The organism is Maribacter dokdonensis DSW-8 (genome assembly GCF_001447995.1).
GTDB lineage: Bacteria > Bacteroidota > Bacteroidia > Flavobacteriales > Flavobacteriaceae > Maribacter > Maribacter dokdonensis.
In genome coordinates, this window is sequence record NZ_LDPE01000001.1 from 576,716 (window position 1) to 634,386 (window position 57,671).

Consider the following 57,671-nt stretch of genomic DNA (forward strand, 5'->3'; position numbering starts at 1 on the left):
CTTTTTTTAATTCGCCGTAGTTACCACCTCTATTCGCGGTAAATAGAAACGATAGTTCGTCCATACCAGTTGCCAAGAAAGTGCTGGTATCGGTAAGACCTATTTGAAATGATGCGCTTGGCATACCCAGTAAATTTAAATCTGATTCCAACTTTTTCTTTAATTGTGGAATAACAGATTTTCGTTTTTCACGAATAACCAAAGCTTGTTTACCCAAAACAGATTCCATTTCTTGAATCTCTTTGGTCTTCAATGTAATTTTCTCGTCTAAATTGGCTGTTTCAAATACCTTATCCGCAAGTACATTTTTAATCTCGATCAATTCTAATACATCACTTGCGTTATGTTTTTTAAGAAGATCATATAGTAGCTGTAGCTTGCCGTTAACCTGTTCCAATTGATCTGGGTTCGCCTCTACACCGTCTTGCAAGCGTTGCAATTCAGAATTTACATCATCCAATTCTATCAAAACCGATTGAACACGCTCGTACAAATCTTTATAATTCGCTCCAAAATCCACCAATTTAGAAAGTGATTGACGCATTTCCGTAACCAAAGGTAATACCCCTATTTGCTCATCATTGAACAATTGATCTCCTTTAGAAAGCTGTTCCATGATCAATTCAACATTGTTCAATTGCTCATACTCCTCTTCTAACAACTCAATAATACCTTCTTTCAACGGTGCTTTTTCAAGCTCCTCTAACATAAAAGTATTATAGTCTTGCTCCTTAATAGCCGTACTTTGAACTTCAATAAGATTTTGAAGTTCTTTTTGAGCCTTACGATAGATCTTTAAATCTTTTCTGTAATCGGTTAACCGTTTTTGATTATTAGCCAGAGCATCCACCAATTTTAACTGAAAATCATTTTCAGTAAGTTGCATGGTTTGATGCTGAGAATGAATATCTATTAAGTTTTCTCCCAATGTAGACAACACCCCCAAAGTAACCGGAGTATCGTTCACAAACGCCCTAGACTTTCCACTTGGCAAAATCTCACGTCTAATGACAGTACTATCCTCATAATCCAAATCATTTTCCTCAAAGAAACTTTGAAGACCGTAGGTATCAATTTTAAAAGTCCCTTCAATGATACATTTTTGATCTTTGACCCTTAAAGAACTTAAATCTGCACGTTTGCCCAATACCAAGGACAAACCACCCAATAAAATTGATTTACCGGCACCTGTTTCACCTGTTATAACGGTAAAACCTTTATTAAAGTCCACTTCTAGACTGTCTATTAATGCGTAATTGGAAATGGTAAGGGTTGAAAGCACGCGTTAGAATTTTAGATACACAAAGGTAATCTATAATTCGGTTTTGTAAAACGGTTCAATATTTAATATCGTTCCAAGTAGTAGCGTACAATGGCGCTATTTTATTCAAGGTTTCCTTAAGCTTTACAATATCTACCTTTGGTCCGTCAGAAAAAATATTCTTTATCTCTTCAGATTTAGCATCAAAAAATGTAGAAATCAGAAATGCATTTGGTCGTCTATTGATCATCGTTTGAAATAAATTCATGGTCCCCGCAATGACCTGCTTGCCCGTACTATTATTATCGGGCAAAATATCCAATCCTTTTCTATGATAATTATACATGGCGATGCGATACTCCCTGTAGGTATTGGACAATAAATTATCTATCAACTCAAATCTACTTCGATTAGAATCGGCAGATTGACTCCATCCGGCAGAATTACTACCTTGAGCCTGAGTTACAATATTCTGCGCCCTTCTGTAGAAATCAGTACCTCCTTCCAAAGAAAAAGTATCGGCATCCAAGCCCAAAATCACATATGCGTAATATGCCATTACGCTGACCAAATTGGACTCGAACTGATTTTCGTTGAATATCAACGGTTGAAATTCAATATATTGAAAATTAAAAGCATTATCCTTATAATTGAATACCGGTGTTGAATAGGAAGTATTATAAACAGGTCTTGACGACTGTACTTGAATATTACCGCTAAATACGTTAGACTCATAAGAAGTAATGGTAATGAACATTTGTGCATTTACACGCTCATTTTCTTTGTAGACACGGTTAGTCCATTTTGATTTATTGATAAAATCGTTCAATGAACGCTCCAAAGTTTTAAAAACCTGAAGATCTCCTTGAGTCAATTGATCCGAATTAACCGTAACAACACAGTTTAATTCTTGTGCAATAGAAACAAAACAAAAAAGGTTGAAAAAAAATAAAAATACCGCTTTACGCATACCGTCTTTTAATAATTTCATTGAAGATATCCACGGCAACTTCTGCCTTGGTCTTTAGTTCAAACGTAGTAATGTTCGAATTGGTATCTATAAATGAAATTTTATTGGTATTACCTCCAAAGCCTGCTCCTTTGTCCCTCATTGAGTTAAGCACAATGGCATCTAGATTTTTACGTTTTAATTTCCCCTTGGCATTTTCTACCTCATTCTCGGTTTCCAAGGCAAAGCCTACTAAAAATTGATGCGTTTTATGATCACCGAAAGTTTTTAGGATATCCTTATTCTTCACTAAATCAATAGTGAGGTTTTCTTCGGATTTTTTAATTTTTTGTTCCGCAACGGTTTTGGGTCTATAATCTGCCACAGCTGCTGCACATATAACAATATCCGCAGTATCATAGTACATTTGAGCACTGTGATACATGTCATCTCCAGAAACTACATCAACAACATGTATATTATCATGAGAAACGGATAACCTTGTGGGCCCTGTAACCAAATACACTTCGGCACCCAAATTAGCCGCTGTTTTAGCAAGCTCAAAACCCATTAGACCGGAAGAGTGATTTCCAATAAAACGAACGGGATCTATAGCCTCATAGGTTGGTCCTGCCGTTATTAAAACTTTCTTACCTGTTAAGGGTAAACCTTTGGACAATTGATTTTTTATAAAATCAACGATTTCTTCTGGTTCCGCCATTCTTCCTTCACCATGCAAACCACTGGCCAATTCACCACTTGTTGCCGGTATTACCAAATTGCCGAAGGATGCAAGTTGCTGTAAAGATTTTTTTGTACTTGGATGCTTGTACATATCCAGATCCATGGCAGGTGCAATATAAACCGGACATTTAGCTGACAAGTATGTAGCCATTAACACATTGTCGCAATTTCCATTTGCCATTTTAGACATGGTATTGGCAGTTGCAGGTGCAATGACCATTAAGTCTGCCCACAAACCCAATGCTACATGATTGTTCCAGTGTACCGTATTTTCATCGGTCTTTACAAAATCTAGAACAACTGGGTTTTTAGCCAAAGTGGCCAAGGTAAGTGGAGAAACAAAAGAACTGGCACTATCAGTAAGGATAACCTTAACGTTAGCACCAGCTTTTATAAATAAACGAACTAAGAATGTTGTCTTATAAGCAGCAATGCCTCCAGTGATTCCTAAAAGAACATTTTTGCCGTTCAACATATTTCTTAAGCGTCTTTTTCTGTATTTCTGTGGTAAATTTTATCCATTAACCACTCTTCTACCGCCATAGCGTGTGGCTTAGGTAATTTCTCGTAAAATTTAGAAACCTCTATTTGCTCTTTATTCTCAAAAACCTCTTCTAGACTATCGCTGTAAGTAGCAAACTCTTCTAACTTTTCTAAAAGCTCTTTTTTAATTTCAGAGTTGATCTGAATAGCACGTTTTGCAGTAATTGAAATAGCCTCATAGATATTTTCCGTAGGCTGATCAAACTCATTACGATTAATAGTTACCGTAGATACTGATGCTTTAGAGTTTTTTAAATCGTTCATATTCATAATTACATTATTTATTTTGACCCAACTACCTGCGCTTGTTGCATGCGTTGTAATTCTTTATCAATCTTTTCAATTAAATCTGTAGCCTCTTTATCAAATTTTGATTCAGGAAACTGTTTCATCAAAGCTGCATGTGCCGCTTTAGCATTCTTTAGTCGCTCTTCCTTCAACTGTTCAAAACTATTGACCGCCATATGCGTTAAAGCCTCTACCTTTACGAACATGGCCTCTTCCCTAAAAGGAGAACCCGGATTGTCCGCTACAAAGTTATCGCTTGCCGCAACTGCAGATTTCAGCATATCGTAATTGAACTCGCCTAGTTTATTATATTGCTTTAAAATTTCAAAAGCCTTTTGCTCTTTCTTCGTAGTCAATTCTTGCGCCATCGCATTTGCTTCTGCAAAATATTCCGACTCAGCATAGGTATTGATGAAGTTTTGCAATTTCAACAAGGCTTTATCGGTATCTGTTTGATCCAACGAATATTCCGGAGATAGTTTGTAGTAACTTTTGGCGCCTAAAAAAGTAGCCTCTACCACCTTATCACTTTTTGGATATGACTTTACAAAACGCTCAAACTGGTAGCCAGCCATATTATAATCTCCACGCTGAAAATAGCTGTTGGACAAAAAGAACATAACACGTTCCCCTTGTGGCTTACCTACGTATTTAGGGGCAATTTGTTCAAGCAATCTATTTGCTCTTCTAAAATCTCCTTCTTCGTAGAATGTTTCTGCCATATCATATTTGGCTTTTATATCATCATGCTTAAGTACCTTTTGGTACTCGCTACAAGATTGTAAAGCAATGGCAATCAATACTATTGGAAAAACTCTCCTCATTTTAAAAAACATTTTGCAAAATTAGTGATTATCAATGGATTTAAAAAACAAAATAATCCAATAAAAATACAGGCTTTAAACCACAAGAATGCCCTACTCAATGAAGATTTAACGAATATTTATGCAGGTATACGTATCATAGATTCCATAAACGAAACAATTCTATGCTTTAAAGCATCCGATGCAACAATTAAAGGCAGTCTCACAAAGGGGTTAGCCAAACCTAAATATTCAAAAATTACCTTAATGCCTGCCGGATTGCCTTCTTCAAAGATCAACTTCATACCTTCTTGCATTTTATAATGGTAGCTATAAGCCACTTCGGTATTTCCATTTAAGCCCTCATGAACCATTTTAGAAAATTCTTCTGGCAGCCCCTGACCAATAACCGAAATTACACCATCACCTCCAGCAACAATTGTAGGCAATGCAGTAATATCATCACCTGAAAGTACTAAAAAGCCTTCTGGTCGTTTTGAAATCAATTCTTGTACTTGGGTCATATCTCCACAAGCTTCTTTAACCGCAACAATGTTATCAAATTTCTTTGCTAAACGAACAACGGTTTCCGGCAACATATTACTTCCGGTTCTACCTGGTACGTTGTATAAAATTATAGGTAAGGGAGATGCTTGTGAAAGTGCAGCAAAGTGTTGATAAATTCCCTCTTGGGTTGGGCGGTTATAATAAGGAGAAACAGAAAGTATGGCATCATATGCAGATAAATCCGCAGATTGTAATTCTTCTACCAAGGCAGCGGTATTATTACCACCAATACCTATCACCAATGGTAATGCACCAGCATTTGCCTCTTCTACCGTACGCATTACCAATAGTTTTTCCGCTTTTGATAACGTTACTGACTCGGCCGTTGTACCTAACACTACTAAATAATCTATGTTACCTTCAATATTGAAGGCTACAACTTTTCTAAGAGCCTCAACATCTACAGATCCATCCTCCTTAAATGGCGTTATTAACGCTACCCCTGCTCCTCTTAATTCTTTCATAACTAAATCTCCTTAAAAATGCCCAAGTACTTTTTCAATTCTTTTTTAAATATCTGAAAGTCCTTTAACGGCGTATCTAACATTAAATCATTATAAGTAGGCCCAACTTCTTTAAAACCTACCTTTAAACGAGCCTTGGTCTTTACTGACATTAAATTTAACAGTAAGCTGTCCTCATTATAATAATTCACCAATAAGTCATATTCACGTCCTAAAAATTCAAGGGCATAACTGTTCTCTATATCGCCGTTCCACCCAAGATCTTTATCTGAAAAAACTGGAGTGGCATATGGCGAGTTTTTATCATAAAAACGTTTATAACCAATAATTTTCACCGCATTTGGATGTAATGATAACTCTTCTTGAAACTGAAAAAACACCTCAGATTTCTCAAACTTATCTAGATCCACAATACAACCTACAGAACGTATTCCTTTACTTTCACGCGTTACAGCAATTGGTGTTGCCACCAACTGTTTTAATATTTTACGGCCAGATTTCCGTTTAAACTTGTCCTTAATTCCTTTTAAAAACATGTATTTTTACATTTAGACAAATGTAAATAATATCCCTGCAACTATATGGCGAAGTTAAAACACTTTGATATTTTAAATATAAAACATTATGTTATATTTATAACATTTATGGTTTTAGCGTCTTGCAAAAATGCCCCGGAACACCTTACCGAACTGACTGGCAAGCAAATAGCAATTGATAGCAGTTTTACCACTGTTGACAGTATTCAAAAATTTATTCAACCTTTTCATGATCGTGTAGAAAGTATTTTAGATAGTACGTTGGCCTATGCTCCGTTCGTTATATCTAAAACCGATGGAAAATTCAACACTACAGCGGGTAATTTAATGGCGGATATTGTTCTAAGTGAAACCAATCCTATATTCAAGAAACGAACTGGCCACAATATAGATATGGTTTTATTGAACCATGGCGGTATACGTTCTATTATCTCCAAAGGCAACGTTACTTCCAGAACCGCTTATGAGGTAATGCCTTTTGAAAATTCCGTTGTCGTCGTAGAATTAAAAGGTGAATCGTTAATGAAAATGGTAGACTACCTTATACATTCTAAACGAGCGCACCCCATTGCAGGCGCACAGCTTATATTGAATAAAAATAACACTGTCAAAGCCTTTACTGTGGACGGTAAACCTATTGACAAAAATAAATCCTATTATGTGGCTACATCAGATTATTTGGTAACTGGTGGCGACAATATGGGATTTTTCAAAGATGCCATTTCAAAAACGGAAACCGATTACAAAATAAGAAATGCCATAATAGATTTCTTTTCCAAAGTGGATACCCTAGCCCCAAAAGTAGATTTAAGATATTATCAATTACAGTAAAATGGAAAGAAGAAAATTTATAAAAAATACGGCTGCAACCTCTGGTTTATTGACTTTGGGCGGACTTAGCTTAAACTCTTGCAACGTTGCCACAAAAAAACACATTACCATTTTACACACCAATGACGTACACAGTCACGTAGACGCTTTCCCTAACGATCATGCAGATTTTCCAGGCTTAGGCGGTTTGGCGCGTAGAGCTGGTTTGGTAGATAGTATCAGAAAAGAGAATCCGAATACTTTTCTTTTTGATGCCGGTGATATTTTTCAAGGTACTCCATACTTCAACTTTTATGGTGGTGAGTTAGAATTTAAACTAATGAGTATGCTCAATTATGACGCAACTACCATTGGAAACCATGATTTTGATAATGGTATTGACGGTCTATTGGCTCAAATGCCATATGCCAAGTTTAATTTTATCAGTGCCAATTACGATTTTTCCAATACCGTTTTAGACGGATTAACACAGCCTTATAAAATTTATGAAAAAGACGGAATTAAGGTAGGTGTTTACGGATTAGGAATTAAATTGGACGGATTGGTAACCAAACAACTTTACAAAGAGACCGTATTTCTTGACCCTTATGAACTTGCGATAGATATGGAAACTAAACTTAAGGAAGAAGAAAAGTGCGATTTGGTCATATGCCTTTCTCATTTAGGGTATGAGTATAAAAGTCAAAAACCAGATGATTTAAAGCTCGCTAAAAAAACGAAATATACAGATTTGATTATTGGTGGGCACACTCACACCTTTCTAGATCAACCTACTGTAGTTAGTAATGCCGTAGAGCGTGATATTCTTGTAAATCAAGTTGGGTGTTTTGGAGTAAATCTAGGTAGAATTGATTTTTATTTTGACAATAGCACGGTTAATGCGGATGGATATTCCATTAAAGTCTAAAAAAGAGACCTCTTATGCTTTACTATAAACGTTGTTCTAGTGATAATAAAAACTTTAAAGAATTAGTTGCTTTGCTCGATGCTGATTTGGCATTACGTGATGGTGATGAAAATGCTTTCTACGCACAATTCAACGGTATTGATGCGTTGAAAAACTGTGTTGTTTTTTATTCGGACAAAACACTTGTGGCCTGTGGCGCATTCAAAGAATTTAATGAAGACACGGTCGAGATTAAGCGAATGTTTGTTCAACCAGATTTTCGAGGAAAAGGCATTGCCTCAAAAGCACTAATGGTACTAGAAGAATGGGCAAAAGAATTAAATTACTCCTACGCTGTTTTGGAAACCGGATTACGCCAACCGGAAGCCATTGCACTTTATAAGAAGAACAATTACGAAATTATTGAAAACTATCCGCCCTACGAGGAAATGGAGAATAGTGTTTGTTTTAAGAAATATTTGAAATTTTCCTAAGTCCAATCCAAATCAATTATTCAGGCATATACCTATTTTACGAATACATAAAAAAAAACTCCTTTAAAAAACGAGTTCAGTAATTAAGTTACCCATATAAAATCAAATTCATATTTCTCACCTATATAGATTCAATTTCACTATAATTAAATGATTATCAGTCAACTAATTTTTATCTTAGAATTATATCTAAATTTAAAAATTATGCAATTAAACATCTATTCTGAAGGGCTTGAAGATCATCTTGGTGTTTTACAAGAGAAATATATGAAGCTTAAATTCTCCATTAAAAAAAATCTCAAGTTGACAGCTTTAGCAAAGCAAAATCAATTGAAAAATAGTAAAGAAGAATATCTTGAAAAGAAAATAGATGCAATGGGTAGTCTTTACTAACCACATTCTTATTTACTTCACTAGATTTTAAATCATTTGGCGACAGTGTTCATTCACTGTCGCTTTTTTATTGCTTTACATTTAATTCAAAAGTATTTTCCGCAAATGATTAAACACCGATTAATTATATTTAAATCATCGCTATTCTATCCAATCATTTACCTCATGAAATTACATTTACTCTTATTTTTATTCATCTGTTTTACCTCTTGTAAACAACAAAAGAAGACTGAAGAACAGGCAACCGTTGAGAGGAATATAAACAAAATTAAAAAGTCTGAAATTCAAACTATCATTGACAAGGCAGATGCTAACGGTTCTATTATAATTTACAACCTCACTAAAGACACCTACTATTCCAATAATTTTGATTGGGCATTACAAGGTAAACTGCCAGCATCAACCTTTAAAATCACAAATACTATTATTGGATTGGAAACGGGAGTTATTGAAAGCGATTCAACAATATTTAAATGGGATGGAGAACAAAAATGGTTAGATCTCTGGGAGCAAGATTTAGTTTTACGTGATGCATTTCAGTTTTCTTGCGTTCCTTGTTATCAGTCAGTGGCGTCAAAAATTGGACCTCAACAAATGAACCAGTATGTAAATAAATTGCAATATGGCAATTTAAAAATTGATGATTCCAACATTACCGATTTTTGGTTAGAAGGCGAATCTAGAATAAATCAAATGCAACAAATAGATTTCTTAAAACGATTTTATACCAATAAGCTTCCCATATCCAAAAGAACTACAAAGATTGTTAAGACCATTTTGCTCATTGATGAAAATAGCGCTTATACACTTAGCGGAAAAACCGGATTATCTATTGCCAACAATCATTATAATGGCTGGTTCGTTGGGTATATAGAAGTAGGCAACGATGTTTATTTCTTTGCTACTAATCTAGAACCAAAGAGTGCCACAATCGATATACAAGAATTTAATGCTATTAGAAAAGAAGTTACCATATCGGCGCTTAAAACAATCAATGCTATATCATAAACAAAAAATGATGTTATTGTGATTTCAATTAAAACAATAAATATTACTCGCCAGATTGTTTAATTTCACTTCAAAATTAATAATACACTAACACCACAGTAATGAAAATTATAGGCATTGGCAAAAACTATGTTTTAGATAAATCTGAAATTGATGATTTAAAAAATGATGTACAACTAATATTCACCAAACCAGATTCATCATTGGTAATGGATAGCAAGGATGTTGAATTCCCTGCGATTACCAATCAATTGATCTATGAGGTAGAATTGGTCGTGAAAATCGGTAAAACCGCAAAAAACGTTTCTGTAGAGGAAGCAAACTCATACATTTCTGAAATAGGTATTGGAATAGACTATACTGCAAAGGATGTACTTACTGCCAGCAGAGAAAAGAAAGGTCCTTGGGCTTTAGCCAAAGGTTTTGACGGTGCCTCACCTGTTTCTGGTTTTAAACCTATTTCCGATTTTCCCGAATTGGATAATATTAACTTTGATTTGGTCATCAATGGTGAAAAGAAGCAAGTTGGCAACACCGGTTACATCATTTATAACTTTGCCGAAATCATCAGTTTTGTTTCTACTTTTATGACCTTAAATCCGGGCGACATGATTTTTACCGGAACGCCAGCTGTTGGTGCAGGTGAAACTTTTAAAGGAGACCATTTACAGGCTTCCATAGAAGGAGAAATTCTTCTGGATTTTAAAATGATCTAGTTGCTTTTATAGCATTATAAGAATCGGAATTACTAAGTAATTCCGATTTTTTTTGCTCCAAATTTAAATTTTAAGAATTTTGCTGAGCCTTGAAAGCGGTTGGACTAACACCCACATTCTTTTTAAAAAAGCGGGAAAAACTGCTTATAGACTCAAACCCTAGGTCAAAAGCCAATTCCTTTGTAGTGATCTCGCTTCTTATAAGTTTGCGTTTTGCCTCTGTTATTTGTCTTTGCTGTATCACTTGTTTTGCGGTAAGGTTCAACTTTTCTTGAAGCACCTGATTTAATCGCTTTGTACTTATCCCTAATTGATTTGCATAATATTCTGCATTGGTTTCATTCAAAAAATTAATTTCCATCAATTCTAAAAACTGAAACACTCTTTTTTGATGAATGTCTTGTGGCAACAATTCATTGTTCTGAAACCGAATTAAATGTAACAAGAGTACTTTCAATAATGTTTTAAGCATTATGTAAGATACGTTCTCCCCAAAATACTCATCTTTCAACATCTCAATCAACTTCTTTACCTGAGCTACTTCTTTTTCAGATCTGATATTTAATTGAGGGTATTTATTGAAAAGCGACATAACATCTAATGCATACTCTACATCATCTTCATCTATTAAATCGCGCTCAAAATTTAAAAGTACACCGCTATTACCGGTGTAAACACTATTTTTAAATAATTCATTTAAAGGCTTAAAATGTACAATAATGTTATTTACCGAATAAAACTCAAAGTAAATACCCATAGAATTACCTGATAACAACACCGTCTTTGTATCGAAATTTAAATCAATCTTAATTTTAGTTTTCCAGGTATTCAAATTCATAAACTTTCATAGAAGTCTATAAAAGTAACAAGAATTCAAGTAACCCTAATCTTTTCTCAATTTTCTAAAACTAAAAAATATAACAACACCTATACACAACGCTAATACCGCTGAAACCCCGTAAATTGCCATGTAGTTGTTAGAAATATATTCCACAAACGTAGATAGAAATTGACCTCCAAAAACGCCCATTGAAAACAACCCTAAGTTTTTACCTTGATTTTGAGCATTGCTCACCTCTATCATCATGTGATTTAATAATGGGATCGTAAACCCAAAACCAATTCCTATAAATAGTGCTGTCAACCCTAAAAACGTTATACTCATGGTAGTTGCCAGAACCAAATAACCAAGCATAAAGAATAAGAAACCAAGCGCTACCGTTCTTCCGTCTCCAAACCATTTTACCATTTTAGGCATTTGGCTCGCAGTAATAATGGCAATCAGCGATATAAAGGACATTAAATAGCCGGTTTCCGACTCACTAAAATTAAAAGCAGATGGCAAATATAATGGTAGGGTTACAAATCCTATAAAAAACAACATCATTGCTAAAAGAGCCGCAATAAATATTACTTTGACTCCTTGCTTATCTTTTTTGGTTACTATCGTTTTCAATGACTCATCAACTACACGTTTATTTACCTTAGGCAATGCCTTTAAGACTAAGATTAAACAGATCAATGCAACCAGATAGATATAGAAAGGATACTGCCAATTAAGTTCACCCAGAATACCCCCAATTGCCAAGAAAACGACACCACCTAACTCAATTGCCATTCCTTGCCAAGCTATCATTTTCATTCGATGTTCACCGCTAAATTTTTCCGCAATGTAAGCTGTTACGGAAACCTGAACTGCAACCGTTGCCCCACCCAATAAAAACCGATCAACAATTAAAACATAATCATTATCTATAAACGCGCCAATAACTCCTAAAAACGCATAAGGCACTAAACCAAAACACAACAGTTTTAATGCTCCCAGTTTATTCAAGGTTCGTCCTATAATCGGAGCAAAAACCACAACACCCAATGATGGTAAGGTAATTAACCAACTTGGTGAAAAGCTTAGGTCTTTATGTTGCATTATTCCTGATAATGAAGGTGCTATCACCGTACCTACCATTATTGTTAAACTACTAACGAACAGCAGTGTAAATATTCCGAAGTTTGATATTTTTTTCATACTACAAAGTTCTTGCATCTTCGTTCAAGGAACTTTGCCGATTTTCTAAAATGATAGACCAAAATGGAAACTTTCAACTACAACTACAACTACAACTACAACTACAACTACAACTACAACTACAAAGGAATTTTAACATAAAAAAATATTAAACAGATAATTCTATGTACTATTTTTCCTATTTTAGAGTTATTATTTCCTACTATAACCAATTTAAAACTGCACCAATGAAAAAGTCGATTACACTATTATTTCTAATCGTCATAACTACATTTCAATTTTCATGTTCAAATGATGACAATGATGATTCAAGTTTAAACCCAAAAAGTGTTACCACATGTGATTTAGGAGACTTTTCACCTACAGGAGTTAAGGTTTGTTTGAATGGTGCAGACTATGCTTTGCCAAACGAAACCATAACGTTCGCCGCAGAATATAACGCTCGAGTTGCCCTTTTCACATGGACTATTGAGTCTGGGAGTATGGAAATTATTAATATCGAAGAAAGTGCAACCGGTTCTACTTCTAAATCTATTGCTACTATAAGATTTAATTCAGACTTTAATGGCAATGCCGTTTTCAAAGTAAAAGCTAAAGACTCTAGAGGAAGTGGTGAGGTAACACATGCAATAGAACTGGAGGAAACAAATTAGTACTAAACTTAATTTTCAATAATAAACTCCACAATTACCTTAAGCTCTTCGTCTAAGGTAATTGTGGGATATTCTTTATTCGCTAATCTATACCAGTATCCCGCATTAAACCGATCACCTTCTTTTCTGTGCAAATAGGCATGCAACCAACTACCAAGTTCATTGTGCATATCTTGTGCAATATTATGAGAAGCTTCCCAATCGCCTTTGGCATCGTACCAAGCAGCTTTTAGTCCGTTTGACCAGTCTTTTGGCACATTGGTGAATTCCAAACTCTTTTCAAATTCAAGATAGGTCTTAGGTATCATTTCACTACGCTTTTAATCAATTTTTCAACGGTTAAGCCTTGCCCTATTATCGAGAACACCACAACTATGTAGGTTATCACTAAAAAAGCGTCTCTATGCATGTCATCTGAAAGACCTAATGCCAATGCTATAGATATACCACCGCGTAATCCTCCCCATGTCATGACCAAATTGGTTCTTGGCACAAAATCCAACTTCTTTTCAAAGAATTTAATAGGAAGCATTAATGAAAGATAGCGACAAAGCAATACTAGCGGAATTGCCAATAAACCTGCAATAATATATTCTGTTTTAAATGTCAGTACCAGCATTTCCATCCCTATCAATACAAATAACAAGGTATTCAACAGAATATCCAAAAGCTCCCAAAATTTATCTACATAGGTCTCCGTGGTCTCTGACATGGCAGAATTACGAACGGTGTCGTTACCAACCACCAAACCTGCAGCTACCATTGCCAAAGGTGCCGATAAATGGAATTTCTGTGCTATCAATGTACCTACCATTACCGTTGCCAATGTAATGATCACCTCTATATCATAATCGTCAATAGATCGCATTAACTTATACGTTCCCCAACCTAGGGCCAGACCCAATGCCAACCCGCCAATTACCTCAACCCCAAATAGTTCTATAATATCTAATGGAGATACAGCTACCTCGGTTGCAGATGCCAGTTGAAATATCGTTAAGAATACAACGACTCCTACTCCGTCATTGAACAATGATTCTCCCACAATTTTGGTTTCCAACTTTTTTGGTGCACCAGCCTTTTTTAAAATTCCCAAAACGGCAATAGGATCCGTTGGTGATATAAGAGATCCAAATAACAAACAGTAAATGAAATTGATCTGCATACCCAACAACTGCAACAAATAATACATACTGGTCCCCACTAAAAAGGTAGACACCAAAACACCTAGTGTAGAAAACACCAATATAGGCCAACGTTGTACTTTCAGCTGTTCAAAATTGGTATGCAGCGCCCCTGCAAATAACAAGAAACTCAACATTATATCTAGCAGAACAGACTTGAAATCTATCTGTGTAATGATGTAACGCTCTGCGTTTATTAACGTATCGTCTATATAGCCTATGGCAAATACAGCTAAAGTAAACACAATTGTAATCAACATTAAGCCAATACTATTGGGTAGTTTTAAAAAGCGGGCATTTATATATCCAAAAATTGCCGAAAGAAAAACAAGTACTGAAATTATTGTAAAAATATCCATAATGATCTATGCTAACATGTTTATAAAATCTTGCTCACTGATAATGGGTATACCCAGTTTTTCCGCCTTTGCAAGCTTACTAGGTCCCATTTTATCTCCCGCAACCAAATAACTAGTTTTAGAAGATATAGATGACCCAACTTTACCACCATTATCCTCTATTTTCTTTTTAAGCTCATCTCTACTTAAAATCTCAAATACCCCGGAAACCACAAAGGTATTACCCGCCAAGGTATCGGTCTGGTTTTGTAACTTTTCTTCAGATATTGATAATTGTACGCCAAAACTTCGTAGTCTTTCTATGGCATCTATATTCTTCTCGTTCACAAAAAAGTCAATAACACTTTGCGCTATGCGCTCCCCTATCTCATCTACAGAAGTTAAATGCTCTAACGTAGCTTCTTTTAAAGCATCTATGTTTTTATATGCTTTTGCCAACTTCTTAGCCACGGTCTCGCCTACAAAACGAATACCTAAAGCAAACAACACACGTTCAAAAGGTACTTTTACGGATTCCGCTACTCCGTTTACTAAATTCTCGGCAGACTTCTCCGCCATTCGTTCTAAGGGTAAAACATCTTCTTTGGTGAGTTTATATAAATCGGCGTAATCGTCAATCAACCCTTCTTTAAACAGTAATTCTACCGTCTCGCCACCCAAACCTTCAATATCCATTGCCTTTCTAGAAATGAAATGCTGAATTCTACCGGTTATTTGTGGCGGACAACCGTATTCATTTGGGCAATAATGTTTCGCATCACCCGCTGTACGAGTAAGCTCAGTACCACATTCTGGACATTCATGAATATATTCCGTTGGTTTGGAATCTGCTGGTCTTTTCGAAAGATCAACCGCTATAATCTTGGGAATAATTTCTCCGCCTTTTTCTACAAATACGGTATCGCCTACCCTAATATCCAATTTTTCTATTTGGTCGGCATTATGTAACGATGCTCTTTTTACCGTTGTACCTGCCAATAAAACCGGTTCTAGATTGGCTACCGGAGTTATCGCTCCAGTACGCCCTACCTGATAGGTTATTTCATTTAAAGTGGTAAAAACCTGTTCTGCCTTAAATTTATACGCCATTGCCCATCGCGGAGCTTTTGAGGTAAAACCGAGCTCTTCTTGGTTTTGAAGGCTATTTACTTTAATGACCACACCATCGGTTTCATAAGGCAACTCATGGCGTTTTACATCCCACTCCTCAACAAATGCCATTACCTCATCTGTAGTTTTACAAAGTTTGGCAACAGTTGGTACTTTAAAGCCCCATTCTCGTGCTTTCTCCAACATATGAAATTGAGAGTCAATATTCAGGTTTCTACCTACAATACTGTACAGCAAACAATCTAATGGTCTCTGTGCTACAACACTGCTATCTTGAAGTTTTAAACTACCCGATGCCGTATTTCGCGGATTCATATACGGCTCTTCTCCATTGGCAATGCGTTCTTCGTTCATTTTCTGAAATCCGTCGAACGGTAATACTATTTCTCCTCGTATATCAAACTTATCTGGATAATCTCCTTTTAACTGGAGCGGAACCGATTTAATCGTTTTTATATTATTGGTAACATCATCTCCTTGAATTCCGTCACCACGGGTAACCGCTCTTACCAGTTTACCTTGTTCATAAGTTATACTAATAGATGCGCCATCATATTTTAATTCACAAGTAAATTCAACAGGTACGTCTCCCAAATTACGCTGAATACGTTTCTCCCAATCCTCTAGATCTTCTTTAGAGTATGAATTGTCTAAAGAGTACATTCTATGCTCATGAACTACGGTTGCAAAATTCTTGGTGATCATACCACCTACACGTAATGATGGCGAACTGGCATCATAAAATTCAGGATGTTTAGCTTCCAAATCCTGTAATTCTTTCAATTTCATATCGAATTCATAATCTGAAATGGTCGGGTTATCCAACACATAGTAATTGTGATTATGCTCTCGCAACTCTTTTCTTAGTTCTTCAATCTTTGCCTTCATAATTATTAAAGCTGTTCTTTATTGATCCATTTTGGTGTAGGCAATGGTATATAGTTTTCCATTTTATGCAATAATGTTTCTATAGTATCATCTACCAAAATAGTATTTAAATGTTCTTTTTTAACAAATCCGTTCTGGACCATGTCATGCATCATTTGTAATAGGGAATCGTAAAAACCATTGGTATTCAAAATTCCTATGGGGTATTGATGCAACCCAAGCTGCGACCAAGTCAACATTTCAAAAAACTCTTCTAAAGTACCAAATCCTCCAGGGAGCATTAAAATCCCGTCAGATAGTTCATGCATTTTTAATTTGCGCTCATGCATATTTTGGGTGACAATCAATTCTGTCAACCCCTCATGAACTACTTCTTTTTTCTTTAAAAATACAGGAATTACCCCTATTACCTTTCCTTTATTATTTAAAACACCTTCGGCAACTTTACCCATAATGCCAATTTTGGCTCCACCATATACAAGCTGTATATCTTTCTTTGCAAAAGTCTCTCCCAGTTCATATGCTTTTACTCCATAATCAGAAACAATACCTTCACTACTACCGCAAAACACTACAATACTTTTCATTTTCTTATTCCTTTTATCATACGGTCATTACCAAACATATCTAGTCTTAAATCAATAGTCTTAAAGTTAGATTGTTGTAATATTTGCTTGGTTTCTTCTCCTAAATACTGATTGATTTCCAAATACAGACAACCATTTTTATTCAAGTGTTCAGATGCAAAATTTACTACTGCCTTGTAAAACTTTAACGGGTCTTCATCTGGAACAAAAAGTGCCAAACTTGGCTCATGGTCTATTACATTATTTTGCATTTCTGCTTTTTCCAATTCTCGCACATAAGGCGGATTGGAAATAATAATATCAAATTTTTGATCTAATTCTTTTGCTGAGGTTTTAGAATGTAAGGACAACATATCCGCCTTAACAAACGTAACATTTGCACCAAGCGTTCTATTGTTTTCTTCAGCAACCACTAAGGCTTGGGGCGAAACATCCAACGCATACACTTTAGCATCGACCAGATTTTTATCTAACGAAATAGGAATACAACCACTGCCTGTACCCATATCTAAGATATTTAAGGGATGTTTTACTTCTTTGACATCATTCAACACCCAACGAACCAATTCTTCGGTTTCTGGTCTAGGTATTAATACGTGTTCATTTACAGTAAAGTCCAAATCCATAAAATATGCCGTACCTGTAATATGTTGAATAGGTTTATGTAACTTCAAATCAGATAACGCCTTAAACAAGATAGTCTCTTGTTCTTTTTCTATATTAAGATTAGGTTGTAACGCCAATACAAAACGTTCTAATTCAAAATAGTGCTCAATAAGTAGATAAAAAAAGCTGTTTACTTCATCTTTACCATAGATAGCGTCCAATTCTGCATGAAAAATACTCTTTACCTCTTTTAACAGCACAATTACAACGTTTTAAGCATAAATACAGGACAGGAATAATGACCGGTATCCCCCATACGGGCATCTATATATTCAAAGCCCATTTTCTTATACAATTTTTGGGCAGCTTCCATATAGGGCATTGTCTCCAAATAACAGGCATCAAAACCGTATTCCTTGGCTTTATCCAAACATACATTGATCATTTTATGACCCGCCCCTTTGCCTCTGGCTTCTTGCAAAAAGTACATTTTCTGAAGCTCACAAACATTACCGTTGTAATTATCTAGTTGTGCAACACCGGCACAGCCTAAAATTGAACCATTTTCTTCGATCACAAAATAAGTGGCCTTGGGTTTATTATAATGTTCATACATGTTATCCAATGAAGGGTCTTCATAGGCCGTGCCCACTTTTGGCACTCCCAAATCTTCCAACACCTGCCGTATTACCCTAGCAACTTGCGGGTTATCTTCCTTTTTAATTTCACGTATCACGACATTTTCCATATGAACTATGCAATAGGTTTTAAAGTACTATTTTTGAGGTGTGAAGATACGTGATATGCATATAAAGGTAAAGTTTGATGTCCATTAATAATCTTGATTCTACAAATTCAATACCATCTCAATCAAACGCACTTTCTGCAGATGAGAAATATATGCAACGGTGTATTGAAATTGCAAAAAACGGATTGGGTACTACAGCGCCCAACCCCATGGTAGGTGCAGTAATTGTGTATAATGACACAATTATTGGTGAAGGGTTTACCAGTGCTTATGGTGGTTCACATGCCGAGGTGAATGCTATAAACTCGGTAAAAGACAGTACGCTACTCAAAAATGCTACTATTTATGTAACCTTAGAACCTTGCTCTCATTATGGCAAAACTCCACCTTGTGCGGATTTAATCGTAAGAATGGGAATACCTAAGGTTGTCATTGGGTTAAAGGACCCTCATGAAAAAGTAGCCGGTAATGGTATAAAAAAATTGAAAGCGGCGGGTTGCGAAGTGAATGTTGGTGTTTTAGAACAAGAATGCACGGAACACCATAAACGATTCTTAACTTTTTTTACCAAAAAGAGACCCTACATCATTTTAAAATGGGCGGAAACATCTGACGGATTTATTGCTCCAGAGTCTTTAAAACGAGAAGAAGAAAAGAAACCCTATTGGATTACAAACACCAAATCTCGTCAATTGGTACATAAATGGCGTAGTGAAGAACCAGGTATACTAGTGGGCACCAACACTGTGTTAGCTGACAACCCACAATTGAATATTAGACAGTGGACAGGAAAAGCACCTACACGAATTGTTCTTGATAGAAATCTAAGGATTTCTAAAGATTTTCATGTTTTAGATGGACAGCAAAAAACGATAGTTTGTACACAAATAGTAGATACTACAAAGTACGTTGAAGGTGTTAGCTATAAAATTTTGAATTTTGAATCTCAATTACCGCAGCAATTATGTTATCTGATGTTTGAAGAGCAGCTACAAAGTGTCATTATTGAAGGCGGATCACAAACATTACAAAGTTTTATTGATGCTGACTTATGGGACGAAGCTCGAATCTTCAGAGGAGCAGCCGAATTTCAAAAAGGAATAAAAGCTCCAAAACCAACAGGACGAATAATAAAACAAATGGAAATTTTGACCGACCAACTAACCATACTTAGAAATGATTAAAAATATAATTTTCGATTTTGGTGATATATTTATCAATCTTGACAAACAAGCGCCGTTAATAGAAATGGCAAAATTTGGATTTACCGAATTGACTCCGGATTTAGATGCCATTTTCAAGTCATATGAAATGGGCTTAATAACATCTGTTGTATTCGTTGAAAAACTACGAGGCATTTTCACCAACGCTTCTAAACCCCAGATTATAGATGCCTGGAACTCCATTATACAGGACTTTCCTGAAGAACGCCTAAAGTTTATTGAAAAGTTGAAAGCCAACAAACAATACCGACTGTTCTTGTTGAGCAATACTAACGATCTTCACATTGACAAGGTTAAGGAGTCTATGGGAATGGAGCGATTTTTAAGGTTTAAAAATTGTTTTGAGGTGTTCTACCTATCACAAGAAATGAAAATGCGAAAACCCAATGCCAATATATATGAAAAGGTGCTTAGCGATAATAATTTGAACGCATCAGAAACTTTTTTCATTGATGATACCAAAGAAAACACAGATAGCGCGTCTAAACTAGGAATACAGTGTTGGAATCTTCAAGTAGGAAAAGAAGAGGTTTTAGAAATTTTAAGCCGCATAGTATAAATGTATTTAGCGCTCAGTATTCTTTTCTCCAGCTTAATCTTTGTAGTTTTTAAATTATATGCCAAGTATCAGGTACAAACAATTTATGCCATTATCACTAACTACTTTATTGCTTGCATTGTCGGTTTACTATATTATAAAGAACCGATCAATGTATATGACATACCACAAAAGAGCTGGTTTTGGGGAAGCCTACTTCTTGGTCTATTATTCATACTAATATTTAATTTAATGGCAGCCACTTCACAAAAGCTAGGTGTATCCGTAGCTTCTGTTGCCACTAAAATGTCACTCACCATTCCGGTATTGTTTGGTGTGTTCTTCTACAGGGAAGTTTTAAGCATATTAGAAATTTTAGGAATAATTCTCGCATTGTTGGCCGTTTACTTCACTTCTTTAAAGGAAAACAAAATAAAAGCTGAAAAATGGGCATTTGCCCTACCGGTCTTAGTTTTTCTAGGATCAGGCATAATAGACACAAGCATAAAATACTTTCAAGATGCACATATGCCCGAAGAAGAGTACGCACTGTTCTCCGCAACGGTATTTGCATCCGCAGGGATATTCGGCTTATTTTTTATCGGATATAAATCCACCCAACAACGATTAAAAATAAATTTCAAAAATATTATTGGTGGAATTTGTTTAGGTGTCCCCAATTACTTCTCCATATATTTCTTATTAAAAGCCCTACAGCACCCAACTTGGAACAGCGCATCTGTGTTTACTATTAACAATGTGGCCATTGTAATGTTCTCCACGCTTTTAGGCATACTATTGTTTAAAGAAAGATTAAGCATTAAAAACTGGTTTGGTATAGGTTTGGCAATTTTCAGTATTATTCTAGTGGCTTTTGGCCCTGAAATAATGACATACCTTTAAATTCTGCTTGGCACAACGTATATGGACACCTATAAAACCATTTCAAAACCTTCTGACCCCCTATTGTTCAAAGAGCGAAAAAGTAAATTTTACGGGTATTGCTTTCCGGTTTCCGATGAAGACAGTATTAAAGAACACATAGAGGCACTAAGAAAAGAATACCCAACCGCCAACCATGTGTGCTACGCATGGCAAATGGGTGTTGAATCCAAGTCTTATCGTGCCAATGACGATGGAGAACCCAACAATTCTGCCGGTATGCCAATTTATGGGCAAATACAATCTTTTGATGTAACCAACATTCTAGTTGCCGTGGTACGAATATTTGGCGGCACCAAACTAGGTGTTGGTGGATTGATCAGTGCTTACAAGGAAACTGCAAAGCTAGCATTGGAAAATGCGGCAATAATTACCAAAGTATTACAAGAAGAACTAACCGTTACTTTTGAATATTCAGAAATGGACATCGTAATGCGTTTGGTCAAAAAACACCAACTAACCATTGTATCACAAGATTTGCATTTGAAATGCAAAATGATTTTAGCTGTAAATAAAAGTGATTTAAAAAAAACAATGAAACTTTTTAAAGCACATCACAAATTAGAAATCAAGGCAAACGTCTAATCTTTAATATTCCAATTTGTCCAATAATATCTGCGGACATTTAGTGGGTCTATTTCTTTTCATATCCATAAATACCAAAACCGTATTTGCGGTCGCCAATAATTCTCCCGCTTCATTTGTCATTTCATAATCAAATTCAATTCTAACCGCAGGTTTTTTCGTCAAAATTACCTTTACGGTTACCAAATCATCATACTTCGCAGATTTCAAATATTTAATGGACAAACTAATCACCGGAAGCATAATTCCGCCCTCCTCCATACTTTTGTAAGAAATTCCTAACGACCTTAACCATTCAACTCTTGCTAATTCTAAATACTGAGCATAGTTTCCATGATAGACAACTCCCATTTGATCCGTCTCACTGTATCTTATTCTAAAAGAAATTTCATTTGTTCGCATTTATTTCAAGTAAAAAGTATATATTTAAAAGCTCCCCTAAGCGGTAAACGAACATGAGAAAAAAAAAGGTCAAAATCAATGACAATCAATTTTTTTTTTAAATAATTTGTTCACATATTTGCCCAAGTTGAACGAGAACTTAGATTGAAAAAATTCAATCTCTTTTAGCTAAAAGCTAACCATTAAAAGAGTATAGATTATTATGAATGTTACTGCTAATTCCGTATGGAAAAACTGTTTGGTGTTTATTAAGGATAATATCCAACCGCAGGCATTCAAAACATGGTTTGAACCCATTAAACCTATAAAGCTTACAGAAAATGCCTTAAGCATTCAAGTACCAAGTAAATTCTTTTACGAGTGGCTAGAAGAGCATTACGTTAAACTGCTAAAGGTTGCATTAACTAAAGAATTAGGAGAGACTGCGAAATTAGTATATATCATACGTATGGAAAATACGTATGGCAACAAAGAGCCTTTTACAGAAAAAATTCCTAGTTCAAATAGAGGTGCAATGGCCGCCCAGGAAATGGATGTACCCATTAAATCTAAAAACCCTGAACTACGCAATCCGTTTGTTATTCCAGGTATTAGAAACATAAAGATAGAATCTCAATTAAATCCTAATTATAATTTTGATAATTTCCTTGAAGGAGACTCTAACCGTTTGGCACGTTCTGCCGGTATGGCTGTAGCCAACAAACCTGGTGGAACTTCTTTCAACCCTTTATTGGTTTTTGGTGGTGTCGGATTAGGAAAAACGCACTTGGCACACGCCATTGGTGTTGAAATAAAAGACAAGTACCCTGAGCGTACAGTGCTTTATATTTCTGCAGAAAAATTTACCCAACAGTATATTGAATCCGTAAAGAAAAACACTAGAAATGATTTTATCCATTTCTACCAGTTAATAGATGTTCTGATTATTGATGATGTACAATTCTTATCAGGTAAATCTGGTACGCAAGATGTTTTCTTCCATATTTTCAACCACTTACATCAAAACGGAAAACAAGTAATTCTTACATCTGACAAAGCTCCTGTAGATATGCAGGATATTGAGCAACGATTGTTATCTCGTTTTAAATGGGGATTATCCGCAGAATTGCAAAGTCCGGATTACGAAACAAGAATCTCTATCTTAAAAAACAAGTTATATAGAGATGGTGTAGAGATACCAGAAGATATTATTGAATATGTTGCTAAACATATTAAAACCAATATTAGAGAACTTGAAGGTGCCATAATTTCACTTATTGCACAATCAACCCTAAACAAAAGAGAGGTTACCATTGAGCTTGCACAACAAGTAGTTGAAAAATTTGTAAAGAACACTAAACGTGAAGTTTCTATTGACTACATACAAAAAGTTGTTTCCGATTACTTTGAGATGGATGTTGCAACATTACAGTCCAAAACAAGAAAGAGACATATTGTACAAGCTAGACAATTAGCGATGTTCTTTGCTAAGAAGTTCACTAAAGCCTCATTGGCGAGTATTGGTTCACAAATTGGAAAGCGTGATCACGCTACGGTACTTCATGCATGCAAAACAGTGGATAACTTAGCCGAAACAGACAAGCAGTTTCGCAAGTATATTGATGACCTAACTAAGAAATTCTCTTAAATTCTATACTAAATGAAGGTGTTAATGGTTTGCCTAGGTAATATTTGCAGGTCTCCATTGGCAGAGGGTATTCTTAAAAGTAAAGTTGACACAACAAAAGTACACGTAGATTCAGCAGGTACAGCAGGATACCACATTGGAAATGCACCTGACCCAAGATCTATAAAAGTAGCACAAGACCATAACATCGACATTAGCTCACAAGTCTGTAGAAAATTTTTGGTATCTGATTTTGACACTTTTGATGTGATATATGCCATGGACAAAAGCAATTATGGCAATATAATTGGTATGGCCAGAAATAGAGCAGATGCCGAAAAGGTAAAGCTTTTGTTGAATGAAATTGACCCCACGGACCAAGAAGTGCCAGACCCCTATTATGATGCAGACGACGGATTTGAAACCGTTTTTCAAATGATAGATAAAGCTTGTAATATAATTGCAGCCAGATTAGACCATTAATAAATGAGCACACAAAACGGTAAAATTGGAAAAGTTTATTTGATTCCTTCTACGCTTGGCGATATGCCACCGTTAGAAGTATTACCCATTTCTATAAAACAAACCATAGAGAGACTTGATCATTATGTGGTGGAGAACGAAAAAACCGCTCGACATTTTATAAAAAAAATAAGTCCCAGAAAATCCCAACCTGGCTTAAAACTTTTTGTTCTTAACAAGTTCACTGAACCAGAAGAAATTCCCACTTTTTTAAACCCTTGCTTGGAAGGTAACGATGTAGGCATACTATCTGAAGCTGGTTGCCCAGGTATAGCCGATCCTGGTGCCGCCGTGGTAAAAATAGCCCACAGCAAAAACATTCAAGTTATTCCATTAGTAGGTCCCTCTTCCATTTTATTAGCTTTAATGGCAAGTGGCATGAACGGTCAAAATTTTGCATTCAACGGGTACCTCCCTATTGATAGTTCTGACCGAAAAAAATATATTAAAAATTTAGAGCGTAGATCAAAAGAAGAAAACCAATCTCAAGTTTTTATAGAGACACCTTACAGAAACAATAAAATGCTTGAAGAGTTGATTAAAACCCTTGCACCAAGCACAAGTATATGTGTTGCTGCCGATATTACATTACCTACCGAATACATTAAGACCAAAACAGCAATTAACTGGAAAAAAGAAAATGTAGATCTACACAAAAGACCGGCTATATTTATAATCCAAGCATAAAAAAACCTTGACAAACTAGCGCCAAGGTTTCACATTTTCATATCTACTTAAATTCTTAGATTCTTGGGTTACGTTTTGCTTCAATCATTGAGACATCATAACCCGCAAACTTTTTCATATAATTAGAAATACTTGTACCGTAACCGTCGGTGATTTCCATACGGCCATGAGACCTTAAATATAATTTCACATTACCCGGTCCTGCAAGGTGCGCTGCTGCCAAAATACCCGACTCGGTAATTTCAACACCGTTCATGCGAACACCTACATAGCGTTTAATATCCCTTCTTAAAATCCACTTGTTACGTGACGTGTTAACATGAAAAACTTTTTCCTGTAATTCAGGATTATTCAAGAATTCATTTCCATTGTAAACACCGACCAACTCTAAAGTGCCCAACCCAAATTGATACTTACCTAAGTAACCAAAAGTATTGGTTACAAAATAATTTCCTTGAGACTCCTTAAAAGCTAAAGCTTCTTTGAAACCTATAAATTGGCGACCAAGAAAAGGGGGGGCTATTTGATAATTTGACAATAGAGCTTCATCTTCCGGAAAAGAAACCAGCTCTGGCTTGTTTACTTTTAACTGATTAGGCACATCTACCTTAAAGGGTTTAAACCCATAACCAGAAATTATAAACGTAACAATTAGAGGACAACTTGCTAATATCCATCTTCTCATACATATAGTTTCTTAAGACTTATGGCGACTACTATTTGCCTGCTTAAATTTCTGAGGCAAAGGTAGGTCTGAAATTTTAAGAGTTTTAGAAGGTTCTGTTAAAAGAATACAGAATTAGTTAACAAGTTCTAAAAATCGGATGAAAGCTTACCTGTTGATTTTCTGAGCGTTAATCCATCGGATGTACTGCTCTTTATTTCGGTTGTGTTGCGTTAAATTCTCTGCAAACATATGATAACCGAACTTTTCAACGTTGGCTACAAAATAGTAATAATTGTGTTTTTTAGGATTTAAAACCGCATCAATCGCCGTTATATCAGGCATTGCAATTGGCCCTGGCGGCAATCCTGCATACTTATAGGTATTATAAGGCGAAGCCAATTCCAAATCCTTATACAAGACCCTTTTAATAATGGTATCAAAGTTACCCGTTTCTTTCTTTATCGCATATATAACGGTAGGATCAGCTTGAAGCAACATCCTTTTTCTCAACCTATTCAAATACACCCCGGCAACCGTAGGACGCTCATCAACTTTTGCTGTTTCCTTATGTACTATGGATGCCAAAGCAATAACTTCATTCGGTTTCAAGCCAAGTGCTTTAGCTTTATCCTTACGTGTATCCGTCCAAAATCTATTATACTCCTTTAACATTCTACTCCTAAACCCTTCAGCCGATGTATTCCAGAAAAATTCATAGCTATTAGGAATGTAAAATGATATTTTATTGGCATCATCAAATCCGTTCGCCTTTAAAAACTCTTTATCGCTAAATGCCGCAACTAAAGAAACGCTATCAGCCTCAATTTGCCCTGCAATTCTTCCTGCCAAATCATTAATATTTTCTTGATTATTGAAAGATACCTTTACAGGCAAATTGCCACTTCTTAATGAGTTTACAATCTCATTATTATTCATACCCTTCTTTATCTTAAATCGACCGGCCTTTATATTACCTAAGTAACCTTTTCGATCGGCCGCAGATTCAAATGAACCAAAGTCTTCTAAAACAGGAGAAAGACGCTCTTCCAAATCCATCAAAGTAGCATCGGTCGGTACAAATACAATAGCCTCATCATTGTTAAAGCTGGTATTTGGAGTAAAAAATGTACCATAAACCATAAAGGCAAAAATTCCACCACCTATCAACCCTATAAGCACCACACCCAATAAAATACGTTTGATATACATTAACTATTTATTTTTTGTAATAATATTTCGTTCTTAAAGGTATTTTTAAAGCGCACCCAATCTTTCTTGACCCCAACTTGTTGAAATCCTAACTTTTGGAACAAATGAAGGCTAGCCAAATTATCTTCTAATATATTGGCATATACCTGTCGTAATCCTAAGGCTTCGAACAAATACTCCGTAAGTAAGGTAATTGCTTCTGCCCCAATCCCCTTATTTCTTTCTGCCTGGTTCAATATCACAATACCAATACCAGCTCTTTTGTGATTTGGCTCAAAATCAAAGACATCTATCAACCCCAATGTGTTATGCTCATGTGTACAAATGACCAGACGTAACTGTTTAACATCAAAGATATCCCTATGCGCATTCTCCAAATAAAATCTAAGTACGTCTTTTGAATACGGAGTTACCGTTCCACTAACTTCCCATACGCTGGTATCATTCTCCAATAGATACAGAAAATCAAGGTCTTTTTTTTCCAAAGCCCTTAGATAAATCTGTTTTCCTTTCAATGTCACCACGTTAGTTCACCTTTAAAAACCTGTTTAGCCTCCCCTTTTAGGTAAATATCCGAATAAGAACCGTTCTGTTCTTTGAATGAAACTTCCAAATTACCACCAAGGGCTTTGATACCGATCGTATTCTCTTTTGTATTCCCTAGGTGATACATTCCAAGAGCCACCGCAGTTACTCCAGTTCCACAAGACAAGGTTTCATCTTCCACACCACGTTCATATGTCCTAATATCAAAACCACCTTCATCATTCTTTTCAACAAAATTAATATTACTGCCCTTTTCACCATACACGCCATAGCGCATGCGTGCACCTTCCTTTACAACATTAAACGATTTTAACCCATTGACCAATTGTACATGGTGCGGTGATCCCGTATCCATAAAAAGAGCATTGGTTTTTTCCTTTATTTCCTTAACGTCCAACATTTTAAGACTTACCACATCATCTGTTATTGTAGCTTCATGTAAACCATCAACTGCTATAAATACAGTTTCCTTTTCAATAACCTTTAAAAAATGTGCAAAAGCAACAATACATCTACCACCATTACCACACATACTCCCTTCTTTGCCATCCGCATTGAAATAAACCATTCTAAAATCGGTTTCGGCATCATTTTCCAATAAAATTAAACCGTCTGCACCTACGCCAAATCGTCTATTACAGATTTTTGCAATCAATGGATAATCGTCCTTTGGAAACTGTCCATTACGATTATCTACCATTACAAAATCATTACCCGTACCTTGATATTTATAAAATGTATTTTCCATGCTTTAACAAAGCTCCAAAGATAGTACATTATTACTTTTTAAAGTGTAGTTAAAAAGTAGTTAAACGCTTATATAATAGCATAAAATCAAGTAATTTTGTGTAGAATACGTTAAAATATTAATGAATATGAAAAGAATAGCTAGTCTCCTATTTGTATCCGTTTTTGCAGGTGCGATTACATTGGGTGCTTATAAACTATTTTTCGAAAAGGAAAATTTTACCATTATTACCCAAGATAATAATAACGGAATAGTAAACGCAAGTTATACACCTACTTCCGCTAGAGGTGCGGGCATCAATGAGGTTGATTTCACTAATGCCGCCGAGAATACCGTGAATGCCGTTGTCCACGTAAAGAACATAACCATTAATAAGGCCCCTACCAATATATTCGACTTTTTTTACGGTACCAGTGGAAAAGTAGTACCACAAGTAGGTACGGGATCTGGAGTAATAATTTCTTCTGATGGATATATTGTTACCAATAATCATGTAATCAGTAGAGCAAATCAACTACAGGTTACTTTGAACAACAATAGAACATACAATGCCGAGTTGATAGGTACGGATCCAAATTCTGATATTGCCCTTATAAAAATAGACCCAAATGAAAAATTACCATACTTGGCATTTGGTGATTCCGATCAAACCAAAATTGGCGAATGGGTATTGGCTGTTGGAAATCCTTTTAACCTGACTTCTACCGTTACAGCGGGTATTGTCAGTGCAAAAGCTAGAAACCTTGGGAAAAACCAATCTTTCATTCAGACAGATGCCGCCGTAAACCCCGGAAACTCAGGTGGCGCATTGGTAAACACTAATGGGGACCTCGTAGGTATCAATACAGCAATAACCTCGCAAACCGGATCTTATGTAGGTTATTCATTTGCGGTACCCAGCAATATTGCAAAAAAAGTAATTCAGGATATTTTAGAATACGGTAATGTTCAAAAGGGATTTATGGGCATTAGACCTGCACCTGTAAACACAAGAGATGCTATAGAAAAAGGCATAAACAATATTGATGGAGTGTACATTGAATTTATTGAAGAAGAATCTGCAGCGCAGGAGGCCGGAATCGTAGTCGGTGATATCATCAAAAAAGTTGATGAAATCGATGTGCACAAATACCCTGATCTAACAGGATACTTATCCACAAAAAGACCCGGTGACACTTTAGAAATTGTAATCGACAGAAAAGATGAGCAGCTAATATTACCATTAACCCTAAAGGAGAGACAAACCTTAGTGGTTCCGGAGATGGGCTTAGAAGTTAAAAACCTAACCGAACAAGATAAGAAGGTATACAAAACCAAAACGGGTGTAAAAATTATTGGAGTACCGGAACGTTATAGAGGTTACGGCCTATCAGAAAAAGTAATCGTCAAAATCGATGATCAAGAAATAGGAAATATTGACGATGCATATACAGCGTTTGGCGGCATTTCAAAATATGGAAAAACCGTGATTACCATGTTAGGATCCAATGGCCAAAGAGACCGCCTCATATTTCAATAACAAAACCCAATAAAATACAGCCTTCGCAAAAACGAAGGCTTTTTTTTGAAAAATATTTATTTAAAGTGCTTAATTTTTCTAGTTTTGTGCGAATTATAAAATTAATCAACTAATTATGGCTCCACAAACCACTTTTGAAAAAGAGCTGGCATTTCAAGCGGATCGTAGAAAAGCTACAACGGAATTTATCAAAATCGTAAGTGATCTTTGGTATGACAAATCCATTGAAATTGTCCTTTTTAAAAATCAGGTTATTGACAAAAATGTTAGCGATATAATGCACTTGCATGAGTATGCTGGTGAATTCGTACAAAAACCCATTTCTATTTTTGATTCTGTAGAAATACTAAGGTCAATTTCAGACATGGCGTTGCCACCTTCTAAGTTAGATATTGGTAAATTAACTTATGAATACCATTCTGACACCAACATTCTTAACAATGTAAAATCTTTTGTAATAGATAAATTACAATCTGCTCAAGACTTCAAAAGTATAGAACCTAAAGATGTAGTACTATATGGTTTTGGAAGAATAGGTAGATTAGTTGCAAGAGAACTTATGTCCAAAACAGGAAAAGGCAATCAATTAAGACTTAGAGCTATTGTAGTAAGAGGCAAGCCTAGTATTGAAAATCTTGAAAAAAGAGCCAGCCTACTTAGAACAGATTCTGTACACGGTATTTTTAATGGCACCGTAAAAGTAGACTACTCAAACCTAAAATTGATCATCAATGGCACAACTGTACATGTAATATATGCCAATATGCCAGAAGAAATCGACTATACGGAGTACGGTATAAACGAAGCTTTGGTGATAGACAATACAGGAGCTTTTAGAACTAAAGAACAATTAGAAAGGCATTTACAAGCCAACGGAGCCGCCAAAGTTTTATTAACCGCTCCAGGCAAAGAAGTTGCCAATATAGTACATGGTGTAAACCATTTAGAATATTCACCTGATGACACAGATATATTTTCTGCAGCATCATGTACCACAAACGCCATAACTCCTATTTTAAAGGCAATAGAAGAAACTTTTGGCATTGAGAAAGGACATTTAGAAACCATACATGCCTATACCAATGATCAAAATTTGGTAGACAATATGCATGGTAAATACAGAAGGGGCCGTGCTGCGGCACTCAACATGGTTATTACTGAAACCGGTGCAGGCAAAGCAGTAACAAAAGCCTTACCTTCTTTGGAAGGCAAACTTACCTCTAATGCCATTAGAGTTCCTGTACCCAACGGATCACTAGCTATTCTTAATTTGGAAATTAATCAAAAAACATCACTAGAAGGTGTAAACTCCATGATCAAGAAATATGCATTAGAAGGAGATTTAGTTGAACAAATAAAATACTCACTTGATAAAGAATTGGTTTCTTCCGATATTATAGGAACCTCTGCCCCATCTATTTACGATAGCATGGCTACAATAGTTTCCGGTACAGGAAAGAGTGTTATATTATATATATGGTATGACAATGAGTATGGTTATTCTCATCAAGTAATTCGTTTAGCCAAATACATTGCCAAAGTAAGACGTTTTACCTATTATTAATTTTTAAAAAGAAAAGATCTATTTGTTAATTAAGAACGTAGGTAAATAAAGAATGTTTAAGCTTTATATTTTTTTCATAATTCGATATTTATAAAGTACTTTAGTCAACTCTAAATTATTCAAATTAACCTAAGAATCTATTACATGAATTTCTATAGAATACTATTATTACTAGCCTTATTATTAGCTAGTAATGTACAATTTGCACAAAATGCCGAAGAAGAGGAAGATAAATTATCATTAGATGAAGGACCGATCAGTAATCAATTCGATTATATAGCCAAGCGATCAGGAAACTATAGAGCAGATGGTGTTAGATATGAAGTGGTAAAAGAATCTAATTTATTTAAGATTAGAAAAAATGTTCTTGACTCTATTGCCGCCATGAATAAAAAAACGGGTGAGTTAAAGGCTACAATTGCAGAACATGAAACTACAATTACATCTTTAAATAAAAAATTGGAGGAGACCACCACTAATTTAGGTCTGGTTACCGAAGAAAAAGATAGTATGTCTTTTCTTGGCTTACCAGTTTCCAAGGGAACATATAATTTTGTACTATGGACTATTATAGGCGCATTGTTTCTTACCCTTGGTTTATTTATTTATAAATTTAGAAATAGTAATATACTGACTCAAGAAGCCAAACAAAACTTATCTGAATTAGAAGTTGAATACGAAGATCACAGAAGAAGGGCATTAGAGCGTGAACAAAAAATAAGTAGACAGCTACAAGACGAGATTAACAAACAGAAAAAAACTAAGTAAATTTTTAAAGCTCCATTTTGGAGCTTTTTTTTTGATATGGTCAATATAGAACAAGTAACGACATCAGAAATTAACGACATTATACCTCTTTTTGATGGATATAGAGTTTTTTATAAAATGAAATCTGATTTAGATGCCGCAAGAATATTTCTGCAAGATAGAGTGACAAATAACGAATCCGTAATATTCACTGCTTATGAAGGAAAAAACGCCATTGGCTTTGTTCAGCTCTATTTCACCTTTTCCTCGGTAAGCTTAGAGAAATCGATTATATTAAACGATTTGTATGTTGCAGCCGAACATAGAGGTAAATCCGTAGGACAACAATTACTACTAAAATCTCAAGAATTCTGTAAAATAAATGGTTATAAAGGCCTTGCCCTGGAGACCGCTATTGACAACCCAGCTCAAAAATTATATGAAAAGCTTGGCTGGGAGAAAGATTCCCACTGTTTTCATTACTTTTGGCAGGTTAAATGAAGATGCACATCAAAAAATGAGAATAGACATAATTACAGTATTGCCCGAACTACTCACTAGCCCATTTGAAGCTTCCATTTTAAAAAGAGCAATAGAAAAAGATTTGGTTGAAGTCCATTTTCATAACCTCAGGGATTATACCGATACAAAATATAGAAATGTAGATGATTATCAATTTGGAGGAGGAGCCGGTATGGTACTTATGATAGAGCCCATTGACAAATGTATCTCCAGCTTAAAGTCCGAAAGAACATACGATGAAGTCATTTATATGACTCCAGATGGTGCAACCCTAAATCAAAAAACCGCCAACACACTTTCATTGGCAAAAAATATAATAATTCTTTGCGGTCATTATAAAGGCGTTGACCAACGTGTACGCGATCTTTTTATAACCAAAGAAATATCCATTGGCGACTATGTACTTTCAGGTGGAGAATTGGGCGCCGCAGTTTTATGCGATGCAGTCATTAGATTATTGCCAGGCGTACTTAATGATGAAACATCAGCACTAACTGATACCTTTCAAGATGGTCTGCTTGCGCCACCCGTATACACTAGACCTGCGGAGTATAAAGGAATGACAGTGCCAGACGTACTATTAAGCGGTAACTTTGGCAAGATTGAAGAATGGAGAGAAAACAAAGCTTACGAACGTACCGAAAAATTACGTCCAGATTTGCTAGAGTAACATAATTTTGAGAATTAAAGAAAAAGCAAATAAATACTTGCGTGATTAAATTTAAATATTAATTTTGCAGCCTGTTAGAACAACCTCTGACGATAATCGTGAACGTTGCTCTGATTTAATTCCAATTTTAACTATACAATGGAATCATTAATAAAATTTGTACAAGACGAATTCGTAACTAAAAAAGAATTTCCAAAATTTTCTGCTGGTGATACAATCACTGTTTACTACGAAATTAAGGAAGGTGAAAAAACAAGAACACAGTTCTTTAAAGGTGTTGTAATACAACGTAGAGGTACCGGTTCTACAGAAACATTTACTATTCGTAAAATGTCTGGAACAGTTGGTGTTGAGCGTATCTTCCCAATTAACTTACCTGCACTTCAAAAAATTGAAGTTAACAAACGTGGTAAAGTACGTAGATCTAGAATTTACTACTTCCGTGAATTAACTGGTAAGAAAGCTAGAATTAAAGAAGTAAGAGGATAAATTTTATATCCAAATAAATATAAAGCACTGTTCTAAAATAGAACAGTGCTTTTTTTATGAACAATAGTGAATAACACCTGTTTATAACATGTTGATTAATAAAAGATTACATTTTTAATCTTTGTATTATTATTTTTTGTAAATTAGAACATGGTTACGAAATAGAGATTTAGAAAAATGTCTATTTTAAAATCATTACGAAGTTTGCGTTCTATCGTATTATTGTTTGACCAAAGCATTTAATGATTATTAAATGGGGTAAATTTTAAATTTGTTGGCTGTCGCTAATTGAATTTGAGATTAGTTGAATAGTAAAGAGACTATATATTAGGTTTTTATTATTCAATGATGACAATGAAAAAGAAATGCTGTGTAGATGCCGGGTTGCCTAACCTGGGAATCGAAAAACATTTTAAACGTTGAATCAGTAAAACGGATGCAATCAAGGGTTGCCGTTTTGATGAAAAATCAAAACAAACTGTCCGTAAACTTTTTCTAAAAAGCCATATCATTGTATGCGTACATTGATATGGCTTTTGTTATTTAACAAAACTTCCCTCCTGCCTGAAATATTAAGCCATTTTCAACACTTTCATACCTTTAGAAAATTGTATATTTGTTCCGCTTAAATTAAAACAAACTGCAAATGTCCAAAATTTTTTATACCAAAACAGACGAGGCGCCTGCATTGGCTACAGAGTCTTTTTTACCTATTGTAAAAGCTTTCACAAAATCATCAGGAATTGAAATCGAAACTAAAGATATTTCTTTAGCCGGCAGAATTGCTGCTACCTTTCCAGAGTTTTTATCGAAAGAACAACAGGTGTCCAATGATTTGGAAGAATTGGGCAACATGGCAAAACAGCCAGAAGCAAACATTATAAAATTACCTAACATAAGTGCATCGGTTCCTCAATTGAACGAGGCTATCGCAGAATTGCAAGCTAAGGGTTACAACATACCAAACTACCCAGACGAGCCTAAAACTGATGAGGAAAAGCAAATAAAGGCGAAGTACGATAAAATTAAAGGTAGTGCCGTAAACCCTGTTTTAAGGGAAGGTAACTCTGACCGTAGAGCTCCTAGAGCTGTAAAGAATTACGCAAAGCAAAATCCTCATAGCATGGGTGCATGGAGCTCTAGCTCTAAAACTCATGTAGCAACAATGGGTGATGGCGATTTTCAAGCCAATGAGAAATCAACAACATTAGCCAATGCCACTACGGTACAGATAAAATTGGTTTCCGAAGGCTCAGAAACTATTCTAAAAGATAATTTAAGCCTGCTTAAGGGTGAAATTATCGATGCAACGGTAATGAACAAAACAGCCTTGCTAGATTTTCTTCAAGCAGAAATTAAAGATGCAAAAGATAAAGGCATCCTTTTTTCAGTGCATTTAAAGGCTACAATGATGAAAGTTTCCGACCCTATTATTTTTGGTCATGTTGTTGAAACTTTCTTTAAACCCGTATTTGTAAAATATGCAGACACTTTCGATAAATTAGGTATTAGTCCTAATGATGGACTTGCCAGTTTATACCAGAAGATTGAAAAATTAACCACTAATGAAAAAGATGCCATTACTAAAGATTTAGATGAAGCTTTGGCTAATGGACCAGATCTAGCAATGGTAAATTCAGACAAAGGAATTACCAACCTACACGTTCCAAGTGATATTATTATTGATGCATCTATGCCAGCTATGATCAGAAACTCCGGTCAAATGTGGAATGCGGAAGGTAAATCTCAAGACACCAAAGCTGTAATACCAGATAGTAGCTATGCAGGTATTTATACGGCTACCATTGATTTCTGTAAAGAACATGGTGCGTTTGACCCTACTACTATGGGTACCGTACCAAATGTTGGTCTAATGGCACAAAAGGCAGAGGAGTATGGCTCACATGACAAAACTTTTGAAATTAGCCAAAGCGGAACTGTACAGGTAGTTGACACCACTAGTGGTAAAGTATTACTTGAGCATACCGTAAGCAGTGGCGATATTTGGCGTATGTGCCAGGTTAAAGACGCTCCTATTCAAGACTGGGTAAAATTGGCAGTATCTAGAGCAAGAGCTACCGATGTACCTGCTGTATTCTGGTTAGACGAGAACAGATCACATGATGCCGAGTTAATTAAGAAGGTAAATACATATTTAGCACAAGAGGACACTAATGGTTTGGACATCCAAATTATGTCTCCAATTAAAGCCACAGCTTTCACATTAAAAAGAATGAAAGATGGCAAGGATACTATATCTGTTTCCGGAAATGTATTAAGAGATTACCTTACTGACCTCTTCCCTATTTTGGAAGTAGGAACAAGTGCCAAAATGTTATCGATTGTTCCTTTAATGAACGGCGGTGGACTTTTTGAAACAGGAGCAGGTGGCTCAGCACCAAAGCACGTAGAACAATTCCTAGAGGAAGGTCATTTAAGATGGGATTCTTTGGGTGAATTCTTAGCATTAGGCGTTTCTTTGGAGTTCTATGGAGAAAAGAATGGAAATGCAGCAGCAAAGGTTCTTGGTGATACCTTGGATAGTGCTACCGAGAAATTTTTATTGAACGACAAGTCTCCTTCAAGAAAAGTAAAAGAACTGGATACAAGGGGTAGTCATTTTTTCTTGGCAAAATACTGGGCAGAAGCATTGGCGCTACAAGATGATAACGCTGAATTAAAAGCTATTTTCTCTAAAGTAAGTTCAGAAATCAATAACAAGGAAAATGATATCCTTTCAGAATTGATAGATGCACAAGGATCAACACAAGATGTGGGTGGTTATTATAAGCCAGAAACCGCTTTGGTTCAAAAAGCAATGAGACCAAGTTCTACTTTAAATGGAATATTAGAATCCATTTAATTCAACTTTAACTTCTATGAATACCCTTAATTAAATTTAAGGGTATTTTTTTTGACCTTTAATTACTTTTAGGAGTATAGATCTATTCTAAGTATTTTTACACTAAAAAATTGATGAAAGTACTTTTACCGATTCTTATCATCTTATTTTTAAGCTTACCCCATACTATTCAGGGCCAACAAAAATATACACTAAGCGGTACTATATCTGAAGTAAGCAGTAACGAAACATTAATTGGTGTTACAGTGGCAATACCAGAATTAAAAACCGGTGTCACCACCAATGAATACGGTTTTTATTCCATCACCCTTCCAGAAGGCACCTATACGGTACTTATAAGTTATTTAGGTTTTGAGGATATCACTCAACAAATAACATTGACAGAAAATAGACGTAAAGATTTTTTGTTAAGCGAAGAAGCTGAACAATTAGAGGAAGTAGTGGTTACGGAAAATGTGGAAAAAATGGATATCAGAAAGCCACAAATGAGCGTTAACACCCTTTCAGTAGGTACTATTAAAAAAATACCGGTGATTTTAGGTGAAGTAGATGTCATAAAATCCATATTACTATTACCGGGTGTAACCAATGCCGGTGAAGGTGCCTCAGGTTTTAACGTGAGAGGTGGAGCAGCTGATCAAAACCTTATTCTATTAGATGAAGCCATCATCTTTAACTCTTCTCACCTTTTTGGATTCTTCTCTGTATTTAATCCAGATGCCATTAAAGATGTAAAACTATATAAAGGTGGCATACCTGCCCGCTATGGCGGTCGAGTTTCATCTGTGCTAGATATATTTCAAAAAGAAGGCAATAGCAAAGAGTTTAAAATGAATGGCGGTATTGGTGCAGTTGCCAGTAGATTGTTGCTAGAAGGTCCCATTAAAAAAGATAAAGCAGCTTTTTTAATTGGCGGTAGAGCTTCTTACGCCCATTTGTTCCTTCCGTTGTTCGATGTTGATAACACAGCATATTTCTATGACCTAAACACCAAATTCAACTATAGATTAAATGAGAAAAATAACATTTTTCTTTCTGGATATTTTGGTAGAGATGTCTTTGGTATCAACGATAGTTTTGTAAACACCTATGGTAATGCTGTGGGTAATTTTAGATGGAACCATTTATTCTCCGACAAACTTTTCTCCAACCTATCTTTAATTTACTCTGATTACTATTACGGGTTAAAACTAGATTTTGTAGGGTTTAATTGGAACTCAGGCATAAGAAACTTTAATCTTAAATATGACCTTAAACATTACGCCACAGACAAATTGCAGATCAATTACGGCATTAACAACGTCTACTACCAGTTTAACCCAGGTAAAATTGAACCAAGCAATTCAGAGTCTGGCATTATTGAAGAACAACTAATTGAAAAATATGCTAATGAATTTGCCGCTTATGTTGATTTTGAACACAGATTAAGCGAAAATTTGAGTGTAGGTTACGGGCTGCGTTTTAGTCACTTTATGAGACTAGGGCAAGATGAATTAAATGTCTATGCCAATAACAATCCGGTTACTTATGATCCCTTTTTACTCATCTATCAAGAAGCAGACCCTATAGATGTTATAAATCCCGGTAGAGGAACTACGCTGTCTCATTTTAGCAATTTTGAACCAAGAGTTTCCCTTTCATATACCTTAAATCAATCTAGCTCTATTAAAGCGAGTTACACTAGATTAGCTCAATACCTACACCTTCTTTCAAATACCAGCTCACCTACCCCTTTAGATGTTTGGACACCAAGTGGACCATTTACAAAGCCACAGCTATTAAATCAATATGCTTTTGGTTACTTTAAAAATATTAATGATGGAGATTTCTCCTTAGAAACTGAAGTCTTCTATAAAAATGTCCAAAATAGAATAGATTATATAGACGGTGCTAATCTTATTGCCAATAATGCCATTGAACAAGTAATTCTAAATGGCGAAGCGCGTGCTTATGGGCTGGAGTATCTTTTGCGGAAAAATGAGGGAAAACTACAGGGTTGGCTAGCCTATACCCTGTCCAAATCTGAACAACGCACACCTGGTAGAGCGTCTGTTATAGACAATGGTCGTAGCAATGTTGAAACCGGAATTAATTTTGGGAATTGGTACAATACGCCTTACGATAAAACGCATGACATTTCATTGTTCTTAAGTTATGATCTAACAGATAAATGGAGTTTTAGTGGAAATTTCACATACCAAACCGGACAACCTACCAATTACCCCGTCGGTCAATTTGAATTTCAAGATTTAACCGTGCCTTATTACGGTTTAAGAAATTCTCAACGATTACCGGCATACAATCGCCTTGACCTATCGGCTACTTTGAAACCTAAAAAAAATAAGAACCGAAAATTAAAAGGTGAATGGGTCTTTAGCTTATATAATGTTTATAATAGACGAAATGCAGCTTCTATTAATTTTAGACAGAATGATGACACCGGAGTAAACGAGGCTGTAAGAACCTCTATATTTGGCATAGTGCCGGCAGTAACTTACAATTTTAATCTTTAGGAAATGAAACGCTTTATATTAATCATATTAGGCTTTATTCTTTTTATCTCATGTGAAGATGTCATAGAGGTTGAATTACCGGAAAATGACACCAGACTAGTTGTTAACGGTGTAATACGCGTAGATGAAAATCAAGAATTTCTACCTATTGAAATAGCTGTTTCCGAAAGCAGCTCTTTTTTTGACGAAAACACGGTAGCATCATTAAAAAGTGCCATTATCTATTATGGTACCCCTAACGCCGATGCCCCGGAAATTTTAGAAGGAGGTGGTATTTCCAATTTAGCCGAAGTAGAACCAGGTAGCGGTATTTGGGTACCTGACCCTAGTTTTGATAGTGATCAAAGAATTAGAGTTAGCAGTATTGAAGAAGGAGATGTTTTTCAACTTATTCTAGAAACAGAAAATGAGCAATTTTTTGCTACGACTACCTATGTGAAATCTGTGCCTATAGATTCCTTAGAGCAAGGTGACGAAACCCTATTTTCAGGTGATGAAACAGAAGTAATAGTTACATTTACAGACCCGGGGGAAAGCAACGATTTTTATTTGCTCGACTTGGATTTTGGAGAGTTTTTAGTAACAGAAGATGAATTTTATCAAGGACAGACTTTTGTATTCTCATATTTTTACGATAATGAATTAGCAATAAATACAAGCTCTGTAGTAAATATAAGTTTACTTGGTGTAGATGAACAATTTTACAATTACATGAACCAAATCATTGTTCAGTCCGGTGGCGATCAAGGTCCGTTTCAAACCCCGGCAGCTACTGTTCGTGGTAATATAATAAATGTTACCGGAATTGATAACGACGAGGTTGTTGACAATGTTGAACGTTCAGATAATTTTGCATTGGGTTATTTCGCCATTGTAGAAGAATATACAGATAGCATAACAATTACAAACAATGAGGAGAACTGATAAAGATTTACTTGTAACAGGTTTAAAAAGATTGGCATTCACCGTTTTATTAATGTTCACTGCCCCCTTTGTACTATGGCAGGCTTTCAAGAACCAAGACCACTCTATGTTCTGGCCGGTTTGTATTTTAGGATTGATTCTTGCCGCATATGCCGTTTATATGGGGTTTAAGGGCATTATGACAATAATGGATTCAATGTTCGGTAAAAAATAAAAACTTTAGCCTTTTGGTATTTTGGTCGTTTTCTTCCACTTATTATAAAGCTTATCGTAATCGTAGTCTAAAACCGTTTCTTGCCGTTCTAATTTACCTTTTGAAAAAGCGCGTTGCAAAATATCTTCTATCAAGTAGTCTTCTTCTACAAGGTCTGGATGAAACTCTTCCTTAATGCTTATATTAAACAATTTAGCCGTGGTATTATACCAAAAAGCTCTCCAGCCATTTCTAAGATCCTTGACCAAATCAAAAGCGGTTGTACCCGTTTGCCTATAAATTAGTTTCACCAAAATTTGACCTTCGGTTCTAGTTAATTTTTTCAACTCTTCAGAAAATTCTTCTTCAATAAATTTCTGTACTTTTTTAGTATACTTTTTGCGTTTACGGTTGTTCTTCATATTCGCCAAACTATCGTTTAGCTCAACCAAACGCTCCGCAGCCATTTTAGCGTATGGATATACTTTTTGCGTTTTTCTCCTTAAAATATAGTAGCGTAATTTTTCATCATAAGACGAGAACTTAAGTTTACCAAAAACATACGCTTCCTCTAATGCTATAGAACTTTGCAGCAATGAGTCCCCTGTTACGATAATCATTTTTTCCGCAACAGAATCAAGCTCTTGTTCCTCAACCTGAGCTGTACAGATAAAAACACCGGAGACCAGTAGATAAAGTATTAAAAAGTTATATTTCATTACCATAGGCTTAACAAAAGTCCTGCCAAAATTAACGAATATTAAAGAAGGTTATTATTAATACAACGCTAATATTCTTAAGTTTGTATCTTAAATTAACATTGATGGCTGAGAAAAAAATAATTACCAAAAAGTCTGAAGACTTTTTTGAAAAATACTTGAACAATGCCGCTCCTACAGGTTATGAGTGGGAAGGGCAAAAAATTTGGATGGACTACCTAAAGCCTTATGTAGATACATTTATAACAGATACTTATGGTACTGCGGTAGGAGTTATAAATCCTGATGCTAAATATAAAGTGGTCATTGAAGGGCATTCAGACGAAATCTCATGGTACGTTAATTATATTACGGATAACGGACTTATTCATGTTATAAGAAATGGTGGAAGCGATCACCTAATTGCTCCTTCTAAATGGGTAAACATACATACTAAAAACGGAATTGTAAAAGGTATTTTTGGCTGGCCAGCTATTCATACCCGTAAAGGGGATAAAGAGGAAACTCCAAAAATTGAGAATATTACCGTTGATGTTGGTGCAACCACCAAAGAAGAAGTTGAAAAACTTGGTGTACATGTAGGTTGTGTAATTACATACCCAGACGAATTTCAAATTCTTAATAAGAACAAATATGTTTGTAGAGCTATAGACAATAGAGCTGGTGGTTTTATGATTGCCGAAGTTGCACGTCTATTGCATGAGAATAAAGTAGAATTACCTTTTGGACTTTACATTACAAACTCTGTTCAAGAAGAGATTGGATTGCGCGGTGCGGAAATGATTACACAAACTATTCAGCCAAACATTGCTATTGTTACAGATGTTTGTCACGATACGACAACTCCAATGATCAAAAAAGAGGTTCAGGGACATACCGAAATTGGAGCCGGACCTGTAATTTCTTATGCTCCAGCGGTACAGAACAAATTACGTGAACGTATCATTGAGACCGCCGAAAAGAAAAACATACCATTTCAACGAATGGCTGCATCTAGATCTACCGGTACAGATACAGATGCATTTGCCTACAGTAATGGCGGTGTTGCTTCTGCTTTAATTTCTTTACCGTTACGTTACATGCACACTACCGTAGAAACGGTTCATAAAGATGATGTTGAAAATGTAATTCGTCTGATCTACGAAACATTGTTAACGATAAAGGATGGCGAAACTTTTAGCTATTTCGAATAATCTTATTTAATCCCTCCACCAATTTGGAGGGATTTTTTTTTACGCTATGGATGAACTAATTGATATTTTAGATGCCGATGGAAGAATGACCAATAGAACGGCAATGAAAAGTGAAGCCCATAAAAACGGATGGTTTCACCAAACGGTTCATATTTGGTTTTACACCTTAGATGGCAAAGTTCTTTTACAGCAACGAGGTAAGAACAAAGATGTTTACCCCCTACTTTGGGATGTAAGCGTTGCAGGTCATATTGGTGCTGGCGAAAATATAATTACCTCTGCACTACGTGAAATAGAAGAAGAAATCGGTTTAACCATTCAACCTGAAAAATTGCAAAAAATTGGAGTTTTTAAATCTGTACACAATCATTCCAAAAATTTGATGGACTATGAGTTTCATCATACATTTTTGGCTCCCTTACATTTATCATTACATGATTTACGAAAGCAAGAAAGTGAAGTAGAAAACTTAAAATTGATTCCAATGGATCAATTCACTAAAGAATTAGGTGATATTTCAAAGTTTAAATACGTGCCACATGAAATATCGTACTATAATACCATCACCAAGGAAATTTCTAAATGTTTGGCAACAAGCAATTAAAAGCCAGGATTTCAATGTTACCTCTTATAGTTTAAAAACTGCTTTCCTCAGCCATTTTAACTACCCCAACCGTTAAAATCAAATTGGCAAAACGTCGTTGTTCACCTGTCTGTAAAATTAGTGTAGTGGTCTTATCACGAATTTGGTCGTAAAATGCCCACCTTTCCATTTCACTCCAACTAACATCTCCCAGCAATTCTTTATATGCCAAATGTATTTCAGCATTTGCTTCAGGTGGTTTTTCCATTACAATTGCTCCTTGTATAGGACAAACCTCAAGTATACCTTCAAGAACGGTCAATGCATCTAACAGCCCTGGTTTAAAATTTAAATGCACTGTTGTGGAATTTGGACCGTTCATTGCGCCAACAGGTAGGTTACCATCTGCAATAACAACTTGGGCAAAATGCCCAGAGCGTGCAAGAACCTCCATTATAGTAGGATGAATAACCGGAGTCTTAAGCATAATTATATATTTAAAAGAAATATGAGAATAAAACACTAGCTACCAAATGGCAACCAGTGTTTTATTTTTAATCGATTTTTTACATATTGTAAACGCCACCATTGATGTCTAGCGTAGCTCCAGTAATAAAGCCATCGTATTCAGATGCCAGATACAATACAGCTCTAGCTACATCATCAGCGTTACCTGCTCTTTGAATAGGAATACCTTTTGTAGTTTCTGCAGCTGATTCCTTTGTTGTATGCGTATTGTGAAATGAAGTACCTAAGATAAGCCCTGGCGCAACAGCATTAACTCTTATTCCCTGTGGTCCCAATTCTGATGCAAGTGCCCTTGTATACGTTAAAATAGCTCCTTTACTGGTTGAATATACCAATGATCCCGGGTGACCGCCTTTACGACCTGCCAATGATGCTAAATTGACCATACTACTATTCTCATTCTTTGCCAAATATGGTGCTGCTGCCCGTGTAACGAACATCATTGAAGTCATATTAATATCCATCACCTTGTGCCAAAAATCAGTTTCCATTTCACTTAGCATTTTACGGGCAACTAAAGAACCTGCATTATTGATTAAAATATGAAGTCCGCCCAATGCTTCAACTGTCTTTTCTACCAATGCATTTGCATCGCTTTCCTTTGTGAGATCACCACTTACTGCAATTGCTTTTACACCTTTATCCTTTGCATAGGCTACAAGCTTATCTGCGGTATCTGCACTTGAGAAATAATGAATGGAAACATTTGCGCCACTATCAATGAAATGTTTGGTGATAGACTCTCCTATTCCTTGTGCACCGGCGGTAATCAATACATTTTTACCAAATAATTTGTTACTATTCGTCATGATTCTTTTAATTATAAAACTTGATTGTATTTTGGTTCTAAACCATTTTGATTGTCAATTGAAAACTGCACAACCAAATTGGTTAACCAAATATAATCAAAAATGACTCAGTAAGCTTATATTTGATTTTAAGGTACTTAACTCAAATAATCTATGAAAGCACCAACGTTGTTTAAGCTATATTCTAGTTGAGAGCCTTCATTCATGTTCTTTACAACAAATGAATTATTACTTAACTCCTGCTCCCCAATTAATATAACATAAGGTACATTGCGATTATTGGCATACTTCATCTGCTTTTGCATTTTGGCACTTGAAGGATACATATCTGCCTTTATGCCGGCTTTTCGCAACTGAGTAACCAATTTTAAAGCCGCCATAGCTTCCTTTTCCCCAAAGTTTACACAAAGTACTTGTAGCGAGCGATCAATTGCTTCTGGAAAAAGATCAAGTTCCTCTAGTACTAAATAAATACGATCCAGACCAAAGGAAATTCCCACACCACTTACATTCTTTAGACCAAAAATTCCCGTAAGGTCATCATAGCGGCCACCACCACCTATAGATCCCATTTTAACACCCTCAGGCGCCGCAACTTCAAATATAGCGCCGGTATAATAATTTAATCCGCGTGCCAGGGTGACATCTATTGACAATTTAGCAGATTGTAGACCTAGAGCAGAAATAGTCTCTAGAATAAAACGCAGCTCGTTCAATCCTTTTTTACCTTCTTCAGAATCTTTTAAAAGACCATCCAAGCGTTCTAATTGTTCGTTGTTACTGCCTTGTGGTAAAAATAATGGTGATGCTTTTTCAATTGCTTCTTCGGTAATACCCTTAGCGAGCATTTCTTTTTTGACTCCGTCCTCCCCTATTTTATCTAGCTTATCCAATGCAACGGTAAAATCTATCAATAAATCCTTAGCTCCAATTACTTCTGCAATACCTGCCAAGATTTTTCTATTGTTCATTTTTATAGTTGCTCCTTCCAATTTTAAATCGGAAAATACAGCATCGTATAACTGAACCAGCTCCACTTCTTGAAGCAATGAATCTGAACCAACTACATCGGCATCACATTGAAAAAACTCTCTAAATCTACCCTTTTGTGGTCTATCAGCTCTCCAAACTGGTTGAATTTGATAGCGTTTAAAAGGAAAATCCAACTCATTTTGATGCATTACCACGTAACGTGCAAAAGGTACGGTTAGATCGTAGCGTAATGCTTTCTCAGTAATTTTAGGAGCTATATTGTTAGAATTCTTTTCCGCATACGTAGCATCATCAACCTTTCTAAGAAAATCACCGGAATTCAATATTTTAAAAATCAAACGATCACCCTCTTCACCATATTTACCCAACAACGTATCTGAATTCTCAAAAGAAGGAGTTTCAATAGGTTGAAATCCATAAGTTTGAAAGTTCTTTTTGATAGTATCAAAAATGTAATTACGTTTTGCTATTTCAGAAGGATTAAAATCTCTGGTGCCTTTAGGTATAGATGGTTTCTGTGCCATTAAATTTATATTGTATTGCAAATATAACCTTCCATAAAATAAGGCTACATTTTAATAGTATGGATTTTAGATTTTTATTGTTCTATTTGGTAACGATAACTTTCTCGAACCATTGGTATAATTCCCCCTTGGTAATTACCGCTCCTTGCTTTATCAATAAAAACTTATCTACGTTTTTATCATCGGTGTAGGCTTTAGATGCAGTTAAATACTCTACAAAATCCGATTGCCAGTTTCTCTTGAACCAATCGAAACCAACAGTTGTAGTTAAATCAATTTCAGGATTCATCACCTTTACGGAAATCAATTTCATTTCTTTATCCGTTAAATGAAATAGGTGCATTTGATTGTTGGAAATATTCTCCAAATAGGTCACTTTTGCTAAAACACCTTCCCATACCAAATCGCTAAAAACATCTAATTCTTCCTCAGCAACCTTGGGCTTGTTCTTTTTAATATCATCCCATTCATCGCCTGTGATTGATTGTGTCGCAAGAAAATTGATAAATTCTGGATGCAATTCTTCCAGTTGCTCTTTTGTTAGCCGCGTATATTTCATTTTGCAAAAATAAAAAGCCCTAACATATTTGCTAGGGCTTTTACAACTTAATTTTATAAACTTAAAAGATATATCTCAATCCTACTTGTGCTTGCCATCTAGACAACAGACTTGCATCGTACCCAAATGTCTCTGTCAATTCAGGATTAAATGTGTAGGTAGGCACATTAGTATCCGGATCAACAGTTACACCAACAGGTTGAACATTATTTGGCTGTTGTACCAAGCCCCAATCAGAACTGATCAAATTACCTATGTTCAATACATCTACACTAAATTGTATAGTATTGGTTTTTCCTTCGGATACAGTGATTTTGTAATCTTGCAAGAATTTTACATCCCATCTTCCTCTCCATGGTGCTAAAGCTCCGTAACGCTCTGCATACTGACCTCTACGGTCACTTAAGTAATCATCTTGTGCAATATAGGCATCAAAAGCAGCTCCTTGACCTGCACCGGAAAATTGCATTTGACCAATTTCAGCTGAGGTTGGAACATAAATAAGGTCATTAATACCAGATCCATCACCATTGATATCACCGCCGTACGTATAATTGAACCTACCACCTTGTGCATATTCAAAGAATGTGGAAAGTGTAGATGCCCATTTACCATTACCATACTCCCAGTTTTTGCTAGCTACACCAATAAACCTATGTTTATCACCATATTTTGATGGTGCTAATATATCTGCGTTGGCGTCATTAATAATTGGGTTACCTGCAAAAGCATCTGAAGTAATTTCTGCTTCAATGGAGTTTACATCCTTGGCATCTAAATAACTATAAGCCAACATTGTATACAGACCATTATTAAAGTTTTTCTGGGCCTTCAAAGATGCATTCCAAATTCTTCCTTTATTTGAGTTGGTAAATACATATGGACCAGCACCTAAACCAAAGCTGTTCAATAAATCATCAGCAGTATAGGTTGCTCTTGTATCTACACCTGATAAATTACCAGATGGTGATGTCAATGCCCAGTTTTGAACGTGTGGACCATTGATATCTTTTGTATAAGAAAGGTCTGCAGTAAGCACCATACCATCATCTAAACGCTTATCAACACCTAAATTAGTTCTCCATACTTGTGGAAATTTGTAATCTGGATCAACTGCCTGCAAGAAAAATACATCTGGATTAGCAATTTGATTTCCTAACCATACAAATGGAAAACGTCCTGTAAACAAACCTGATCCACCACGAAGCTGTAGCGACTTATCCCCATTTACATCATAGTTAAAACCTACTCTTGGGGAAATTAGCCAATCATTAGTTGGCATTTGTGTATTATCAATAAAAACCGTTTCGCCTGTATTAGGGTTTTCATAAGGTTGATCAGCAATTACAAAACCTCTATCAATAACATCTTGTGCTTTCTGTGCGGAATCAAAAAACAAAGGCTTATCAAAACGTACACCATAGGTTAATTTAAATTTCTCGTTTACGTTCCATTCATCTTGTACATAAAAAGCCAATTGACCTACATTTGTTTCTGCCAATGCCCAACCTTCGCCATCTGGTACAGCGTTATTGGCATTAAATGTTGCTTGCGGTCCTGCAAAGTCATACGTAGTTGCATCGAAATCAGCTATATCTACGCTTCCAAATTTTGAAAAACCATACGCCGTAAGGTTAAATGAATTATCGAACATGAATTTCTCAAGAGAAAACCCTACCGTATACGTATGATCTCCTTTATAAAAATTCAGGTTGTTCGTAATTTGAAATACCTTTTGATCCAATCTATTGTGAGCAGAAAATGGTTCATGACCTGCAATAATGTAATTAGACCCATCTTTAGCAATATTGATTGATGGAGCAGGAGACGAAAATGGATTTCTATAATCATTAAAATGAGTATACCCCACTTGAAGCTTGTTAGATGCTGTCTCAGATAATGATGAATTCAATTCCACCTGAACAGATTTAAGCTCGTTATTTTGCTCATAACCAGAATTTTGAAACTGTAGCGTATTTGCATTAGGACCTCTAAACTGTATTGCCGTAGGGTGTGCCGGTTTTTGCTTGGATGCATTCAAAAAGTTATAAATCACCGCTAAACGATTATTATCGTTTATGTTCCAGTCCAATTTAAAAAGACCTTTTGTAGATTCTGCATCATGGGTAAAACCTTCATAAGCACCTGGATCGTATCCTACTGCCAGTAATTGATCCCTAACAGCTATTAAATCACTTTCCAATACTCTAGATTCATTGATAGCTCCCGAACCTGTGTTTGGTACCCAGCCATTAGTTCCTAAATCTGTTCTCTCATCTCTTTCGAAATTAGCGAAAAAGAATAGTTTGTTCTTCACTACCGGACCACCAATACTCACACCGTATTGACTTTGGTCTAATTTTGGTTTTACAATGTCATCACCTTTGATTTTTCCCCCGGTCATATCTTCATTTCTGAAAAAACCGTAAACCGTACCGTGAAATTCGTTAGATCCACTCTTGGTTACGGCATTAACTGAAGCCCCCGTAAAACCGGACTGAGTTACATCATAAGGTGCTGTTGATACTTGAATTTGTTCAATAGCATCCAATGAAATTGGTTGAGAATCTGTCTGACCTCCTGGTGTAGCTGCATCTAACCCAAATGGGTTATTGAAAATTGCTCCATCTAGAGAAAAATTATTGAATTGGTCATTTCTACCACCAAACGAATTTCCGCTTGCTGTTGGCTCTAAACGTGTAAAATCTGCAGCAGAACGTGAAATTGTAGGTAAACGCGTCAACTCTCTTCTACCCACACTAGTTTCTGCACCAGTTCTATCACTACTAAAAGTACCAGAACGATCAGATACTACCGTGACCTCGTCCAATGCTTGACTTTCACTTGCCAATTTAACATCAACGTTAAATGTTTGGCCTAATGATAAATTAACATCTGTAAGTAAATAAGGTTTAAATCCTACATAAGAGATTTCTACCGTGTAAGGACCACCAACACGAAGGTTAAGTAGGTTAAATCTACCATCTTCGTTAGAAATAGAACCATACTTAGTACCTGTAGGGGTATGTATAGCTACAATATTTGCTCCAAATAGTGGTTGATCTTGGTCATCCATTACCAAACCTCTAATGTTAGAGGTGGTAACCTGACCGTAAGTTGCGCTTACAAAAAGCAACAACAACAATTGAAAAAACAAGTTGTTTTTCATGGAATTTTTGGTTTAGAGTTATTTATGAGTTCTTTAACAAAAATACCAAAAAAAAAGAGCTATGCACGCATAGCTCTTTAAAGTTATTAACTTAGAGAGTTAATTATTTCTGCTCGGCAACAACTTCGAAACCAAAATCAACAATTACCTCGCGGTGTAATCTGATTTGAGCATTATAAGGACCGGTTCTTTTAACGGCACCACCTTGTATGCTAATATATTTCTTGTCAATTGCGTGACCTTCTTTTTCAAGAGCACCAGCTAAATCACCATTTGTAACGGAACCGAACAATTTGTCGGCAGCACCTGTTTTAGCGGTAATTTTTAATTCTAAAGCTTTTAATGCCTCTTCAGTTTTCTTAGCTGCATCAATTACTTTTTTCTCCTTATGTGCTCTTTGTTTTAAATTTTCAGCTAAAACTTTTTTAGCTGAAACCGTAGCCATAGTAGCTAAGCCTTGTGGTATAAGGAAATTTCTTCCGTAACCGTTCTTAACATTTACTACGTCGTCTTTAAAACCTAAATTTTGTACGTCTTCTTTTAATATAAGCTCCATGATTCTTTGTCTTATTATTTTAATAAATCAGCAACATATGGCATTAAAGCCAAATGACGAGCTCTTTTTACGGCTTGTGCCACTTTTCTTTGATACTTCAATGAAGTTCCTGTAAGTCTTCTAGGTAACAATTTACCTTGCTCGTTTACCAACTTCAATAAAAAATCAGCATCTTTATAATCTACGTATTTAATACCAGATTTTTTAAAACGACAATACTTTTTCTTAGTGTTGGTCTCAATGTTCAATGGAGTTAGATACCTGATCTCTCCATCTTTCTTTCCTTTTGCCTGTTGTTGTAATGTTGCCATAATACTTAAGCTTTAGCGGTTTTGTTTCTTGTTCTTCTTTTTTCTGCCCATGCAATTGCGTGCTTGTCCAATTTAACGGTCAAGAAACGCATAACACGTTCATCTCTTCTAAATTCCTGCTCGTAAGGTGATACTACCTCACCATCGCTAGTGAATTCAAACAAGTGGTAAAAGCCACTCTTTTTGTTTTGAATAGGATAAGCTAATTTCTTTAGCCCCCAATTCTCTTTAGCTACCATTTTGGCGCCATTGTTAATTAAGAAATCTTCAAATTTCTTAACTGTTTCCTCTATCTGAACATCAGATAGAACGGGATTCAAAATGAAAACAGTTTCGTAATGGTTCATATTATATTTGTTTTTAAGGAGTGCAAAAATAGATATTTTTTTAAAATAAATATAAGAAATGCAAATATTCTTCGTTATTGAATGGTATTAACATTTAAAAATTAAACCAAATCTTAAATATATCATCATTACCAATTACACGATCAACAGCGCATTGTTCACATCTTTTGTTGCAGTTCAGCATGTTTTTTCGGTTCTTTGTCGATGATTTAACCCCACAAATCAACCCTTATGAAGTTAAGAAGTATCATCGTTGACGACTCATCTATGCAAAGGATGGCCGTTGCCAAGTTGGTAAACAATCATCCAAATTTAACTATGGTAGCTGAATATAGTAATGCTATCGAAGCTAAAAATGGAATCAAGAACCATGAGATAGATCTTATATTCCTTGATGTTGAAATGCCAATTATTACAGGATTCGACCTACTCGAGTCACTAGAAAACAGTCCTCAGGTAATTTTAATTACCGGTAAACCTGATTATGCCCTTAAAGCATTTGATTATGATGTAACGGATTATTTACATAAACCGATTACCATGGCACGTTTTGATGCCTCTGTAAAAAGAGCCGTTGCCAATTACGAACAAATGCATAGAGTCAATGAAGACGAAGAGCATATTTTTGTAAAAAGTAACCTCAAGAAAAGAAAGGTCATTTTAAATGATATTAAGTGGATCGAAGCTCTTGGTGACTATATTAAGTTGGTAACAGACGAAGCTAATATTGTAATCTTATCAACAATGAAGTCTTTTGAAAAGCAATTGCCAGAAGATAAGTTTTTAAGAATTCACAAATCATATATCATTAACCTAGAAAAGGTTGAAAAATTCAACAGTAAAAATGTTGAAGTTAGCGGTAGATCAATTCCGTTAAGTAGAAATAAGAAAACAGAACTTGCCGAAGCGCTTAGTAACGTATAATATATGGTATAATTTTACTCTCAAAAAAAGACCGCTGATCAGCGGTCTTTTTTTTATATATGGTCTACATTATAAATAACCCGAACACTTCTATACATAGCTACAGATTTAAATGACTTCTCTATTCTTCTAATATTCGCTTTTGTCTGTACCAAAGAATTTGCCTTTTGAACCTTTACTACTATATGCTTTAAGTACTGATTTCTAATTCTTGCTACCGGTGGGTATTCCGGTCCTAATACCGTACCGCCAAAATTGGTACGCAATGCACTTGTAAACCAATCTGCAGCCTCATTAAGCACATTGTAGTTTTTATGCTTGAACGTTACTTTTATAATTCTATTTACGGGAGGGTATTTAAACTGTTCTCGCTCATATAGCTGTTCTTTATACATATTCACGTAATCACCCGTTGTCACCTGTTTTAATATTTGATGGTACGGATTATAGGTTTGTATTAAAACCTTTCCCCTTTTCTTGGTTCGCCCTGCCCTACCTGATACTTGAGTTAACAATTGATAGGTTTTTTCATGCGCTCTATAATCAGGGAAATTCAATAATGAATCTGCATTCATTACCCCAACCAAATTCACATTTCTAAAATCCAGGCCTTTGGTCAGCATTTGGGTACCCACCAAAATTTCCAGCTCTTGTTGCTCAAAGGCATTAATTATCTTTTCATAACCATGTTTGCCACGAGTAGTATCCAAATCCATTCTCCCTACCTTAGCCTCTGGAAATAACTCCTTAACTTCCTTTTCTATTTGTTCTGTGCCAAATCCTTTGGTATCCAATTCTGGACTACCACAAGCAAAGCAAGCTTCTGGTAATGCCGTATGATGACCGCAATAATGACAGCGTAATTGGTTCCTATATTGATGGTAGGTTAAACTTACATCACAATTTGGACATTGGGGAGAATGACCACATGTTAAACACTCCATCAATGGTGCAAACCCCCTTCTATTTTGAAAAAGTATGATTTGAGAACCCTCCTTTAGGGTTTCTTCCATCTCCAAAAAAAGACGTTCGGAAAAATGTCCTTTCATTTTTCTTTTCCTTTGCGCTTCTTTTATATCAACCAATTCCATATCTGGCATTAGCACATTGCCATAACGCCTGGTAATTTCAGCATAACCATATTTACCGGTTTGGGTATTGTAATAACTCTCTACACTGGGCGTTGCAGAACCCAATAAAATATTCGCTTTATGAAAATGCCCTAAAACAATAGCCGCATCTCTTGCATGATATCTTGGTGCCGGATCAAATTGCTTAAATGAACTCTCATGCTCCTCATCAACAATTATAAGCCCCAACTTACTAAAGGGCAGATACATTGCCGATCTTGCACCAATTACAAGCTGAGCCTTGGGTTTAGACTGTAATACATTTTGCCAAACCTCTACCCTTTCCTGTACATTATATTTTGAATGATATATGGCTATTTTCTCACCAAAATATTCTTGGAGTCTACTAATAAGCTGAGTAGTTAACGCTATTTCCGGTAACAGATACAATACTTGCAAGCCTTTTTCCAGACATTCTTCAATCAATTTCACATAAACTTCAGTCTTACCGGAGGAAGTCACACCTTTTAACAACGTAACCTTACCCGCCTCAAAAGAAGATTTGATATCAGCTAAAGCCGCTTCTTGATATTCATTTAGATCTTTAGACTCAGAATTATCATTTTCCCCTTCATAATTTACTCGGTCGGTCTTAATAAAGTACTCTTCTAAAATCCCCTTATCAACTAATGATTTTATTACCGCTTTTGAAGAATTGCTAGCTTTCTCTAACTCAGAAACCTTAATAGGTTTTTGACTTTTGCCTTGCAATTGAAACAATGACAAAACTACCTGGCTTTGTTTTGGCGCCCTGGTCAATGAATTTAAAAGTTCTTCTAATTTTTGATCGGATGTATGCTTAGCGCCTAATTTAACGTACCTGACCAATTTAGGTTTATATTGCTCATATACCTCTTCTTTCAGTACGATTACGTTTTTATCAAGCAACCTTTGCAATATGGGCAATACATTTTTACGCTCTATGATTGCCGATACTTCTTGAACCTTTAAAATAGATTGATGCTGAAGTGCCTCGAAAACCAAAAACTCATCATCTAAAAGTTCATTTTCATCAATTTCATATGCGGTATTCCTCAGTATCAAAGTCTCACTTTCCAATAGAAAAGCTCCCGGAAGAGCACTGCGTACTACTTCTCCTAGCGTACACATATAGTAAGAAGCTATCCACTCCCAATGTTTTAGTTGAAAAGGGGTAACTATTGGGTAATCATCTAATATTTCATGAATTTCCTTTGCTTCATATGCCTCTGGCGGATTCTGGTGTACGCTATAGATGATTGCGGTATAAATCTTAGATTTCCCAAAGGGAACCGCCACACGCATACCTGGCTGTAAAACCAATGCTTCTTCATCAGAAATAGCATAAGTAAAACTACGCTCTAAAGGTATTGGCAATATTACATTAACAAAGTTCAACATCACTATCCTTGCACCCGTAACCATGTTTGGGTTCTATAGATAAAAGCCAAATACCCCCTAACCTTTAATTCATCTGGATTATCTGGGTTCAACCATATTTTAAAACGAAAGGTCATTGCTTGTTCTGGATCAAACAATCTTTTTCCCTTCCATTCACCATCATTATTTTTTTCGCCACCAGTAATAATCTCCATTCCTTTTACGGGCTTATCCTTTAAATCCCCATCACATTTATCACAAACCTTATTTTCTTTTCCCTCTTCTAGAATATCAACCACCTTACCATACATTAATCCATCTTTTTCATAGATTTCAATAAGGCCTTTTGGTTTACCCGTACGATCATCTATGGTTTTCCACGTTCCAAATACAGATTGTGCAGAAATACTCATAGAAATAAATAATGTAAAGAAAATGCTTAATTGTACGGTTTTGTCTATCATTCTTTTTTTGTGATTTTACGTAATGTATTGAGTGATGCATTCAACTCAAACCCAAGTAGCAATATATTAGAATTTAACCAGATGTATACCATTAAAATCAATAATCCTCCTAATGCCCCATACAGTTCATTGTATCTAGCGAATTTTTCAACATAAATACCAAAGAGATATGATGTAATTAAAAATAATATAGTGGTCATTAATGCCCCTACAGAGAAAAATTTTGCCTGCTTACCCTCTCTGGTTCCAAAATAATACAGAATAGCCGTTGTAAAATATGATAGAATGATAAAGAAAAGTACTTTGGCGATCTGCACCCCTATTACCTCGTCTTCGCCTAAAATATAGCCTCCTTGCTTTGCCGCAAACTCAGATAGGTAGCCAAGCACGTAGAATTCAAAATAAATGAAAGCTACAAAACCTACAATAATTAGGATAGCCAATATTAACCCTACCATTAAAGCATATAGATATTGTCTAAAAAAATGGCGCGTAAGTTCTATATGATATGAAGTTTCAAATCCTCCAAAAATAGAATTCACCCCATTTGCTATTAAAAAAATGGATAACAAAAATGCCGAAGACAATAGACCTCCACGCTTTTGATCTTTAATCTGAGTAAACACTTCTCCAAAATAATCACCTGTTGCACTTGGTAAAAACGACTCTAAGAACAATTGAAACTGAACATCGAAATCACCATGCTCAATACTAATGTACGACACTAAAAACGGCACCAATGTTACCATAAATATGATCAATGGAAACAATGCCATAAATAAACTAAAGGCAATTGCACTGGCTCTTGTAGACAGTGTACCTTTTAAAACCCCCAAAACATACATTTCTAAAAGGTCGTAAATAGAAAGCCCTTCAAATCCTGGTAACCTGATTTGTTTTAAAAATCTGACCACCCAATTTACAACAGGTATTTTTTCCAGTTTCTCTTCGACCTCTAAAGACATCTACACGGCTTTTAAGCTCAAATCTAAGTTATAAACGGAATGTGTTAACGCTCCTGACGAAATAAAATCTACACCACATTCCGCATATTCACGTATGGTCTTTTCATTAATACCTCCAGAGGACTCGGTCAAACAAGTATCACCAATCAATTGGACCGCTTTACGGGTATCTTCATAATTAAAATTATCTATCAAAATACGATATACACCTTCTGACTGTAGAATCTCTTTAATTTCCCCTAAATCTCTCGCCTCAACAATAATTTTTAAATCGCGACCCGTTTCTTTTAAGTAATTTTTAGTTTTTTCTATTGCCTTTGTAATGCCACCAGCAAAATCAATATGATTATCTTTCAACATGATCATATCATATAAAGCAAACCTATGATTTTCACCACCACCTATTTTCACTGCCCATTTTTCTAAAGCCCGTATACCCGGTGTTGTTTTTCTGGTATCAAGAATTTTTGTGCCCGTACCCTTTAATAAATTGACGAACATATTGGTTTTGGTAGCAATAGCGCTCATTCTTTGCATGGCATTAAGTACAAGGCGCTCAGCCTTTAAAATGCTTTGCGAGCTTCCTTCTACATAAAAAACAATATCACCATGTTTTACTGGAGAACCATCTTTGATCAATACTTCTATCTTTAAATTGGGATCTACAAAATAAAAAACAAGTTCAGCAAAATCTACTCCAGCAATTATACCTTCATCTTTAACCAGCAATTTTGCTTTGCCAGTTGCACTATCCGGTATACACGCCAGTGAACTGTGGTCGCCATCACCAACATCTTCACGAATGGCATTTGCTATGATTAATTTTATCTCTTCTTTAAACTGGTCTTCTGAAATCATATATTTAAAATCTATTGTATTGCTAATTTACAAATCCATTTGCGAAATTGATTTACTTTTGACATATGACTATAAAACTTTTAGCCATTGGCAAGACCGACAGCGGTCAATTACAAGAGCTTATTGAAGTATATGAAAAACGATTACAGCATTATGTAAACTTTGAAATAGACATTATACCCGATCTTAAGAAAACCAAAAACTTGTCTGAAGACCAACAAAAAGAAAAAGAAGGTGAGCTTATTCTGAAAAAATTAGCACCTACCGATGTTCTTGTTCTTTTTGATGAAAAAGGAAAACAATTCAGTTCTGTTGAATTTTCTCAATATCTACAGAAAAAAATGAACTCTGGTATAAAACAGTTGGTCTTTTTAATTGGAGGGCCATATGGATTTAGCAATGCTGTGTACGCCAAGGCATCTGGTAAAATTAGTCTATCAAAAATGACCTTTTCTCACCAAATGGTTCGCCTGTTCATTACCGAGCAGGTGTATAGGGCGTTTACCATTCTAAAAAATGAGCCATATCATCACAGATAATTGTGAATCGCCATTAATCAAGCTTGTTTTTCAAGGGATTTCACCATATTATCTGAAACTCCCTCTAAATCCGTAAGCTCTTCCATTAAATATGAAATTAGCTCTTCTTTATGCGCCGTATTCTTTTCAATTTTTAGCACATGGTTGTAATTTTTGATATTCTTCATGTGCGATTGAAAGGCATGTGTTTGGTGCCAATTAATTTCTTTTAACTTCTGATTTTGAATAGCCATTTTCTTTATGGACGGATTGATAAAGAAAAATATTTCAATAATTAATATGATCAAAGAAAAAACCGCCAACTCCAATTCAATGATCATCAACGTCTTTATATCTTCTTCGGATGCTTTCTGAAATTGACCAACAATGGTATCCATCAAAACCAAAAACTTATCCGTTTCAGCAGACAGTTTTTCCATATCTACAGTCTGCAGTTGATTGAAATCGTCTAAAGTTTCAATGATATAGTTTAAATGCGGCTGCAGAAGATCAAAATTTTTCTGAATTTCCTCATTGTTCAATTCAGGAATGCCTGTAGCCTCATTCCCAATTTGCAAAGCAATATTTGCATTGGCCAATTTATTCATTGCTAAACGCAACTTACTAAAATCACATGTGCCATATTTACATTCGTAAACATGTTTCATTATTGATTGCGATAACATTCTTTGCCTACCCGCCTCATTGATCCTAAGAGAGTCTTGACGTTGTCTTGACAAAGAATATTGAATAATTGACTGTATTAATATTGTTAATATTATCACCGTAAAGACCAGTAGATAATAATTATTAAAATTTTTACCAGATTTTAGTTTCGA

At 35.6% G+C, this 57,671-nt stretch carries 62 protein-coding genes (2 of these 62 running past the window's edge); 28 read left to right on the top strand and 34 right to left on the bottom strand.

The window, feature by feature from the left end:
• The 7 genes from recN to I600_RS02695 form a co-directional block, all read right to left on the bottom strand.
• Positions 1-1,282: the 5' portion of a DNA repair protein RecN gene (gene recN, locus I600_RS02665; protein WP_058102960.1), read on the bottom strand. Its footprint begins 371 nt before the window's first position; only the first 1,282 of its 1,653 coding nucleotides appear in the window; its start codon is at positions 1,280-1,282; its stop codon lies off the left edge, out of view.
• Positions 1,283-1,337: 55 nt separating this feature from the next.
• Positions 1,338-2,231 (bottom strand): type IX secretion system protein PorD, encoded by an 894-nt coding sequence (porD, locus tag I600_RS02670; RefSeq protein WP_058104249.1) that lies wholly within the window; start codon positions 2,229-2,231, stop codon positions 1,338-1,340.
• The gene (coaBC, locus tag I600_RS02675) at positions 2,224-3,429 is read right to left on the bottom strand and encodes a bifunctional phosphopantothenoylcysteine decarboxylase/phosphopantothenate--cysteine ligase CoaBC (protein ID WP_058102961.1); all 1,206 of its coding nucleotides are present in this window, start codon (positions 3,427-3,429) and stop codon (positions 2,224-2,226) included. The genes porD and coaBC overlap by 8 nt, the downstream gene beginning before the upstream one ends.
• Before the next feature lie 5 nt (positions 3,430-3,434).
• Positions 3,435-3,761, bottom strand: a complete 327-nt coding sequence (locus I600_RS02680; protein WP_058104250.1) for a DNA-directed RNA polymerase subunit omega — start codon at positions 3,759-3,761, stop codon at positions 3,435-3,437.
• 17 nt (positions 3,762-3,778) lie between these two features.
• Positions 3,779-4,609, bottom strand: coding sequence for an outer membrane protein assembly factor BamD (locus I600_RS02685; RefSeq protein WP_245188831.1), 831 nt, complete (start codon positions 4,607-4,609; stop codon positions 3,779-3,781).
• Between the two features lie 119 nt (positions 4,610-4,728).
• Entirely contained in the window at positions 4,729-5,619 is an 891-nt protein-coding gene (gene dapA / locus I600_RS02690; protein WP_058102963.1) for a 4-hydroxy-tetrahydrodipicolinate synthase, read from the bottom strand.
• A 2-nt stretch (positions 5,620-5,621) separates the two neighbouring features.
• Positions 5,622-6,155: a DUF6913 domain-containing protein gene (locus I600_RS02695; protein WP_058102964.1), complete on the bottom strand. Its 534-nt coding sequence runs from the start codon at positions 6,153-6,155 to the stop codon at positions 5,622-5,624.
• Between the two features lie 45 nt (positions 6,156-6,200).
• Here I600_RS02695 and I600_RS02700 point away from each other — a divergent pair, with 45 nt between their 5' ends.
• The 6 genes from I600_RS02700 (at position 6,201) to I600_RS02725 (ending at position 10,483) form a co-directional block, all read left to right on the top strand.
• Positions 6,201-6,986, top strand: a complete 786-nt coding sequence (locus tag I600_RS02700) for a 5'-nucleotidase C-terminal domain-containing protein (RefSeq protein ID WP_082642873.1) — start codon at positions 6,201-6,203, stop codon at positions 6,984-6,986.
• A 1-nt stretch (position 6,987) separates the two neighbouring features.
• Positions 6,988-7,893, top strand: a complete 906-nt coding sequence (locus I600_RS02705; protein WP_058102965.1) for a metallophosphatase — start codon at positions 6,988-6,990, stop codon at positions 7,891-7,893.
• A 14-nt stretch (positions 7,894-7,907) separates the two neighbouring features.
• The gene (locus I600_RS02710) at positions 7,908-8,366 is read left to right on the top strand and encodes a GNAT family N-acetyltransferase (RefSeq protein WP_058102966.1); all 459 of its coding nucleotides are present in this window, start codon (positions 7,908-7,910) and stop codon (positions 8,364-8,366) included.
• 204 nt (positions 8,367-8,570) lie between these two features.
• Complete coding sequence (locus I600_RS02715) at positions 8,571-8,759, top strand: hypothetical protein (protein WP_157490832.1); 189 nt, start codon at positions 8,571-8,573, stop codon at positions 8,757-8,759.
• A 165-nt stretch (positions 8,760-8,924) separates the two neighbouring features.
• Complete coding sequence (blaOXA, locus tag I600_RS02720; RefSeq protein ID WP_082642874.1) at positions 8,925-9,767, top strand: class D beta-lactamase; 843 nt, start codon at positions 8,925-8,927, stop codon at positions 9,765-9,767.
• A 101-nt stretch (positions 9,768-9,868) separates the two neighbouring features.
• The gene (locus I600_RS02725) at positions 9,869-10,483 is read left to right on the top strand and encodes a fumarylacetoacetate hydrolase family protein (RefSeq protein WP_058102968.1); all 615 of its coding nucleotides are present in this window, start codon (positions 9,869-9,871) and stop codon (positions 10,481-10,483) included.
• Between the two features lie 70 nt (positions 10,484-10,553).
• Here the strand turns inward: I600_RS02725 and I600_RS02730 are convergent, their stop codons facing one another.
• Positions 10,554-11,321 carry a helix-turn-helix domain-containing protein gene (locus I600_RS02730; RefSeq protein WP_058102969.1) on the bottom strand — a complete coding sequence of 256 codons (768 nt, stop codon included), beginning with the start codon at positions 11,319-11,321 and terminating at the stop codon, positions 10,554-10,556.
• Positions 11,322-11,366: 45 nt separating this feature from the next.
• Positions 11,367-12,509 carry an MFS transporter gene (locus I600_RS02735; RefSeq protein WP_058102970.1) on the bottom strand — a complete coding sequence of 381 codons (1,143 nt, stop codon included), beginning with the start codon at positions 12,507-12,509 and terminating at the stop codon, positions 11,367-11,369.
• 227 nt (positions 12,510-12,736) lie between these two features.
• On the opposite strand from I600_RS02735, the gene I600_RS02740 reads away from it, so the two are divergent.
• Positions 12,737-13,162 carry a hypothetical protein gene (locus I600_RS02740; protein WP_157490833.1) on the top strand — a complete coding sequence of 142 codons (426 nt, stop codon included), beginning with the start codon at positions 12,737-12,739 and terminating at the stop codon, positions 13,160-13,162.
• An 8-nt stretch (positions 13,163-13,170) separates the two neighbouring features.
• Here the strand turns inward: I600_RS02740 and I600_RS02745 are convergent, their stop codons facing one another.
• From I600_RS02745 to I600_RS02770, 6 genes are read right to left on the bottom strand one after another with little or no spacing between them, the layout of a single operon-like run.
• Entirely contained in the window at positions 13,171-13,470 is a 300-nt protein-coding gene (locus tag I600_RS02745; RefSeq protein WP_058102972.1) for a hypothetical protein, read from the bottom strand.
• Positions 13,467-14,705, bottom strand: coding sequence for a cation:proton antiporter (locus tag I600_RS02750; protein WP_058102973.1), 1,239 nt, complete (start codon positions 14,703-14,705; stop codon positions 13,467-13,469). Before I600_RS02750 ends, I600_RS02745 begins: the two co-directional genes overlap by 4 nt.
• 6 nt (positions 14,706-14,711) lie before the next feature.
• Positions 14,712-16,703, bottom strand: a complete 1,992-nt coding sequence (gene ligA, locus I600_RS02755; RefSeq protein ID WP_058102974.1) for an NAD-dependent DNA ligase LigA — start codon at positions 16,701-16,703, stop codon at positions 14,712-14,714.
• Positions 16,704-16,708: 5 nt separating this feature from the next.
• Entirely contained in the window at positions 16,709-17,290 is a 582-nt protein-coding gene (locus tag I600_RS02760; protein WP_058102975.1) for an LOG family protein, read from the bottom strand.
• Positions 17,287-18,156 (bottom strand): peptide chain release factor N(5)-glutamine methyltransferase, encoded by an 870-nt coding sequence (prmC, locus tag I600_RS02765; protein ID WP_058102976.1) that lies wholly within the window; start codon positions 18,154-18,156, stop codon positions 17,287-17,289. The genes I600_RS02760 and prmC overlap by 4 nt, the downstream gene beginning before the upstream one ends.
• 2 nt (positions 18,157-18,158) lie before the next feature.
• Positions 18,159-18,644: a GNAT family N-acetyltransferase gene (locus I600_RS02770; protein WP_058102977.1), complete on the bottom strand. Its 486-nt coding sequence runs from the start codon at positions 18,642-18,644 to the stop codon at positions 18,159-18,161.
• 152 nt (positions 18,645-18,796) lie between these two features.
• On the opposite strand from I600_RS02770, the gene ribD reads away from it, so the two are divergent.
• From ribD to I600_RS02790, 4 genes are read left to right on the top strand one after another with little or no spacing between them, the layout of a single operon-like run.
• Positions 18,797-19,828 (top strand): bifunctional diaminohydroxyphosphoribosylaminopyrimidine deaminase/5-amino-6-(5-phosphoribosylamino)uracil reductase RibD, encoded by a 1,032-nt coding sequence (gene ribD, locus I600_RS02775; protein ID WP_058104253.1) that lies wholly within the window; start codon positions 18,797-18,799, stop codon positions 19,826-19,828.
• Positions 19,821-20,426, top strand: coding sequence for an HAD-IA family hydrolase (locus I600_RS02780; protein WP_058102978.1), 606 nt, complete (start codon positions 19,821-19,823; stop codon positions 20,424-20,426). Before ribD ends, I600_RS02780 begins: the two co-directional genes overlap by 8 nt.
• Entirely contained in the window at positions 20,427-21,308 is an 882-nt protein-coding gene (locus I600_RS02785) for an EamA family transporter (protein ID WP_058102979.1), read from the top strand. It abuts the gene before it with no gap.
• A 21-nt stretch (positions 21,309-21,329) separates the two neighbouring features.
• Positions 21,330-21,932, top strand: coding sequence for an IMPACT family protein (locus I600_RS02790; protein ID WP_058102980.1), 603 nt, complete (start codon positions 21,330-21,332; stop codon positions 21,930-21,932).
• A gap of 3 nt (positions 21,933-21,935) precedes the next feature.
• On the opposite strand, the gene I600_RS02795 is transcribed toward I600_RS02790, so the two are convergent.
• On the bottom strand, positions 21,936-22,334 hold the full coding sequence (locus I600_RS02795; RefSeq protein ID WP_058102981.1) for an acyl-CoA thioesterase: 399 nt from the start codon (positions 22,332-22,334) through the stop codon (positions 21,936-21,938).
• A 202-nt stretch (positions 22,335-22,536) separates the two neighbouring features.
• On the opposite strand from I600_RS02795, the gene dnaA reads away from it, so the two are divergent.
• Genes dnaA through I600_RS02810 form a run of 3 tightly spaced genes read left to right on the top strand, consistent with a single transcriptional unit; the run spans position 22,537 to position 25,149 of the window.
• The gene (dnaA, locus tag I600_RS02800) at positions 22,537-23,961 is read left to right on the top strand and encodes a chromosomal replication initiator protein DnaA (protein WP_058102982.1); all 1,425 of its coding nucleotides are present in this window, start codon (positions 22,537-22,539) and stop codon (positions 23,959-23,961) included.
• Between the two features lie 12 nt (positions 23,962-23,973).
• Positions 23,974-24,423, top strand: coding sequence for a low molecular weight protein-tyrosine-phosphatase (locus I600_RS02805; protein WP_058102983.1), 450 nt, complete (start codon positions 23,974-23,976; stop codon positions 24,421-24,423).
• Between the two features lie 3 nt (positions 24,424-24,426).
• Positions 24,427-25,149 (top strand): SAM-dependent methyltransferase, encoded by a 723-nt coding sequence (locus I600_RS02810; RefSeq protein WP_058102984.1) that lies wholly within the window; start codon positions 24,427-24,429, stop codon positions 25,147-25,149.
• Positions 25,150-25,204: 55 nt separating this feature from the next.
• On the opposite strand, the gene I600_RS02815 is transcribed toward I600_RS02810, so the two are convergent.
• The 4 genes from I600_RS02815 to dapF form a co-directional block, all read right to left on the bottom strand.
• Positions 25,205-25,834, bottom strand: a complete 630-nt coding sequence (locus I600_RS02815; RefSeq protein WP_058102985.1) for a hypothetical protein — start codon at positions 25,832-25,834, stop codon at positions 25,205-25,207.
• A 147-nt stretch (positions 25,835-25,981) separates the two neighbouring features.
• A complete protein-coding gene (mltG, locus tag I600_RS02820) occupies positions 25,982-27,025 on the bottom strand; it encodes an endolytic transglycosylase MltG (RefSeq protein WP_058102986.1) in 1,044 nt (347 codons plus the stop codon).
• Positions 27,025-27,546, bottom strand: a complete 522-nt coding sequence (locus I600_RS02825; protein ID WP_317038718.1) for a GNAT family N-acetyltransferase — start codon at positions 27,544-27,546, stop codon at positions 27,025-27,027. The genes mltG and I600_RS02825 overlap by 1 nt, the downstream gene beginning before the upstream one ends.
• Positions 27,543-28,319 (bottom strand): diaminopimelate epimerase, encoded by a 777-nt coding sequence (dapF, locus tag I600_RS02830; protein ID WP_058102988.1) that lies wholly within the window; start codon positions 28,317-28,319, stop codon positions 27,543-27,545. The genes I600_RS02825 and dapF overlap by 4 nt, the downstream gene beginning before the upstream one ends.
• Before the next feature lie 127 nt (positions 28,320-28,446).
• Between dapF and I600_RS02835 the strand changes: the two genes are divergently transcribed.
• The 10 genes from I600_RS02835 (at position 28,447) to I600_RS02880 (ending at position 40,344) form a co-directional block, all read left to right on the top strand.
• Positions 28,447-29,838 carry a S1C family serine protease gene (locus tag I600_RS02835; RefSeq protein WP_058104254.1) on the top strand — a complete coding sequence of 464 codons (1,392 nt, stop codon included), beginning with the start codon at positions 28,447-28,449 and terminating at the stop codon, positions 29,836-29,838.
• Between the two features lie 115 nt (positions 29,839-29,953).
• Entirely contained in the window at positions 29,954-31,402 is a 1,449-nt protein-coding gene (locus I600_RS02840; RefSeq protein ID WP_058102989.1) for a glyceraldehyde-3-phosphate dehydrogenase, read from the top strand.
• Between the two features lie 144 nt (positions 31,403-31,546).
• Positions 31,547-32,170 (top strand): hypothetical protein, encoded by a 624-nt coding sequence (locus I600_RS02845; protein WP_058102990.1) that lies wholly within the window; start codon positions 31,547-31,549, stop codon positions 32,168-32,170.
• A gap of 36 nt (positions 32,171-32,206) precedes the next feature.
• Positions 32,207-32,650: a GNAT family N-acetyltransferase gene (locus tag I600_RS02850; protein ID WP_058102991.1), complete on the top strand. Its 444-nt coding sequence runs from the start codon at positions 32,207-32,209 to the stop codon at positions 32,648-32,650.
• Positions 32,651-32,666: 16 nt separating this feature from the next.
• On the top strand, positions 32,667-33,341 hold the full coding sequence (trmD, locus tag I600_RS02855) for a tRNA (guanosine(37)-N1)-methyltransferase TrmD (RefSeq protein WP_058102992.1): 675 nt from the start codon (positions 32,667-32,669) through the stop codon (positions 33,339-33,341).
• Positions 33,342-33,479: 138 nt separating this feature from the next.
• Positions 33,480-33,830 (top strand): 50S ribosomal protein L19, encoded by a 351-nt coding sequence (gene rplS / locus I600_RS02860; RefSeq protein WP_058102993.1) that lies wholly within the window; start codon positions 33,480-33,482, stop codon positions 33,828-33,830.
• Between the two features lie 646 nt (positions 33,831-34,476).
• Positions 34,477-36,693, top strand: a complete 2,217-nt coding sequence (locus tag I600_RS02865) for an NADP-dependent isocitrate dehydrogenase (protein ID WP_058102994.1) — start codon at positions 34,477-34,479, stop codon at positions 36,691-36,693.
• Positions 36,694-36,806: 113 nt separating this feature from the next.
• Entirely contained in the window at positions 36,807-39,206 is a 2,400-nt protein-coding gene (locus I600_RS02870) for a TonB-dependent receptor (RefSeq protein WP_058102995.1), read from the top strand.
• A gap of 3 nt (positions 39,207-39,209) precedes the next feature.
• The gene (locus I600_RS02875; protein WP_058102996.1) at positions 39,210-40,130 is read left to right on the top strand and encodes a DUF4249 family protein; all 921 of its coding nucleotides are present in this window, start codon (positions 39,210-39,212) and stop codon (positions 40,128-40,130) included.
• Positions 40,117-40,344, top strand: coding sequence for a DUF6095 family protein (locus tag I600_RS02880; protein ID WP_058102997.1), 228 nt, complete (start codon positions 40,117-40,119; stop codon positions 40,342-40,344). The genes I600_RS02875 and I600_RS02880 overlap by 14 nt, the downstream gene beginning before the upstream one ends.
• Positions 40,345-40,349: 5 nt before the next feature.
• On the opposite strand, the gene I600_RS02885 is transcribed toward I600_RS02880, so the two are convergent.
• A complete protein-coding gene (locus I600_RS02885; RefSeq protein WP_058104255.1) occupies positions 40,350-41,042 on the bottom strand; it encodes a DUF4294 domain-containing protein in 693 nt (230 codons plus the stop codon).
• 104 nt (positions 41,043-41,146) lie between these two features.
• On the opposite strand from I600_RS02885, the gene I600_RS02890 reads away from it, so the two are divergent.
• Together I600_RS02890 and I600_RS02895 are read left to right on the top strand one after the other, a co-directional pair.
• Complete coding sequence (locus I600_RS02890) at positions 41,147-42,235, top strand: M42 family metallopeptidase (RefSeq protein WP_058102998.1); 1,089 nt, start codon at positions 41,147-41,149, stop codon at positions 42,233-42,235.
• Positions 42,236-42,281: 46 nt separating this feature from the next.
• Positions 42,282-42,839, top strand: a complete 558-nt coding sequence (locus I600_RS02895; RefSeq protein WP_058102999.1) for an NUDIX hydrolase — start codon at positions 42,282-42,284, stop codon at positions 42,837-42,839.
• 31 nt (positions 42,840-42,870) lie between these two features.
• On the opposite strand, the gene I600_RS02900 is transcribed toward I600_RS02895, so the two are convergent.
• The 8 genes from I600_RS02900 to rpsF all read right to left on the bottom strand — a co-directional run bounded on the left by I600_RS02900 (position 42,871) and on the right by rpsF (position 50,614).
• Positions 42,871-43,305 carry an RbsD/FucU domain-containing protein gene (locus tag I600_RS02900; RefSeq protein WP_058103000.1) on the bottom strand — a complete coding sequence of 145 codons (435 nt, stop codon included), beginning with the start codon at positions 43,303-43,305 and terminating at the stop codon, positions 42,871-42,873.
• A gap of 79 nt (positions 43,306-43,384) precedes the next feature.
• Positions 43,385-44,155: an SDR family NAD(P)-dependent oxidoreductase gene (locus I600_RS02905; RefSeq protein WP_058103001.1), complete on the bottom strand. Its 771-nt coding sequence runs from the start codon at positions 44,153-44,155 to the stop codon at positions 43,385-43,387.
• Positions 44,156-44,292: 137 nt separating this feature from the next.
• Positions 44,293-45,672: a histidine--tRNA ligase gene (gene hisS, locus I600_RS02910; RefSeq protein ID WP_058103002.1), complete on the bottom strand. Its 1,380-nt coding sequence runs from the start codon at positions 45,670-45,672 to the stop codon at positions 44,293-44,295.
• Positions 45,673-45,754: 82 nt separating this feature from the next.
• Positions 45,755-46,231 carry a DUF6495 family protein gene (locus I600_RS02915; RefSeq protein WP_058103003.1) on the bottom strand — a complete coding sequence of 159 codons (477 nt, stop codon included), beginning with the start codon at positions 46,229-46,231 and terminating at the stop codon, positions 45,755-45,757.
• 61 nt (positions 46,232-46,292) lie between these two features.
• A complete protein-coding gene (locus I600_RS02920; protein WP_058103004.1) occupies positions 46,293-49,400 on the bottom strand; it encodes a TonB-dependent receptor in 3,108 nt (1,035 codons plus the stop codon).
• A gap of 103 nt (positions 49,401-49,503) precedes the next feature.
• Positions 49,504-49,956, bottom strand: coding sequence for a 50S ribosomal protein L9 (gene rplI / locus I600_RS02925; RefSeq protein WP_058103005.1), 453 nt, complete (start codon positions 49,954-49,956; stop codon positions 49,504-49,506).
• A 14-nt stretch (positions 49,957-49,970) separates the two neighbouring features.
• Positions 49,971-50,267, bottom strand: a complete 297-nt coding sequence (gene rpsR / locus I600_RS02930) for a 30S ribosomal protein S18 (RefSeq protein ID WP_027067300.1) — start codon at positions 50,265-50,267, stop codon at positions 49,971-49,973.
• A gap of 5 nt (positions 50,268-50,272) precedes the next feature.
• Positions 50,273-50,614: a 30S ribosomal protein S6 gene (gene rpsF, locus I600_RS02935; RefSeq protein WP_058103006.1), complete on the bottom strand. Its 342-nt coding sequence runs from the start codon at positions 50,612-50,614 to the stop codon at positions 50,273-50,275.
• Positions 50,615-50,845: 231 nt separating this feature from the next.
• Between rpsF and I600_RS02940 the strand changes: the two genes are divergently transcribed.
• Positions 50,846-51,538 carry a LytR/AlgR family response regulator transcription factor gene (locus I600_RS02940; protein ID WP_058103007.1) on the top strand — a complete coding sequence of 231 codons (693 nt, stop codon included), beginning with the start codon at positions 50,846-50,848 and terminating at the stop codon, positions 51,536-51,538.
• Positions 51,539-51,591: 53 nt separating this feature from the next.
• On the opposite strand, the gene priA is transcribed toward I600_RS02940, so the two are convergent.
• The 4 genes from priA to nadC are packed head-to-tail and all read right to left on the bottom strand — an operon-like array spanning position 51,592 to position 56,314.
• Positions 51,592-54,048 (bottom strand): replication restart helicase PriA, encoded by a 2,457-nt coding sequence (priA, locus tag I600_RS02945; RefSeq protein ID WP_058104256.1) that lies wholly within the window; start codon positions 54,046-54,048, stop codon positions 51,592-51,594.
• A 2-nt stretch (positions 54,049-54,050) separates the two neighbouring features.
• A complete protein-coding gene (locus I600_RS02950) occupies positions 54,051-54,491 on the bottom strand; it encodes a DUF2147 domain-containing protein (protein WP_058103008.1) in 441 nt (146 codons plus the stop codon).
• The gene (locus tag I600_RS02955; RefSeq protein WP_058103009.1) at positions 54,488-55,456 is read right to left on the bottom strand and encodes a YihY/virulence factor BrkB family protein; all 969 of its coding nucleotides are present in this window, start codon (positions 55,454-55,456) and stop codon (positions 54,488-54,490) included. The genes I600_RS02950 and I600_RS02955 overlap by 4 nt, the downstream gene beginning before the upstream one ends.
• Positions 55,457-56,314 carry a carboxylating nicotinate-nucleotide diphosphorylase gene (gene nadC, locus I600_RS02960; protein ID WP_058103010.1) on the bottom strand — a complete coding sequence of 286 codons (858 nt, stop codon included), beginning with the start codon at positions 56,312-56,314 and terminating at the stop codon, positions 55,457-55,459.
• A 65-nt stretch (positions 56,315-56,379) separates the two neighbouring features.
• Here nadC and rlmH point away from each other — a divergent pair, with 65 nt between their 5' ends.
• Positions 56,380-56,853: a 23S rRNA (pseudouridine(1915)-N(3))-methyltransferase RlmH gene (gene rlmH, locus I600_RS02965; protein WP_058103011.1), complete on the top strand. Its 474-nt coding sequence runs from the start codon at positions 56,380-56,382 to the stop codon at positions 56,851-56,853.
• 17 nt (positions 56,854-56,870) lie between these two features.
• Here the strand turns inward: rlmH and I600_RS02970 are convergent, their stop codons facing one another.
• On the bottom strand, positions 56,871-57,671 hold the 3' portion of the coding sequence (locus I600_RS02970; RefSeq protein WP_058103012.1) for a type IV pili methyl-accepting chemotaxis transducer N-terminal domain-containing protein. 18 nt of this gene lie beyond the right edge of the window; 801 of the gene's 819 nt are visible here — the last part of the coding sequence; its start codon lies beyond the right edge, outside the window; it ends in the stop codon at positions 56,871-56,873.

Coding starts and splice junctions, on each gene's coding strand:
- dnaA (WP_058102982.1), top strand. CDS start 22,537: ATGAATGTTACTGCTAATTCCGTATGGAAAAACTGTTTGGTGTTTATT.
- I600_RS02730 (WP_058102969.1), bottom strand. CDS start 11,321: ATGAATTTGAATACCTGGAAAACTAAAATTAAGATTGATTTAAATTTC.
- I600_RS02890 (WP_058102998.1), top strand. CDS start 41,147: ATGGCTGAGAAAAAAATAATTACCAAAAAGTCTGAAGACTTTTTTGAA.
- I600_RS02875 (WP_058102996.1), top strand. CDS start 39,210: ATGAAACGCTTTATATTAATCATATTAGGCTTTATTCTTTTTATCTCA.
- I600_RS02795 (WP_058102981.1), bottom strand. CDS start 22,334: ATGCGAACAAATGAAATTTCTTTTAGAATAAGATACAGTGAGACGGAT.
- rpsR (WP_027067300.1), bottom strand. CDS start 50,267: ATGGCAACATTACAACAACAGGCAAAAGGAAAGAAAGATGGAGAGATC.
- I600_RS02685 (WP_245188831.1), bottom strand. CDS start 4,609: ATGAGGAGAGTTTTTCCAATAGTATTGATTGCCATTGCTTTACAATCT.
- hisS (WP_058103002.1), bottom strand. CDS start 45,672: ATGGCACAGAAACCATCTATACCTAAAGGCACCAGAGATTTTAATCCT.
- I600_RS02740 (WP_157490833.1), top strand. CDS start 12,737: ATGAAAAAGTCGATTACACTATTATTTCTAATCGTCATAACTACATTT.
- porD (WP_058104249.1), bottom strand. CDS start 2,231: ATGCGTAAAGCGGTATTTTTATTTTTTTTCAACCTTTTTTGTTTTGTT.
- I600_RS02780 (WP_058102978.1), top strand. CDS start 19,821: ATGATTAAAAATATAATTTTCGATTTTGGTGATATATTTATCAATCTT.
- rpsF (WP_058103006.1), bottom strand. CDS start 50,614: ATGAACCATTACGAAACTGTTTTCATTTTGAATCCCGTTCTATCTGAT.
- rlmH (WP_058103011.1), top strand. CDS start 56,380: ATGACTATAAAACTTTTAGCCATTGGCAAGACCGACAGCGGTCAATTA.
- I600_RS02770 (WP_058102977.1), bottom strand. CDS start 18,644: ATGGAAAATGTCGTGATACGTGAAATTAAAAAGGAAGATAACCCGCAA.
- I600_RS02850 (WP_058102991.1), top strand. CDS start 32,207: ATGGTCAATATAGAACAAGTAACGACATCAGAAATTAACGACATTATA.
- I600_RS02845 (WP_058102990.1), top strand. CDS start 31,547: ATGAATTTCTATAGAATACTATTATTACTAGCCTTATTATTAGCTAGT.
- I600_RS02715 (WP_157490832.1), top strand. CDS start 8,571: ATGCAATTAAACATCTATTCTGAAGGGCTTGAAGATCATCTTGGTGTT.
- I600_RS02700 (WP_082642873.1), top strand. CDS start 6,201: ATGGCGAAGTTAAAACACTTTGATATTTTAAATATAAAACATTATGTT.
- I600_RS02785 (WP_058102979.1), top strand. CDS start 20,427: ATGTATTTAGCGCTCAGTATTCTTTTCTCCAGCTTAATCTTTGTAGTT.
- I600_RS02745 (WP_058102972.1), bottom strand. CDS start 13,470: ATGATACCTAAGACCTATCTTGAATTTGAAAAGAGTTTGGAATTCACC.
- priA (WP_058104256.1), bottom strand. CDS start 54,048: ATGTTGAACTTTGTTAATGTAATATTGCCAATACCTTTAGAGCGTAGT.
- I600_RS02840 (WP_058102989.1), top strand. CDS start 29,954: ATGGCTCCACAAACCACTTTTGAAAAAGAGCTGGCATTTCAAGCGGAT.
- rplS (WP_058102993.1), top strand. CDS start 33,480: ATGGAATCATTAATAAAATTTGTACAAGACGAATTCGTAACTAAAAAA.
- nadC (WP_058103010.1), bottom strand. CDS start 56,314: ATGATTTCAGAAGACCAGTTTAAAGAAGAGATAAAATTAATCATAGCA.
- I600_RS02705 (WP_058102965.1), top strand. CDS start 6,988: ATGGAAAGAAGAAAATTTATAAAAAATACGGCTGCAACCTCTGGTTTA.
- I600_RS02955 (WP_058103009.1), bottom strand. CDS start 55,456: ATGTCTTTAGAGGTCGAAGAGAAACTGGAAAAAATACCTGTTGTAAAT.
- rplI (WP_058103005.1), bottom strand. CDS start 49,956: ATGGAGCTTATATTAAAAGAAGACGTACAAAATTTAGGTTTTAAAGAC.
- I600_RS02895 (WP_058102999.1), top strand. CDS start 42,282: ATGGATGAACTAATTGATATTTTAGATGCCGATGGAAGAATGACCAAT.
- I600_RS02900 (WP_058103000.1), bottom strand. CDS start 43,305: ATGCTTAAGACTCCGGTTATTCATCCTACTATAATGGAGGTTCTTGCA.
- trmD (WP_058102992.1), top strand. CDS start 32,667: ATGAGAATAGACATAATTACAGTATTGCCCGAACTACTCACTAGCCCA.
- I600_RS02710 (WP_058102966.1), top strand. CDS start 7,908: ATGCTTTACTATAAACGTTGTTCTAGTGATAATAAAAACTTTAAAGAA.
- I600_RS02950 (WP_058103008.1), bottom strand. CDS start 54,491: ATGATAGACAAAACCGTACAATTAAGCATTTTCTTTACATTATTTATT.
- I600_RS02865 (WP_058102994.1), top strand. CDS start 34,477: ATGTCCAAAATTTTTTATACCAAAACAGACGAGGCGCCTGCATTGGCT.
- I600_RS02760 (WP_058102975.1), bottom strand. CDS start 17,290: ATGAAAAGTATTGTAGTGTTTTGCGGTAGTAGTGAAGGTATTGTTTCT.
- I600_RS02920 (WP_058103004.1), bottom strand. CDS start 49,400: ATGAAAAACAACTTGTTTTTTCAATTGTTGTTGTTGCTTTTTGTAAGC.
- I600_RS02815 (WP_058102985.1), bottom strand. CDS start 25,834: ATGAGAAGATGGATATTAGCAAGTTGTCCTCTAATTGTTACGTTTATA.
- ligA (WP_058102974.1), bottom strand. CDS start 16,703: ATGAAGGCAAAGATTGAAGAACTAAGAAAAGAGTTGCGAGAGCATAAT.
- I600_RS02940 (WP_058103007.1), top strand. CDS start 50,846: ATGAAGTTAAGAAGTATCATCGTTGACGACTCATCTATGCAAAGGATG.
- I600_RS02905 (WP_058103001.1), bottom strand. CDS start 44,155: ATGACGAATAGTAACAAATTATTTGGTAAAAATGTATTGATTACCGCC.
- I600_RS02810 (WP_058102984.1), top strand. CDS start 24,427: ATGAGCACACAAAACGGTAAAATTGGAAAAGTTTATTTGATTCCTTCT.
- mltG (WP_058102986.1), bottom strand. CDS start 27,025: ATGTATATCAAACGTATTTTATTGGGTGTGGTGCTTATAGGGTTGATA.
- I600_RS02790 (WP_058102980.1), top strand. CDS start 21,330: ATGGACACCTATAAAACCATTTCAAAACCTTCTGACCCCCTATTGTTC.
- I600_RS02725 (WP_058102968.1), top strand. CDS start 9,869: ATGAAAATTATAGGCATTGGCAAAAACTATGTTTTAGATAAATCTGAA.
- I600_RS02680 (WP_058104250.1), bottom strand. CDS start 3,761: ATGAACGATTTAAAAAACTCTAAAGCATCAGTATCTACGGTAACTATT.
- I600_RS02805 (WP_058102983.1), top strand. CDS start 23,974: ATGAAGGTGTTAATGGTTTGCCTAGGTAATATTTGCAGGTCTCCATTG.
- blaOXA (WP_082642874.1), top strand. CDS start 8,925: ATGAAATTACATTTACTCTTATTTTTATTCATCTGTTTTACCTCTTGT.
- I600_RS02870 (WP_058102995.1), top strand. CDS start 36,807: ATGAAAGTACTTTTACCGATTCTTATCATCTTATTTTTAAGCTTACCC.
- I600_RS02835 (WP_058104254.1), top strand. CDS start 28,447: ATGAAAAGAATAGCTAGTCTCCTATTTGTATCCGTTTTTGCAGGTGCG.
- dapA (WP_058102963.1), bottom strand. CDS start 5,619: ATGAAAGAATTAAGAGGAGCAGGGGTAGCGTTAATAACGCCATTTAAG.
- I600_RS02735 (WP_058102970.1), bottom strand. CDS start 12,509: ATGAAAAAAATATCAAACTTCGGAATATTTACACTGCTGTTCGTTAGT.
- coaBC (WP_058102961.1), bottom strand. CDS start 3,429: ATGTTGAACGGCAAAAATGTTCTTTTAGGAATCACTGGAGGCATTGCT.
- I600_RS02915 (WP_058103003.1), bottom strand. CDS start 46,231: ATGAAATATACGCGGCTAACAAAAGAGCAACTGGAAGAATTGCATCCA.
- ribD (WP_058104253.1), top strand. CDS start 18,797: ATGCAACGGTGTATTGAAATTGCAAAAAACGGATTGGGTACTACAGCG.
- I600_RS02750 (WP_058102973.1), bottom strand. CDS start 14,705: ATGGATATTTTTACAATAATTTCAGTACTTGTTTTTCTTTCGGCAATT.
- dapF (WP_058102988.1), bottom strand. CDS start 28,319: ATGGAAAATACATTTTATAAATATCAAGGTACGGGTAATGATTTTGTA.
- I600_RS02885 (WP_058104255.1), bottom strand. CDS start 41,042: ATGAAATATAACTTTTTAATACTTTATCTACTGGTCTCCGGTGTTTTT.
- I600_RS02880 (WP_058102997.1), top strand. CDS start 40,117: ATGAGGAGAACTGATAAAGATTTACTTGTAACAGGTTTAAAAAGATTG.
- I600_RS02695 (WP_058102964.1), bottom strand. CDS start 6,155: ATGTTTTTAAAAGGAATTAAGGACAAGTTTAAACGGAAATCTGGCCGT.